This is a genomic window from Mycobacterium timonense, assembly GCF_025821985.1.
GTDB classification, from domain to species: Bacteria; Actinomycetota; Actinomycetes; order Mycobacteriales; family Mycobacteriaceae; genus Mycobacterium; species Mycobacterium avium.
The window spans coordinates 55,086-112,528 of record NZ_JACKSY010000104.1; the positions used below are offsets into that span (position 1 = coordinate 55,086).

At 69.2% G+C, this 57,443-nt stretch carries 53 protein-coding genes and 1 pseudogene (2 of these 54 cut by a window edge); 16 read left to right on the plus strand and 38 right to left on the minus strand.

Going from position 1 to position 57,443, the window contains the following annotated elements; all coding sequences use genetic code 11:
* The 11 genes from rplD to mftA all read right to left on the minus strand — a co-directional run.
* On the minus strand, positions 1–583 hold the 5' portion of the coding sequence (rplD, locus tag H7I87_RS22770) for a 50S ribosomal protein L4 (protein WP_009979095.1). Its footprint begins 71 nt before the window's first position; the window shows 583 of its 654 coding nt (coding positions 1–583); the start codon lies at positions 581–583; the stop codon falls past the left edge of the window.
* Positions 583–1,236, minus strand: a complete 654-nt coding sequence (gene rplC / locus H7I87_RS22775; RefSeq protein ID WP_003873518.1) for a 50S ribosomal protein L3 — start codon at positions 1,234–1,236, stop codon at positions 583–585. Before rplC ends, rplD begins: the two co-directional genes overlap by 1 nt.
* A gap of 14 nt (positions 1,237–1,250) precedes the next feature.
* Positions 1,251–1,556, minus strand: coding sequence for a 30S ribosomal protein S10 (gene rpsJ, locus H7I87_RS22780; protein WP_003873519.1), 306 nt, complete (start codon positions 1,554–1,556; stop codon positions 1,251–1,253).
* 350 nt (positions 1,557–1,906) lie between these two features.
* Positions 1,907–2,500 carry a TetR/AcrR family transcriptional regulator gene (locus H7I87_RS22785; protein ID WP_080516368.1) on the minus strand — a complete coding sequence of 198 codons (594 nt, stop codon included), beginning with the start codon at positions 2,498–2,500 and terminating at the stop codon, positions 1,907–1,909.
* Positions 2,501–2,653: 153 nt separating this feature from the next.
* Positions 2,654–4,093 (minus strand): mycofactocin dehydrogenase MftG, encoded by a 1,440-nt coding sequence (gene mftG / locus H7I87_RS22790; RefSeq protein ID WP_009979103.1) that lies wholly within the window; start codon positions 4,091–4,093, stop codon positions 2,654–2,656.
* A 9-nt stretch (positions 4,094–4,102) separates the two neighbouring features.
* Positions 4,103–5,521 carry a mycofactocin biosynthesis glycosyltransferase MftF gene (gene mftF / locus H7I87_RS22795; protein ID WP_011726080.1) on the minus strand — a complete coding sequence of 473 codons (1,419 nt, stop codon included), beginning with the start codon at positions 5,519–5,521 and terminating at the stop codon, positions 4,103–4,105.
* Positions 5,518–6,249 carry a mycofactocin biosynthesis peptidyl-dipeptidase MftE gene (gene mftE / locus H7I87_RS22800; RefSeq protein WP_009979105.1) on the minus strand — a complete coding sequence of 244 codons (732 nt, stop codon included), beginning with the start codon at positions 6,247–6,249 and terminating at the stop codon, positions 5,518–5,520. The genes mftF and mftE overlap by 4 nt, the downstream gene beginning before the upstream one ends.
* 164 nt (positions 6,250–6,413) lie before the next feature.
* Entirely contained in the window at positions 6,414–7,598 is a 1,185-nt protein-coding gene (mftD, locus tag H7I87_RS22805) for a pre-mycofactocin synthase MftD (RefSeq protein WP_011726081.1), read from the minus strand.
* A 2-nt stretch (positions 7,599–7,600) separates the two neighbouring features.
* On the minus strand, positions 7,601–8,815 hold the full coding sequence (gene mftC, locus H7I87_RS22810) for a mycofactocin radical SAM maturase (protein WP_011726082.1): 1,215 nt from the start codon (positions 8,813–8,815) through the stop codon (positions 7,601–7,603).
* A complete protein-coding gene (gene mftB / locus H7I87_RS22815; RefSeq protein WP_003873526.1) occupies positions 8,812–9,141 on the minus strand; it encodes a mycofactocin biosynthesis chaperone MftB in 330 nt (109 codons plus the stop codon). Before mftB ends, mftC begins: the two co-directional genes overlap by 4 nt.
* Positions 9,126–9,215 carry a mycofactocin precursor MftA gene (mftA, locus tag H7I87_RS22820; protein ID WP_003873527.1) on the minus strand — a complete coding sequence of 30 codons (90 nt, stop codon included), beginning with the start codon at positions 9,213–9,215 and terminating at the stop codon, positions 9,126–9,128. The genes mftB and mftA overlap by 16 nt, the downstream gene beginning before the upstream one ends.
* Before the next feature lie 101 nt (positions 9,216–9,316).
* Between mftA and mftR the strand changes: the two genes are divergently transcribed.
* The gene (gene mftR, locus H7I87_RS22825) at positions 9,317–9,910 is read left to right on the plus strand and encodes a mycofactocin system transcriptional regulator MftR (RefSeq protein WP_003879434.1); all 594 of its coding nucleotides are present in this window, start codon (positions 9,317–9,319) and stop codon (positions 9,908–9,910) included.
* Positions 9,907–10,950, plus strand: a complete 1,044-nt coding sequence (locus tag H7I87_RS22830) for a DUF2332 domain-containing protein (protein WP_009979109.1) — start codon at positions 9,907–9,909, stop codon at positions 10,948–10,950. The genes mftR and H7I87_RS22830 overlap by 4 nt, the downstream gene beginning before the upstream one ends.
* A gap of 33 nt (positions 10,951–10,983) precedes the next feature.
* Here H7I87_RS22830 and H7I87_RS22835 read toward each other — a convergent pair whose 3' ends face one another.
* A complete protein-coding gene (locus tag H7I87_RS22835; protein ID WP_011726085.1) occupies positions 10,984–11,844 on the minus strand; it encodes an aldo/keto reductase in 861 nt (286 codons plus the stop codon).
* A 445-nt stretch (positions 11,845–12,289) separates the two neighbouring features.
* Here H7I87_RS22835 and H7I87_RS22840 point away from each other — a divergent pair, with 445 nt between their 5' ends.
* Positions 12,290–13,117: an inositol monophosphatase family protein gene (locus H7I87_RS22840; RefSeq protein ID WP_023862235.1), complete on the plus strand. Its 828-nt coding sequence runs from the start codon at positions 12,290–12,292 to the stop codon at positions 13,115–13,117.
* A gap of 15 nt (positions 13,118–13,132) precedes the next feature.
* Here the strand turns inward: H7I87_RS22840 and H7I87_RS22845 are convergent, their stop codons facing one another.
* From H7I87_RS22845 to H7I87_RS22885, 9 genes are all read right to left on the minus strand, one after another.
* Positions 13,133–14,329 carry an NAD(P)/FAD-dependent oxidoreductase gene (locus H7I87_RS22845; RefSeq protein ID WP_023862234.1) on the minus strand — a complete coding sequence of 399 codons (1,197 nt, stop codon included), beginning with the start codon at positions 14,327–14,329 and terminating at the stop codon, positions 13,133–13,135.
* A gap of 25 nt (positions 14,330–14,354) precedes the next feature.
* On the minus strand, positions 14,355–15,182 hold the full coding sequence (locus H7I87_RS22850; RefSeq protein WP_003879429.1) for a mycofactocin-coupled SDR family oxidoreductase: 828 nt from the start codon (positions 15,180–15,182) through the stop codon (positions 14,355–14,357).
* Positions 15,183–15,273: 91 nt separating this feature from the next.
* Entirely contained in the window at positions 15,274–16,122 is an 849-nt protein-coding gene (locus tag H7I87_RS22855; protein ID WP_009979115.1) for an SHOCT domain-containing protein, read from the minus strand.
* Between the two features lie 82 nt (positions 16,123–16,204).
* Positions 16,205–16,957, minus strand: coding sequence for a PE family protein (locus H7I87_RS28875; RefSeq protein WP_104123822.1), 753 nt, complete (start codon positions 16,955–16,957; stop codon positions 16,205–16,207).
* 176 nt (positions 16,958–17,133) lie between these two features.
* Complete coding sequence (gene tuf, locus H7I87_RS22865; RefSeq protein WP_003873538.1) at positions 17,134–18,324, minus strand: elongation factor Tu; 1,191 nt, start codon at positions 18,322–18,324, stop codon at positions 17,134–17,136.
* 170 nt (positions 18,325–18,494) lie between these two features.
* Positions 18,495–20,600, minus strand: a complete 2,106-nt coding sequence (fusA, locus tag H7I87_RS22870; protein ID WP_003879424.1) for an elongation factor G — start codon at positions 20,598–20,600, stop codon at positions 18,495–18,497.
* A 71-nt stretch (positions 20,601–20,671) separates the two neighbouring features.
* A complete protein-coding gene (gene rpsG / locus H7I87_RS22875) occupies positions 20,672–21,142 on the minus strand; it encodes a 30S ribosomal protein S7 (RefSeq protein ID WP_003873540.1) in 471 nt (156 codons plus the stop codon).
* A complete protein-coding gene (rpsL, locus tag H7I87_RS22880) occupies positions 21,142–21,516 on the minus strand; it encodes a 30S ribosomal protein S12 (RefSeq protein ID WP_003879423.1) in 375 nt (124 codons plus the stop codon). The genes rpsG and rpsL overlap by 1 nt, the downstream gene beginning before the upstream one ends.
* A 246-nt stretch (positions 21,517–21,762) precedes the next feature.
* On the minus strand, positions 21,763–22,395 hold the full coding sequence (locus tag H7I87_RS22885) for a TetR/AcrR family transcriptional regulator (RefSeq protein ID WP_003873542.1): 633 nt from the start codon (positions 22,393–22,395) through the stop codon (positions 21,763–21,765).
* A gap of 154 nt (positions 22,396–22,549) precedes the next feature.
* Between H7I87_RS22885 and H7I87_RS22890 the strand changes: the two genes are divergently transcribed.
* Together H7I87_RS22890 and H7I87_RS22895 are read left to right on the plus strand one after the other, a co-directional pair.
* The gene (locus H7I87_RS22890; RefSeq protein ID WP_003873543.1) at positions 22,550–22,927 is read left to right on the plus strand and encodes a DUF3060 domain-containing protein; all 378 of its coding nucleotides are present in this window, start codon (positions 22,550–22,552) and stop codon (positions 22,925–22,927) included.
* Between the two features lie 45 nt (positions 22,928–22,972).
* Positions 22,973–23,461: a DUF3060 domain-containing protein gene (locus H7I87_RS22895; RefSeq protein ID WP_019732955.1), complete on the plus strand. Its 489-nt coding sequence runs from the start codon at positions 22,973–22,975 to the stop codon at positions 23,459–23,461.
* 14 nt (positions 23,462–23,475) lie between these two features.
* Here H7I87_RS22895 and H7I87_RS22900 read toward each other — a convergent pair whose 3' ends face one another.
* From H7I87_RS22900 to H7I87_RS22920, 5 genes are all read right to left on the minus strand, one after another.
* The gene (locus H7I87_RS22900) at positions 23,476–24,243 is read right to left on the minus strand and encodes a crotonase/enoyl-CoA hydratase family protein (protein ID WP_003873545.1); all 768 of its coding nucleotides are present in this window, start codon (positions 24,241–24,243) and stop codon (positions 23,476–23,478) included.
* The gene (locus H7I87_RS22905) at positions 24,240–24,959 is read right to left on the minus strand and encodes a PaaX family transcriptional regulator C-terminal domain-containing protein (protein WP_023862232.1); all 720 of its coding nucleotides are present in this window, start codon (positions 24,957–24,959) and stop codon (positions 24,240–24,242) included. Before H7I87_RS22905 ends, H7I87_RS22900 begins: the two co-directional genes overlap by 4 nt.
* Positions 24,960–24,961: 2 nt before the next feature.
* Positions 24,962–25,900, minus strand: a complete 939-nt coding sequence (locus H7I87_RS22910) for a crotonase/enoyl-CoA hydratase family protein (RefSeq protein WP_023862231.1) — start codon at positions 25,898–25,900, stop codon at positions 24,962–24,964.
* Between the two features lie 61 nt (positions 25,901–25,961).
* Positions 25,962–27,590: an acyl-CoA dehydrogenase family protein gene (locus H7I87_RS22915; RefSeq protein ID WP_023862230.1), complete on the minus strand. Its 1,629-nt coding sequence runs from the start codon at positions 27,588–27,590 to the stop codon at positions 25,962–25,964.
* Between the two features lie 60 nt (positions 27,591–27,650).
* The gene (locus H7I87_RS22920; RefSeq protein WP_023862229.1) at positions 27,651–28,406 is read right to left on the minus strand and encodes a deoxyribonuclease IV; all 756 of its coding nucleotides are present in this window, start codon (positions 28,404–28,406) and stop codon (positions 27,651–27,653) included.
* A gap of 158 nt (positions 28,407–28,564) precedes the next feature.
* On the opposite strand from H7I87_RS22920, the gene H7I87_RS22925 reads away from it, so the two are divergent.
* The 3 genes and pseudogenes from H7I87_RS22925 (at position 28,565) to H7I87_RS22935 (ending at position 30,800) form a co-directional block, all read left to right on the plus strand.
* On the plus strand, positions 28,565–28,864 hold the full coding sequence (locus H7I87_RS22925) for a hypothetical protein (RefSeq protein ID WP_023862228.1): 300 nt from the start codon (positions 28,565–28,567) through the stop codon (positions 28,862–28,864).
* A gap of 2 nt (positions 28,865–28,866) precedes the next feature.
* Positions 28,867–29,487: pseudogene (locus H7I87_RS29340) on the plus strand (hypothetical protein); the annotation flags it as partial.
* A gap of 749 nt (positions 29,488–30,236) precedes the next feature.
* A complete protein-coding gene (locus H7I87_RS22935; RefSeq protein ID WP_023862226.1) occupies positions 30,237–30,800 on the plus strand; it encodes a hypothetical protein in 564 nt (187 codons plus the stop codon).
* On the opposite strand, the gene H7I87_RS22940 is transcribed toward H7I87_RS22935, so the two are convergent.
* The 5 genes from H7I87_RS22940 to H7I87_RS22960 form a co-directional block, all read right to left on the minus strand.
* Positions 30,801–31,343, minus strand: coding sequence for a hypothetical protein (locus H7I87_RS22940; protein ID WP_129560148.1), 543 nt, complete (start codon positions 31,341–31,343; stop codon positions 30,801–30,803).
* A gap of 127 nt (positions 31,344–31,470) precedes the next feature.
* Positions 31,471–35,421: a DNA-directed RNA polymerase subunit beta' gene (locus tag H7I87_RS22945; protein WP_011726094.1), complete on the minus strand. Its 3,951-nt coding sequence runs from the start codon at positions 35,419–35,421 to the stop codon at positions 31,471–31,473.
* 44 nt (positions 35,422–35,465) lie between these two features.
* Positions 35,466–38,975 carry a DNA-directed RNA polymerase subunit beta gene (rpoB, locus tag H7I87_RS22950; RefSeq protein ID WP_085978600.1) on the minus strand — a complete coding sequence of 1,170 codons (3,510 nt, stop codon included), beginning with the start codon at positions 38,973–38,975 and terminating at the stop codon, positions 35,466–35,468.
* A 395-nt stretch (positions 38,976–39,370) separates the two neighbouring features.
* Entirely contained in the window at positions 39,371–40,381 is a 1,011-nt protein-coding gene (locus H7I87_RS22955; RefSeq protein WP_003873552.1) for an ABC transporter ATP-binding protein, read from the minus strand.
* Between the two features lie 171 nt (positions 40,382–40,552).
* On the minus strand, positions 40,553–42,058 hold the full coding sequence (locus H7I87_RS22960) for a carotenoid oxygenase family protein (RefSeq protein WP_011726095.1): 1,506 nt from the start codon (positions 42,056–42,058) through the stop codon (positions 40,553–40,555).
* A gap of 70 nt (positions 42,059–42,128) precedes the next feature.
* On the opposite strand from H7I87_RS22960, the gene H7I87_RS22965 reads away from it, so the two are divergent.
* Complete coding sequence (locus H7I87_RS22965) at positions 42,129–42,812, plus strand: TetR/AcrR family transcriptional regulator (RefSeq protein WP_011726096.1); 684 nt, start codon at positions 42,129–42,131, stop codon at positions 42,810–42,812.
* A gap of 60 nt (positions 42,813–42,872) precedes the next feature.
* Here H7I87_RS22965 and rplL read toward each other — a convergent pair whose 3' ends face one another.
* From rplL to H7I87_RS22995, 6 genes are all read right to left on the minus strand, one after another.
* Positions 42,873–43,265 (minus strand): 50S ribosomal protein L7/L12, encoded by a 393-nt coding sequence (rplL, locus tag H7I87_RS22970; RefSeq protein WP_003873555.1) that lies wholly within the window; start codon positions 43,263–43,265, stop codon positions 42,873–42,875.
* Between the two features lie 45 nt (positions 43,266–43,310).
* Positions 43,311–43,901 (minus strand): 50S ribosomal protein L10, encoded by a 591-nt coding sequence (gene rplJ, locus H7I87_RS22975; protein ID WP_011726097.1) that lies wholly within the window; start codon positions 43,899–43,901, stop codon positions 43,311–43,313.
* A 287-nt stretch (positions 43,902–44,188) separates the two neighbouring features.
* Entirely contained in the window at positions 44,189–44,641 is a 453-nt protein-coding gene (locus tag H7I87_RS22980; RefSeq protein WP_011726098.1) for an anthrone oxygenase family protein, read from the minus strand.
* A gap of 9 nt (positions 44,642–44,650) precedes the next feature.
* Entirely contained in the window at positions 44,651–45,571 is a 921-nt protein-coding gene (locus H7I87_RS22985; protein WP_019732054.1) for an ROK family protein, read from the minus strand.
* 5 nt (positions 45,572–45,576) lie between these two features.
* The gene (locus H7I87_RS22990; protein ID WP_023862223.1) at positions 45,577–46,194 is read right to left on the minus strand and encodes a DUF7158 domain-containing protein; all 618 of its coding nucleotides are present in this window, start codon (positions 46,192–46,194) and stop codon (positions 45,577–45,579) included.
* On the minus strand, positions 46,191–50,375 hold the full coding sequence (locus H7I87_RS22995; RefSeq protein WP_033724738.1) for a glycoside hydrolase family 38 N-terminal domain-containing protein: 4,185 nt from the start codon (positions 50,373–50,375) through the stop codon (positions 46,191–46,193). Before H7I87_RS22995 ends, H7I87_RS22990 begins: the two co-directional genes overlap by 4 nt.
* Positions 50,376–50,451: 76 nt before the next feature.
* Here H7I87_RS22995 and H7I87_RS23000 point away from each other — a divergent pair, with 76 nt between their 5' ends.
* The 7 genes from H7I87_RS23000 to H7I87_RS23030 all read left to right on the plus strand — a co-directional run bounded on the left by H7I87_RS23000 (position 50,452) and on the right by H7I87_RS23030 (position 57,364).
* Complete coding sequence (locus H7I87_RS23000) at positions 50,452–51,033, plus strand: DinB family protein (protein WP_009979144.1); 582 nt, start codon at positions 50,452–50,454, stop codon at positions 51,031–51,033.
* A gap of 41 nt (positions 51,034–51,074) precedes the next feature.
* Positions 51,075–52,433 (plus strand): ABC1 kinase family protein, encoded by a 1,359-nt coding sequence (locus H7I87_RS23005; RefSeq protein ID WP_023862219.1) that lies wholly within the window; start codon positions 51,075–51,077, stop codon positions 52,431–52,433.
* An 8-nt stretch (positions 52,434–52,441) separates the two neighbouring features.
* Positions 52,442–53,350 (plus strand): alpha/beta fold hydrolase, encoded by a 909-nt coding sequence (locus H7I87_RS23010; RefSeq protein ID WP_011726103.1) that lies wholly within the window; start codon positions 52,442–52,444, stop codon positions 53,348–53,350.
* Between the two features lie 89 nt (positions 53,351–53,439).
* Entirely contained in the window at positions 53,440–54,300 is an 861-nt protein-coding gene (locus H7I87_RS23015; protein ID WP_003873564.1) for a cyclopropane mycolic acid synthase family methyltransferase, read from the plus strand.
* Between the two features lie 84 nt (positions 54,301–54,384).
* Positions 54,385–55,281, plus strand: coding sequence for a hydroxymycolate synthase MmaA4 (gene mmaA4 / locus H7I87_RS23020; RefSeq protein ID WP_009979148.1), 897 nt, complete (start codon positions 54,385–54,387; stop codon positions 55,279–55,281).
* A 93-nt stretch (positions 55,282–55,374) separates the two neighbouring features.
* Positions 55,375–56,073 carry a YciI family protein gene (locus tag H7I87_RS23025; protein ID WP_009979149.1) on the plus strand — a complete coding sequence of 233 codons (699 nt, stop codon included), beginning with the start codon at positions 55,375–55,377 and terminating at the stop codon, positions 56,071–56,073.
* 4 nt (positions 56,074–56,077) lie between these two features.
* Positions 56,078–57,364: an RNA polymerase sigma factor gene (locus H7I87_RS23030; protein WP_019732797.1), complete on the plus strand. Its 1,287-nt coding sequence runs from the start codon at positions 56,078–56,080 to the stop codon at positions 57,362–57,364.
* Here H7I87_RS23030 and rplA read toward each other — a convergent pair.
* A protein-coding gene (gene rplA, locus H7I87_RS23035) for a 50S ribosomal protein L1 (protein WP_003873568.1) crosses the window boundary here: on the minus strand, positions 57,361–57,443 show its 3' end. Its footprint extends 625 nt past the window's final position; the window shows 83 of its 708 coding nt (coding positions 626–708); its start codon lies off the right edge, out of view; the stop codon is at positions 57,361–57,363. The two genes, H7I87_RS23030 and rplA, sit on opposite strands and share 4 nt — an antisense overlap.

Consider the following 57,443-nt stretch of genomic DNA (forward strand, 5'->3'; position numbering starts at 1 on the left):
CCACGTCGTCGGCGCGCAGCACGTCGTAGGTGTTGAGCTGGTCGGGAGCCAGGATGTGCACACCGGGCAGGTTGCGCACGCTCTTGGCGCCGGCTTCGTCGCTGCGGCCGATCACCACCAGCACCTGCTTGCGCTCGGTCAGCGTGCCCAGGAACGCCTTGGCGCTCTTGGTCGACGGGGTCTGGCCGGACACCAGCTCGGTGATCGCGTGGATGCGCCCGTTGCGGGCCCGGTCGGACAGCGCGCCGCGCAGCGCGGCGGCGATCATCTTCTTGGGCGTGCGCTGGCTGTAGTCGCGCGGCTTGGGGCCGTGCACCACGCCACCGCCGGTGAACTGCGGAGCGCGCGTCGAACCCTGACGGGCCCGGCCGGTTCCCTTCTGCCGGTACGGCTTACGGCCACCGCCGCTGACGTCGCCGCGCGTCTTCGTCGAGTGCGTGCCCTGACGCGCCGCCGCCCGCTGCGCGGTCACCACCTGGTGCATCAGCGCGATGTTGGCGGGGGCGTCGAACAATTCGGCCGGCAGCTCGATCGAACCCTCGACCTTGCCGCCCGGCGCCTTCACGTCAAGCTTGAGTGCCATTACTTCTCACCTCGTTTGACCGCGCTGCGGACCATGACGAGTCCGCCGGTGCGGCCGGGGACCGCGCCCTTGATCAGCAGCACGCCGTTCTCGGTATCGACCTTGTGCACCAACAGGTTCTGGACCGTCACCCGGTCGTTGCCCATCCGGCCGGCCATCCTGGTGCCCTTGAACACCCGGGCGGGGGTGGCGCAGCCGCCGATGGAACCCGGCCGCCGGTGCACCGCCTGGGCGCCGTGGCTGGCGCCCTGACCGCGGAAGCCGTGCCGCTTCATGGTTCCGGCGAAGCCCTTGCCCTTGGAGGTTCCGGTGACGTCGACGTAGCTGCCGTCGGTGAAGATCTCCGCCGTCAGCTCCTGGCCGACCTGGTATTCGGCCGCCGCGTCCGGGTTGTCCAGCCGCAGCTCGGCCAGAAACCGGCGCGGGTTGATGCCCGCCGCGGCGTACTGGCCGGTCACCGGCTTGTTCACCTTGCGCGGACTGATCTCGCCGTACGCCAGCTGCACCGCGCTGTAGCCGTCCTGCTCGGGCGTGCGGATGCGGGTCACCACGTTCGGCCCGGCCTTGACCACCGTCACCGGCACGACCCTGTTGTTCTCGTCGAATACCTGCGTCATGCCCAGCTTGGTACCGAGAATGCCCTTACGCGCCATTGCTCTGTAACTCCCTACTGGATGTTGACGTCGACACTGGCCGGAAGGTCGATGCGCATCAGCGCGTCGACGGTCTTCGGCGTCGGGTCGAGGATGTCGATCAGCCGCTTGTGCGTACGCATCTCGAAGTGCTCCCGCGAGTCCTTGTACTTGTGCGGGGAGCGGATGACGCAATACACGTTCTTCTCGGTCGGCAGCGGCACCGGCCCTACGACGCTGGCACCCGTGCGGACGACGGTCTCGACGATCTTGCGCGCCGAGGCGTCGATAGCCTCATGGTCGTAGGCCTTAAGCCTGATGCGGATCTTCTGTCCCGCCACGCTTCTCCTACCCTCACTCCGCGTTGAGGCCCGGTGTCCGGGCTCAACTAATCCGTGTCCTCAGTGCCACCGGCGCGCCGATCGGGCCGGCCAACTCTGGGCCGATCGAGCGTTGCGCCGGATTGTGCGCCGCTGTTTACCTGTCGTGGTCCACCGGCCCCCGCGGTCGGGCGTGTCACCCTCACGCAGCCTCATCGGCGCAAATTTCGGGATCGAAATTCGTCGCTCTCAAAGGATGGGACCGGACGCGCCCGTTTGGACGCTGGTCGTATGCCCGACCAGGCGCAAAACCCGGCTCAAGGCAACCTGAACAGTATGCCTCAGATCCCGGCCCGAACAAAATTCGGCCGTCAGGCACCTGCGGATTCGACCCTCGCCGCCCTGGCCCGGGCGGACTGGACGTGCAGGAAGCCGTCCACCGCCGCCAGCGCGCACTCGCGGTAGTCGAAATCGGGCAGGGTGGACAGCCGGCCCAGCACCAGCGGGCCGATCAGCAGGGCGATCGCCCGGGACCGGTCCACCTCCCCCAGTTCGGCGGCCTCCGGGCTGTCGAAGATGACGTCGAACGGCTCCGAGTACTGCTGGGCGATGCGCTCGCGCAGCGTGGTGATCGCCACGCTGTCGTCGGCGCGGGGTTGCGGCCACGCCTCCAGGTCGCGGCCCAGCGCCAGCCAGGTCATGGCCGTCATCATGGTCGGGGCCTGGGCGACGGCCTCGGCCTGGGCCAGTACCACCGCGACCAGCCGGTCGCGCAGCGACCCCTCGGCGGGCGGGGTCGGCGAGGCCGGGATCAGGCTGTTGAACGCCGCCGCCAGCAGATCGTTTCCGCTCGGGAAGTGCCGGTACAGCGTCGCCCGGGCCACGTTGGCGGTGCGGGTGACCGCGTCGACCGTCACCGCGCTGGGACCACCGGCACGCAGCAGCGTGACGGCGGCTTCGAGCAGCCGGGCCCGCGACCGGGCGGGCCGTGGATCGGACGTCGCGGCGGAAATTGTGCGCCACCTCCCGTATTGCGAACCGTATTGCCAACGAGACCATCGGTCGAGCTACGAGACTATCGGTCTGGATGGGCCCGGCGATAGCTCCCGGGTGGGGCGTCACCGCACGAATTCCGCGGCCCGGTGCCCGATCATCACGATGGTGGCGTGCGGGCCGCGGCTGGTGATGGCGGGCAGCACCGAGCCGTCGATCACCCACAGGTTGTCGATGCCGCGGACCCGGCACCGCGGGTCGACGACCGCCCGCGGGTCGCCGTCGACCCCCATCGGCGCCGTGCCGCAAAGGTGTTGGGAGGTCGACCAGATGGCCGCCGCGGCATCGGTTGTGCCGCCGGCCAATTCGCGGGCCAACTCGGCGCCGCGGGCCAGCGCGGCGACGTCGCCGGGCTCGCTGTCGTAGCGGTGCTCGATGCGGGGCGGCACGGCGGGATCGGCCGACATCAGCGTCAGGCAACCCCGCGCGCGGGGTTGCATCAGCGCCACCCCGAGGTGCGGCCAGTCGGCGTGCCCGGCGGTTCCGTCGCCGGTCATCGCCACGAACCCGCCGGTGTACGGCCTGATCTCGAGATCGTCGGCGGTGCTGAGCACCACCTCGAGCACCGGCCGTCCGGGAGCCACCGGCCAATCGGTGGGCAGCACCCATTCGGCGTGATCGCTGAACGACGTCCCCACCGGCAGCGCCACGCGCACCGGCACCCCGGCGGCGCGCAGCATGCCCGGCTCGCCGATGCCGGACAGCATCAGCAGGTGCGCCGTTTCAATGGCGCCGGCGCACAACACGATTCGGTCGGCGGTCAGCGTAGCCCGGCCGTGCGGGCCGACCACGTCGGCGCCCCGGGCGACGGTGCCGGCGAAACGCAGCCGCGCCACCCGGGTGTGCGCCTGCACGCGCAGGTTGGGCCGGCTCAGCGCGGGGATCAGATACCCCGCACCCGAGCCCTTGCGGACGCCGTCGACGATGTTCAGCGGGACCGCGCCGATCCCCGAAACCGGTTGGGCCGCAGCGTCATTGAGGTCGTCGATCCAGCCGAATCCGGCGCGCCGCGCGGCGTCGATGAAACGCTCTGTGGTTCCGGTCATTTCGCGGGTGCGGCGGACCAGGATAGGGCCGCTGCGGCCGTGCGCGGGTCCGTCGAAGTCCAGGTCGGTCTCGATGGCGCGGAAGCTGTCCAGCACGTCCGACCATGCCCAGCCCGGCAGGCCGAGGCGGTCGAAATCGCGGCGCAGCCCGCGGCAGAAGTAGCCGCCGTTGATCGCGCCCGAGCCGCCGATGGTGGCGCCGCGCACCAGCGGGTGCCGGCGGGCGGGCCGCTCGGTGAGCTGGGTCTGGTATCGGCGCACCAGCGGGCTGCCGACGCCGATCGGCAATTGCAGCCCGTTGGCGGTCCGGGCGAGCAGCGCCGGGTCGTCGAGGGACGGGCCCGCCTCGACCACGGTCACCGTGCACCCTGGATCAGCGGAAAGACGTTCGGCGACAACCGATCCGGCGCTGCCGGCGCCGACTATCAGCACATCGCTGTGCGAGACGGCGTCATTCAAGGGCGGGGGCTAACTCCGGATCTGGGGTCTGAGGGCGCGCGCGTTGCGCTCCCGTAGCACACCCCACCACAACCCGAGCCCGTACGCCAGGTCGTCCACCCGCTTGAGCACCAGATAGGTCGGCAGCCCGATCGGTTCGACGTCGTCGCCGACGGCATCGCGGCGGCGCAGCCAGTCGACCACCCCGTCCATCACGGCCGCCACCAGCACCACCCGTCTGAAATGGCGCGACATGGTGGCGGCCAGCAGCGCCAGCGGCCAGTAGTGCCGGCACAGCGCCGAGGCCAGCTGCAACGCCGCCGACCACAGGCCGCGCCCGGCCACCGTCACCACGTCGGTCATCGACGTCTCGGCGCTGCGCATCGCCCGGGCGATCCGCCGGCCCGTCAGGACGGCCAGCAGCAGGGAAGCCAGCCGCGACAGCGTGGAGCCGAAGGCCATCAGGATCCAGGTCATCAGCGCCCAGCCGGAGATCACCACCGGCGCCGTCTTGTCCGGGTGGCGCACCGACAGCGGGGCCGCCGATCCGCCGTAAAACGCTTTGCGCGCAAGCCAATCCCGCAATTCGGTGCGGTGGTCGTGGCCCACCAGGGCGATGGGCTCGTAGCGCAGCCGGACCCCCGCCTCGATCAGCCGCCAGCACAGGTCGACGTCCTCGCCGGACTGCAGCGTCTCGTCGAATCCGCCGATCTCGCGGATCGCCGAGCACCGGCAGATGATCGCCGCGCTGGGCACGTAGGACACCGTGCTGTGCGGCAGCACCGGCGCCTCGCGCTCACCGAGGTCGAGCGAGGAGTGCACCGCCTCGTAGCGGGCCACCACGTTCTCGCTGTGCGACAGGCCGACGATGCGCGGCGCGACCAGCCCGACGGTCGGGTCGCAGAAGTGGCCGAGCAGCGCTTCCAGCCAGCCCCGGCGCGGCGCGACATCGGAGTCCAGGAAGGCGACGAAGTCCGTCCGGCAGGCCGCCAGCCCCGTGTTGCGCGCCGCCGCCGGTCCTTTGCTGCGGTGGTGGCGCAACACCTCGATGTCGCAGTGCGCGCCGACGAAGTCTTCCGGCTCGATCGGCGGGAACGATCCGTCGTCCACCACCACCACGCGCAGACCGCGCAGCGAGCTCACCAGCCGCCGCACGCCAGAAAGGTTGTCCCGCACCGGAATTACCACGGTGACGTCGTGGTGCGAGGGCCCGCCCGCGGGCCGCGGATGCGCCACGGTGGCGTCCAGCAGGGTGCGGGCCAACTGCGCGCTGACGTCGTCGCGCACCTTCAGCCGGCCGTCGCACAGCAGGTCCTGGGCGGCCGGGGCCAGCTTCAGCAGCCGGGTCGGCGACCCGCCGAGCAGTGCCGAGCCGTCGCCGAGCACCCGCACCCGGCGATCGACCTGGACGGCGAACCCGTCCGGCAACCGCGGCGCCGGCGCGGTCATGCGAGCATCCCGTCGGGCCCGGGCCGCCACCGGGCGACCCGGCGGACGCACTCGTTCACCATCTCGGACAGGATGCGCTCGCCCTCGGCGGCGGTGGCGGTGGTCGGGTCGCCCAGCACGCCGACCGGGCTGACCGCCGCCACTCCCCCGCGGCGCATCGATCCCAACAACTCGGGCAGCGGCGCCCGGTTGCCGGCCTGCCACTGCCCGGTGCGGACCTCGGCGGGCGAGATATGCAGCAACACCGATGTTTCGGTATGACCGGCGTGGGCGTCCCCGCCGGCGGCCACACACGGGCACCATCCGGCGTCGCGGCCCTCGGCGCGAAGCGTGCCCACCGCGCGGCCCAGCGCGGCGACGTTGCCGCCGTGGCCGTTGACGAAGACGACGCGCTGCGCCCAGCCGGCCGCCGAGCGGCCGTACTCGATCAGCAGCAGCGTCAGCGCCTCGGTGCCGATGGAGACGGTCCCGGCGAAGCTCTGGTGCTCGCCGCTGGCGCCGTAGGCGATGGCCGGCGCCACCAGCCACCCGTCCCCCAGCCGCGGCGCGGCCCGGCCGGCCACCGCCGACGCGATGCGGGTGTCGGTGTCCAGCGGCAGGTGCGGGCCGTGTTGCTCGGTCGACCCCAGCGGAACCAGCAGTGAGACCGCCGTGCCGGACAGCTGGCTCGACGTCACGGTTCCCAATTCGCCGAGTACGGACACTCGGTGATGGTAGGACGAATTCACCTGGCGTGCACCAATTGTTGAGGCGGGAAAATAACTTTTTTTCTCCGGCCGTTCATCGGGCGTTCGAACGGTGGGCTCGTTCGTCACGGTTACCCCGCCCGTACCAGGATTACCGCGGCCGTCAAATAATCCCGGCCAAGCCGCCCCGGATGGCCCGGCTTTGCTCAGCCGGCCGGCGGCACGCCCAGCGCCCGGGTGAACCCGGGCGGCACCAGGATGTCGCTCGGCCCGAGATCGTGCACCGAGGAATGCCCCAGACCCATCAGCGCCGAGTCGATGCCCCCGCGCAGGATGTCGAGGACGTTCTCCACCCCGGCCTGGCCGGCGGCGGCCAGGCCCCACAGGTAGGCCCGGCCGATCATCACCGCGCGCGCCCCCAGCGCCACCGCCTTGACGACGTCGCTGCCGCGCCGGACACCGCCGTCCAGCAACACCTCGATCTGGTCGCCGACCGCCTCGGCGATCGCGGGCAGGGCGCGAATCGACGCCGGCGTGCCGTCCAGGTTGTTGCCGCCGTGGTTGGACACCGAGATGGCCGAAACCCCGGCATCCACCGCCCTTTTGGCGTCGTCCACGCGCATCACGCCCTTGAGCATGAACGGCCCGCCCCACACCTCGCGCAGCCAGGCGATGTCCTCCCAGGTCGGCGGGGGCGTGCCCATCCACTCGCCGTAAGCGGCGAAGAACGGCGGGCCGGGCTCGCCGCGGCGGCCCTGGTTGGGCACCCGCAACTCCGGCGGCCGCAGCGTCTTGCCGAACTTCCACAGCCAGCGGGGCTTGAACACCGCCTCCGGGGACAACCGCAGGATGGTGCGCAGGTTCATCTCCTCGGGGATCTTGGGGCTGCCCCAGTCCCGCCCGTGCGAGAACGACCAGTCGGTGGTGACGATCAGCCCGACCGCGCCGGCCTGCCGGGCCCGCTCCACCCGCTCGGCGATCGCGTCGCGCCCACCCAGCCAGTACACCTGGAAGAACACCTTGGGGTTCACCGCGATGACTTCCTCGATCGGCTTGCTGGCGAACGAGGACAGGCCCATAGCGGTGCCGCGGGCCGCGGCGGCGCGCGCCACGGCGACCTCGCCGTCCGGGTCGACGGCCTGCACACCGGTCGGCGAGATCAGCACCGGCATCGAGATCTCTTGTCCCATAACGGTTGTCGCCAGCTCACGCTTGGCCGGGGCGCCGACGACATGCGGGGCGAAACCGAGTTCGCCGAACGCTTCGACGTTGTCGGAGACCGTGATTCCCTTTTCGCTGGCCGCGATCAGGGCCGCGTAAACGGATTTCGGCAACCGCCGCTTGGCCCGTTGCTGGGCGATGGCGACGGTTTCAAACCATTCGTCGGCCACGGTCAGACCGGGCTTTCGTTGCACAACCGGGCCGGCGGCGCGGCGGGGGTCAGGACCGGCGGCCGCACCGAGAGGGTGAGCGGCACGGGTTGGCGGATGCGCTTGCCGCGGGAGTGGTCGGCCCGGGGTCGGGGCGCCTCGCGGTCGCCCGCCAGCGCCGCCGCGCTGTGGCCCTGCACGCACTCGGGGTCCGGGCCGTCCAACGGCAGGCCGGTGAAGAACTTGGCCGCCATGCACCCGCCCCGACAGCTGTCGTAGTGCCCGCAGCTGCCGCAGGCGCCCGCCGACTGCGGTTCGCGCAGCTCGCGGAACAGCGGGGCGTTCTTCCACACGTTGTCAAAACCGCCGTCGCTCAACACGTTTCCGGCCAGGAAGCGGTCGTGGATGGCGAACGGGCAGGCGTACACATCGCCGACTGGGTCGATCAGGCAGACGACGCGGCCCGCGCCGCACATGTTCAGACCGGCCAGCGCGCCGGACTGGCCGAGCGGGGCCAGGTGGAAGAACGAGTCGCCGGTGAGCACCCGTTCCCCCTTGGCGACCAGCCAGTCATACAGTTGCACCTGCTGGTCGGCGGTGGGGTGCAGCTCGTCCCAGACGTCGGCGCCGCGGCCGGACGGGCGCAGCCGGGTGATGCGCAGCGTGGCCCCGTAACGGCTTGCCAGCGCGGCGAATTCGTCCAGCTGCCCGACGTTGTGCCGGGTGACGACCACCGAGATCTTGGCGCCCCCGTTCTGGGTGAAGCCGGCGTCGGCGAGGTTTTGCAGCGCCCGCACCGCCATGTCGAACGAGCCGGGCCCGCGCACCGCGTCGTTGACCTCGGCGGTGGCGCCGTCCAGCGAGATCTGCACGTCCACGTAGTCGCTGGCCGCCAGCCGGGCGGCCACCTCGGGCGTGATCCGGACCCCGTTGGTGGAGAACTTCACGCCGACGTGGTGTGCGGTCGCATAGTCGACCAGCTCCCAAAAGTCCGGCCGCACAGTGGGTTCCCCGCCACCGATGTTGACGTAGAAGACCTGCATGCGTTCCAGCTCGTCGATGATGTCCATGCACTGGCGGGTGGACAGCTCGCGCGGGTCGCGCTTGCCCGACGAGGACAGGCAGTGCACGCAGGCCAGGTTGCAGGCGTAGGTGAGCTCCCAGGTCAAGCAGATGGGCGCGTCGAGGCCGTGCTCGAACTGCTCGATCAGCCGGGGCACAGGGGCCGCTGTGGTCATGGATGGTCCTCCCGGGGCACCAGCATGTTGGAGTCGGCGAGCACGCCCAGCGCGTGCAGGTACGGCGCCTGCCCGGCGTCGTCGATGCCCGCCGCGCGGCATGCGCACCGGACATCGGGGTACTCGGCCAACGACTGCACCACCGTGAGGATGGTGCGGTTCTTCAGAAACGACAGCTTGCGGGTGCCGAAGTGGTAGAGCAGCGCGCCGAACGGTTCCGGCCGCACCGCCACCTGCGGGTGCAGTCGCCAGCCGCGGTCAGGATCGAAGGCGGCACCGGCCGCGCGAGCCTGCGCGGGCGCCGGCACGGTCAGTAGACCCCGCACATGCCGTCGATGGACACCTCTTCGACCAGGGTCTCGGTGACGAGTTGGGCGTCGGTTTCGGTCTCGTGCTCCACGGGGCCTTGCCTTTCCTGCGGTCTTGACGACGATGGGTCTGAGTCACACTCGCGGCCAGAATATGGCATCGAGTGCCGAAATGGAAGGGCCGGAGTCCGGGATGCCGCAGCAGCGGGTGGGCAGGCGCCGCTCGACCACGCCGCACCACATCACCGACGTCGCCATCGACCTGTTCACCGCCCGGGGTTTCGCCGAGGTCAGCGTGGACGACGTCGCGGCGGCCGCCGGCATCTCGCGGCGCACCCTGTTCCGCTACTACGCCTCCAAGAACGCCATCCCCTGGGGCGATTTCGACACTCATTTGGCCCGGCTGCGCGAGCTGCTGGACAACGTCGAATCCCGGGTACCGCTGGGCGATGCGCTGCGCACCGCGTTGTTGGCCTTCAACACCTTTGACGAATCCGAGACCGCGCGGCACCGACAGCGCATGCGCGTCATCCTGCAAACCGCTGAGCTGCAAGCGTATTCGATGACGATGTACGCCGGATGGCGCGAGGTGATCGCCGGGTTCGTGGCCCGCCGCTGCGAGTGCAAGACGACCGACCTGGCGCCCCAGACCGTCGCCTGGATGATGCTGGGGGTGGCGCTGTCGGCCTACGAGCATTGGCTGGGCGATGAGTCAGTGCCGTTGCCGGTGGCCCTGGGCAACGCCTTCGACGTGGTCGGCGCCGGGCTGAACGGGCTGGACCGGTGAGCGCCGAGCACCTGGTGCACATGCTGCGGGCGCAGGGCAGCTTCTGCGCCTCCTCGGGCTCGCCGATGTACGGCGACCTGTTCGAACTGGTGGCCTCCGACGTCGAGGCCGGCGGGGTGTTCGCCGACATCCTGTCCGGGCACCGGGACGCCCCGTCGCGCGACGCGATTCCGCTGCGGCTGCTCGGTGGCCTGCACCGACTGGTGCTCGATGGCCGCGCCGGCTCCCTGCGCCGCTGGTATCCCAGCACCGGCGGCAGCTGGGACGCCGGGGCGGCGTGGCCGCCGATCCTGGCCGCCGCGGCCGAGCACGCCGCCGCGCTGCGCGCGGCGCTGGACCGCCCACCGCAGACTAACGAGGTGGGCCGGTCGGCCGCGCTGATCGGCGGGCTGCTGCACATCAATGAATCCTGTTTGCCGGTAAGGCTTTTCGAGATCGGGTCGAGCGCGGGGCTGAACCTGCGGGCCGACCACTACCGGTACCGGTATGCCGGTGGCGGGTGGGGACCGGCCGACTCGCCGGTTTGCATCGACGACGCCTGGCGCGGCGCGCTGCCGCCGGCGCGCGGGGTCCGGATCGTCGAGCGGCACGGCTTCGACATCGCGCCCGTCGACGTCGGGAACTCCGACGGCGAGCTGACGGTACTGAGCTACGTCTGGCCCGACCAGGCCGCGCGGCTGGCGCGGCTGCGCGGCGCCATCGAGGTCGCCCGCCGGGTCCCGGCCACCCTCGAGCGCCGGACGGCGGCCGACGCCGTCGGGCGCCTGAGCCTCGCCGAGGGCGCGTTGACCGTGCTGTGGCACTCGATCACCTGGCAGTACCTGTCCGCCGGGGAACGCGCCGCGGTGTGCGCCGGGGTGGACGCGCTGGGCGCACGGGCCGACGCGTCCGCCCCGTTGGTCCACCTGACCATGGAGCCGGCCCGGGACGGGCCGGGCGCACCGATCAGGTTCCTGGTGCGCGCCCGCGGCTGGCCGGACGGCGGGCCGCGCGTGCTGGCACAGTGCCATCCGCACGGGCCGCCGGTCGACTGGCTCTAAAAGCCAAGGGGCGCTGGGGTTTTCGCGAAACCGTCAGGTTCCCATGAAGGTCATCGGGTCGTGCAGCACCCGGGTGCCGTCGTGCAGTCCCTCGATGGCCTCCATGTGCTCGGGCTCCAGGGTGAAGTCGAACACGTCCAGGTTCTCGGCGACCCGCTCCGGCTTGGACGACCGCGAGACCACGACGTTGTCCAGTTGCAGGTTCCACCGCACCAGCACCTGCGCCGGGGTGCGGCCGTACTCGGCCGCAATCGTCGTCACGGTCGGCTCCTCGATCAGCCGGCCGACGCCCAACGGGCTGTAGGACTGCGTCGTCACGTCGTGCTGGGCGTGCACCTGACGCAGCTCGGCCTGGTTGAGCCGCGGGTGCAGCTCGACCTGGTTCACCGCGGGCACCTCGTCGGTCTCCTCGATCACCGTGGCCAGCAGGTCCTCGGTGAAGTTCGAGACGCCGATCGAGCGCACGTGGCCCCGCTCGCGGGCCTCGATCATGCCCTCGAAGCTCTCCACGTACTTGCCCAGCTTCGGGGCCGGCCAGTGGATCAGGTAGAGGTCGAGGTAGTCCAGCCCCAACCTGTCCAGGCTCTCCTTGCACGACTCCTGGGCACTGTGGAAGCCCTGCCGCGAGGTGCCCAGTTTGGTGGTGACGAACAGTTCCTCGCGAGGGATGCCCGACGCGGCGATGGCCCGGCCGACGGCGGCTTCGTTTCCGTAGGAGGCAGCGGTGTCGATGAGGCGGCAGCCGGCTTCCAGCGCCGCGAGAACCGAGCTTTCCGTCTCCTCATCGGACAGCTTGGCCACCCCCAAGCCGAGTACTGGCATCTTCGCCTCGTCATTGAGAGCGACGGTCGGAATCGCGCTGGAAGAGCTGTATATCTCATCAATCACTGTCACTGGTCAATCACCTGCCTGCCAAGTCGCGTGCTGGATTTTCCTTCGATGAGAACGATTCGGAGCCGACTTGCCCGAAGGCCCCTCGATATCGCCCGACAGCAGACCCTAACCGAGCTCGGCAACCGCTGCACCGAACCCGAGAACCGATGCGGCCACAGCAAAAATCGTCGCGGGTCAGCGTTACGCTTTTCCAGCGCAATGGTTTTGGCGTGCGGTCGTTGGCAATTTTGTGACCCGCGCTACAGCGGCGTCACGCTCCCCACGACGAGCGGGCTCAAACATTCACCTGGAGTGAACTGCATCACCGTCGAAAGTGTCGATGGCTTAAGCTTTTTCGCGTTAGTTCAGCACGACGCCGGGGTGCGCGAGACGCGAAATCGCCGAGCCCGTATGATCGAACGACGCCGAACGCAAGCCACCACTGGAAGCGAGGCAAGTCTCTCCCATGAAGTCAATGCAAGAGCTTTTTGAAATAGCTTGGCAGGCAACGCAAATCGGTGCCACGACGTTGAAGAAAACGCAGCCGAGCTCGGTGCAGCACAAGGGTGACCGCGACCTGGTATCCGATGTCGACCTGACCATCCAGCGTGACATCGCCAACTACCTGTCCCAGACCACGCCGGACGTCGCGCTGCTGGCCGAGGAGTCCGACCACCAACCCGACATCGAAACCGCCGAGTGGCTCTGGGTTCTCGACCCGGTGGACGGCACGTCGAACTTCGTGCACGGGCTGCCGCTGTGCGCGGTATCGCTGGCCCTGCTGCACGCCGGCCGCACCGTGGTGGCCGTCACCCACGCTCCCCTGCTGGGCAAGACCTACCACGCGATCGAGTCCAAGGGCGCGTTCGTCAACGGGGAACGGATCACCGCCAGCGCCACCGACAGCCTCAGCGGGGCGATCGTCTCGCTCGGCGACTACGCCGTCGGCCACGATGCGGGCCGGCTCAACGCGCACCGGCTGGCGCTCACCGCCGAGCTGGTGCCCCGGGCGGAGCGGATCCGGATGATCGGCGCCGCGACGCTCGACCTGGCGTTCGTCGCCGAGGGCGCCCTGGACGCCTGCGTGATGATGTCCAACAAGCCGTGGGACACCGCCGCGGGGACGCTGATCGCCCGCGAAGCCGGAGCGCGGCTGACCGACGCGCAGGGCAACCCGCACACCCACAAGTCCGCGTCGACCGTCGTCGCCGCGCCGGGCATCGCCGAGCAGCTGGCCACCGTGATCCGCAACACCGAGGTCCCCAGCGACCAGTACGCGGCCGCCGTCGGCTGAACGCCCGCCGTCGGCTCAGCCGAGCATCTCGGCGATCGGCACGGCCGCGGCGATCTTGGCGCGGGTCTTCATGACCTTGCCCGGCATGCCGCCACCGACCACCCCGACCAGGGCCCCGTCGCGTTCGTAGTAGGCCAGGAACTTGCGGCCGTCGTCCTCCACGATGTGGACGATGTCGCCGGCCTCCGGTTCACCCAGGCACTGGATCTTGACGTCGTACTGGTCGCTCCAGAAGTAGGGCACCACCACCACCGGCGGCACCTCCTTGCCCAGCATCGCCGGCACCACCACCCGGGCCTGGTCCGCGACGTTGCTCCAATGTTCCACCCGCCCTTGGTGTCCCGTCGCGTCGCGCCACGACGCGACGTCGCCGAGCGCCCACACGTTGGGGGCGCTGGTGCGTCCGGCCTCGTCGCACAGGACGCCCCGGTCGACGCTGTCGATCGCCACGCCGCTGCCCTCGAGCCAATCGGTGGCCGGACGCGACCCGATGCCGATCACCACCACGTCGGCCGCCAGCTCGGTGCCGTCGGTCAGCACCACCGCCTCGACGTGCCTGTCACCGCGCACCTCTGAAACCCCGACACCGAGGCGCACGTCGACGCCCTCGGCGCGGTGCAGCCGGGCCACCAGCTCGCCGATCTGCTCGCCCAGCACCGCGGCCAGCGGGGTCGGTTGCGGCTCGACCAGCACCACGTCCACGCCCAGGCTGCGCAGGCTGGCGGCCACCTCGCAGCCGATGAAGCCGGCGCCGATGATCACCGCGCGCTGCGCCGCGGACGCGTGCTCGCGCAGCGCCAGGCTCTCGTCGAAGGTCCGCAGCACCCGGATGCCGTCCAGGTCCGGGATGGTCGGGATGCGCCGCGGCACCAGGCCGGTGGCGATGACGAGTTCGTCGTAGCCGAGCGTGGTGCCGTCCTCGAGCGTCAGCGTCTGCGCCGCGGTGTCCAGGCTGCGCGCGGCCGACCCCAGCCGCAGCGTGATGTCGTTGTCGTCGTACCACTGGCGGGGTTTGAGCGCGGTGTCGTCCACCTCTTTGCGCAACACCTCTTTGGACAGCGGCGGGCGGTCGTAGGGCAGGTGCACCTCGTCGCTGACGATGGTGATGGGCCCGGAATACTCCGAGCGCCGCAGCTGCTCGGCGGTGCGGGCGGCGGCCAGGCCGCCGCCGACGATCACGATTCCGTTGCTGGCGCTTGCGTCACTACTCACGTGGAGTTCTTAGCACGATGGCCGCTCAGTACTTTAGGGCGCCCTTATCAACGGGGATCTGCGTGCCGGTCAGCGTGCCCGAGCCGTCGCCGGCCAGCCAGGCCACCACGTCGGCGACCTCGTCGGCGGTCATGAAACCGTTGGGCTGCACCGGCATTGGCGGGAAGCTGTGCACGAAGCTGGGATGGCGGGCGAAGATCTCCATCATCGCCTCGGGCTCGATCATCGGGGTTTCGACCGAGTACGGGTGGATGGAGTTGACCCGGATACCGTATTCGCCGAGCTCGATGGCCAGCGTGTTGGTGAGCGCGGTCAACCCGTGTTTGCTGGCCGAGTAGTGGCCGTTGCCGGGGGTGGCCTTGAGCCCGGCCGAGGAGCTGACCACCACGATGGAGCCGCCGTTGCCCGCCTCGATCATCGCCGGCACGGTGGCGCGCAGGGTGCGCCAGGTGCCGGTCAGGTTGACGCCGATGACGGTGTCCCACTGCTCGTCGGTGAGTTCCCAGACGCGGCCCCAGCTGAGCACGCCGGCGTTGGCCACCACGACGTCCAGCCGGCCGAACTGCTCCATGCCGTCGGCGACCAGCTCCCGCAGGGCGGCGTCGTCGCGGACGTCGAGGACGCGGGTCAAGGCCTTGCGGCCCTGATCTTCCACCAGCCGGGCGGTCTCGTCGAGGTCCTCGGGGCTGGCCGGGGCGTAGGTGACGCTGGCCGACACCGGCGCGCAGATGTCGCACGCGATGATGTCGGCGCCCTCGGCGGCCAGCCGCACCGCGTGCGAGCGTCCCTGCCCGCGGGCCGCCCCGGTGATGAATGCCACCCGCCCCTGCAGTGATCCGGCCTGTCCCGCCACAGCTCATCCCTTCGACCGCCAGTAGACCAAGCCAGGCTAGCAGCGGAACTGAAACGTGTTCTAATTCGCCCGGCGGTTGCCGGAAACCGCGTCAGATCTCGGCGATGATCGCGGCCCGCCGGCTGTTGTATTCCTGCTCGGTGAGCGCCCCGCTGGCGTGCAGATCGTTGAGCTCCTGCAGCCGCGCGGCGATCGACGGTCCCGGCGGGGCGGCCACCGGCGCCGACGGCTGCCCGGTCGCCGGTTGCCCCGCCGGCGCGGGTTGCCCGGCCGGCGCCTGCTGCTGGGCCGCCCGGCGCACCACCGCCTGGATCTGGGCGCGCAGCGCCGGGTTCGACCGGATGTCGACCATCCGGTTCAAAGGGATGTTGTTGGCCTTGAGGATCTGCATGATCTCCATCAGCGGGCCGGCCTGCCCGCTCAGGTCGTAGGTGGTGTTGTCCTCGGCGACGGTGAACTGCGCCGGCACCAGGCCGTTGACCAAAGCGCTTCGCTCCCAGTCGATTCGGTATTCGTTGGTGGTGGGATTGACCAGCACCACCACCTTGCGGGCGTTGAGGTTGCCCAGCCGGGTGACGCTGGCGATGACGCGGTCCTCGCTGTCGAACGGCACCAGCCCGGGGCCGGCGATGTGCAGGTGCACCTTGACGACCTGCTGGTTGTTCACCCAGGTCCCGGTTTCGGTGATGCCGGTGATCTGGGCCAGCGCCAGCACCCCGTTCTGCTCGAGCGCGGCCAGTTTCTCCGACGACTTCGCCCCGTAGTTGGCCAGCGCGAGCGCGATCAGCACGTCGGCCACGGTGATGAGCAGGCCGACGTAGAACATCCACTGCAGCAGGCTGCCGAGCCCCAGCGTGAAGTACACGACCAAGAAGATCGGCCCGACCAGGCCGCCGCACAGCAAAACCACCAACTGTGCTTTCAGGTAGCGCGCTAACACTTGCCCCTCCTCGGTCTTGCTGGGGAATCCGTGTCAGATTAGCGCTCACGGCGTCGCCGCGGCGGCGATACGCGCAAACCGCTTACCCGGACTCCGGCGGCACGATGGGCACTCGGCGCACCGGGGCGGTCGCGGGTTGCGCCTGGGCGGGGGCGTGCGGCGCGGGGCGCGCCGAGACAGGCAGCGCCGGGCCGGCCGAGGTCTGCGGCGCCGCCTCGGGCTGCGCGGCCGCCGCGGGCGTGCCGGCCGGCGCCGGCGCCGACGAAGCCGCCGGCTGCACGGGGGACGGGGAACCGGCCGGCGCGTACGCGGGCGTCGCCACCCGGGCCGGGCCGGCCGGGGCGGTGGCCGAGGCCAGCGTCGCCGATCCCGCGGGGGCCGCCGCGACCGGCGTGCCGGCCGGGCCGGGGGTGGCCGCGGCCGCCGCCGGCGCCACCGCCGCCGCCAGGGGCGCCGCGGGTGCCGTCGGCGCCGAACCGCCCACCGCGCCGCTGACCGCCGGCAGCTGCGCGGCCACCGATGCCGGGCCGGCCGCGCTCTGCAGCGGCGTGGTGTTGGCGGCCTCGGTGACGGCGTACTGCAGCGCGCCGCCGTTCATCAACTGCACGAACTGGCTGTGGAAGGCGGCGGCCTGGGCGGACAGCGCCTGATAGACCTGGGAGTGGGCGTCGAACAGGGCGGCGATGCTGGCCGACACCTCGTCGGCGCCGGGAGCCAGCACCCCGGAGGTGGGACCCAGCGCCGCGGTGTTCGCGGAACTGATCGTCGACCCGATCCGGGCCAGATCCGTCGCGGCAGCCGCGACGAATTCCGGAGTCGCTTGAACGAACGACATCGGCACCACCCCGCCACGTCCTACGGTCCCCGAGGGACAACTACCGCAAAATCCTAGTGCAGGCCGCGCGGTCGGCGCATTATTTCTCCGGCGTCGATCCGGGTCCGCGGGGCGCACAGCAGAACAAAGCCCGGATCGCCGCGTGGGCAATCCGGGCTTTGAACCGACTGAGCGAACTACTTGATGATCTTGACGACCCGGCCGGCGCCGACGGTGCGACCACCCTCGCGGATGGCGAACCGCAGACCCTCGTCCATGGCGACGGGCTGGATCAGCTTCACCGAGATGTTGGTGTTGTCACCGGGCATCACCATCTCGGTGCCCTCCGGCAGCGTCACCACACCGGTCACGTCGGTGGTGCGGAAGTAGAACTGCGGGCGGTAGTTGTTGAAGAACGGCGTGTGCCGGCCGCCCTCGTCCTTGGACAGGATGTAGACCTGGCCCTCGAACTCGGTGTGTGGCGTGGTGGTGCCGGGCTTGGTGACGACCTGACCGCGCTCGACGTCCTCACGCTTGATACCACGCAGCAGCAGACCGACGTTGTCACCGGCCTGGCCCTGGTCGAGCAGCTTGCGGAACATCTCCACACCGGTGACCGTGGTCTTGGTGCTGGACGGGCGGATGCCGACGATCTCGACTTCCTCGTTCACGTTGATCACGCCGCGCTCGACACGGCCGGTGACCACCGTGCCACGACCGGTGATGGTGAAGACGTCCTCCACCGGCATCAGGAACGGCTTGTCCGTCTCGCGGACCGGGTCCGGGATCGACTCGTCGACGGCCTCCATCAGCTGCTCGACGGACTCCACCCACTTGGCGTCGCCCTCGAGCGCCTTGAGCGCCGACACCCGCACCACCGGGGCGTCCTCGTCGAACTCCTGGGCGGCCAGCAGCTCGCGGACCTCCATCTCGACGAGCTCGAGCAGCTCCTCGTCGTCGACCATGTCGGCCTTGTTCAGCGCGACCAGGATGTAGGGCACACCGACCTGACGGGCCAGCAGCACGTGCTCGCGGGTCTGCGGCATCGGGCCGTCGGTGGCGGCGACCACCAGGATCGCGCCGTCCATCTGGGCGGCGCCGGTGATCATGTTCTTGATGTAGTCGGCGTGACCCGGGGCGTCGACGTGAGCGTAATGCCGCTTGTCGGTCTGGTACTCCACGTGGGAGATGTTGATGGTGATACCGCGCTGACGCTCCTCGGGCGCGTTGTCGATCTGGTCGAACGCGCGGGACTCGTTCAGGTCCGGGTACTTGTCGTGCAGAACCTTGGTGATAGCCGCGGTCAGCGTGGTCTTGCCGTGGTCAACGTGACCGATGGTCCCGATGTTGACGTGCGGCTTCGTCCGCTCGAACTTCGCCTTCGCCACTTCTGTGTCCTCCTGGACTAGTTGGTGCTTGTTAAAGCAGTGTTGGTGTTTTCAGTTGTGCCGCGCCCAAGGCATTCCAATGACCCGGCAAGATTACTCCGCTGCCAGTAGCTACTGACCCGTCGCCTTCGCTGAGCCGATTGCTCGGCTCCGAGCCAGTGAGTTGACACTCACTGACCCGTCGCCTTCGCGATGATCTCCTTCGACACGTTGGCCGGCACTTCGGCGTAGGAGTCGAAGACCATGGAGTAGTTCGCCCGGCCTTGGGTCTTGGACCGCAGGTCGCCGACGTAGCCGAACATCTCCGACAGCGGCACGTGCGCCTTGACCACGCGAGCGCCGCTGCGCTCCTCCATGGCCTGGATCTGGCCACGGCGGGAGTTCAGGTCGCCGATCACGTCGCCCATGTAGTCCTCGGGCGTGGTGACCTCGACGGCCATGATCGGTTCCAGGATGACCGGCTGGGCTTGCGCCGCAGCCTTTTTCAGCACCTGCGAACCGGCGATCTTGAAGGCCATCTCCGACGAGTCGACCTCGTGGAAGGCACCGTCGAGCAGGGTCACCTTGAGGTTCACCAGCGGGTAACCGGCCAGCACACCGTACTGCATGGCGTCCTGCGCGCCGGCGTCGACCGACGGGATGTACTCGCGCGGGATGCGGCCACCGGTGACCTTGTTCTCGAACTCGTAGGTCGCGCCGTCCTCGCCGGTGAACGGTTCGAGGTTGATGATGACCTTCGCGAACTGGCCCGAGCCACCGGTCTGCTTCTTGTGGGTGTACTCGACGTTCTCCACCTTGCGGCGGATGGTCTCCTTGTAGGCCACCTGCGGCTTGCCGACGTTGGCCTCGACCTTGAACTCGCGGCGCATCCGGTCCACCAGGATGTCCAGGTGCAGCTCACCCATGCCACCGATGACGGTCTGGCCGGTCTCCTGGTCCAGGTGCACCTTGAAGGTGGGGTCCTCCTCGGCGAGCTTCTGGATCGACAGGCTCAGCTTCTCCTGGTCGCTCTTGGTCTTGGGCTCGATGGCCACCTCGATGACCGGGTCGGGGAAGGTCATCGACTCCAGCACGATCTGGTGGTTCGGATCGCTCAGGGTGTCACCGGTGGTGGTGTCCTTCAGCCCGATCACCGCGTAGATGTGACCGGCCGAGGCGGTCTCCACCGGGTTCTCCTTGTTGGAGTGCATCTGGAACAGCTTGCCCAGCCGCTCCTTCTTGCCCTTGGTGGAGTTGATGACCTGGCTGCCCGAGTCGACCTTGCCCGAGTACACCCGGACGTAGGTCAGCTTGCCGAAGAACGGGTGCGTGGCGACCTTGAACGCCAGCGCGGAGAATGGCTCGTCCGTCGACGGCTTGCGGGTGATCAGCTCTTCTTCCTTGCCGGGGACGTGGCCCTCGGCGGGCGGGACGTCCAGCGGCGACGGCAGGTAGTCGATGACCGCGTCCAGCATGGGCTGCACGCCCTTGTTCTTGAACGCGCTGCCGCACAGCACCGGGTAGGCCTCCGAGCTGATGGTCAGCTTGCGGATGGCTCCCTTGATCTCCTCGATCGTGAGCTCTTCACCGCCGAGGTACTTGTCCAGCAGCGCCTCGTCCGTCTCGGCGACGGCCTCGAGCAGCTTGGTGCGGTACTCCTCGGCCTTCTCCTGCAGGTCGGCGGGGATGTCGACGACGTCGTACTTCTCGCCGAGCTTGGCCTCGGCGCTCCACACCTTGGCCTTCATCTCGACCAGGTCGACGACGCCCTCGAAGTCGCCCTCGGAGCCGACGGGGATCTGGATCGGGATGACGTTGGCGCCCAACCGCTCCTCCATGGTGCGCACGGAGAAGTAGAAGTCGGCGCCGATCTTGTCCATCTTGTTGACGAAGCAGATGCGCGGGACGTCGTACTTGTCGGCCTGGCGCCACACCTGCTCGGACTGCGGCTCGACGCCCTCCTTGCCGTCGAACACCGCGACCGCGCCGTCGAGCACGCGCAGGCTGCGCTCCACCTCCACGGTGAAGTCGACGTGGCCCGGGGTGTCGATGATGTTGATCTGGTTGTCGTTCCAGAAGCAGGTGGTGGCCGCGGAGGTGATGGTGATCCCCCGCTCCTGCTCCTGCTCCATCCAGTCCATGGTGGCGGCGCCGTCGTGCACCTCACCGATCTTGTAGCTGATGCCGGTGTAGTAGAGGATGCGCTCGGTCGTCGTCGTCTTGCCGGCGTCGATGTGCGCCATGATGCCGATGTTGCGGACCTTGGTCAGGTCGGTCAGCACGTCCTTCTGTGCCACAGAAGTCTTCCCACTCTTTCGATTGCTCGGTTAGTTCGCTGTCGCCGCCGCCACTGTGCGCGCGGCGTTGATCACCAGCGGTAGTGCGCGAAGGCGCGGTTGGCCTCGGCCATCTTGTGGGTGTCCTCGCGCCGCTTGACGGAGGCCCCGAGGCCGTTGCTGGCATCCAGGATCTCGTTTGCCAGCCGCTCGACCATGGTCTTCTCCCGGCGTTGCCGCGAGAAGCTGACAAGCCAGCGCAGCGCCAGCGTGGTGGACCGGTCCGGACGCACCTCGACGGGCACCTGGTAGGTGGCACCGCCGACCCGGCGGCTGCGCACCTCGAGGGCGGGCTTGACGTTGTCGAGAGCACGCTTGAGCGTGATCACGGGATCGGTACCTGTCTTCTCCCGGGCGTTCTCGAGCGCACCATACACAATGCGCTCGGCGAGCGATTTCTTCCCCTTCAGCAGGACTTTGTTCACCAGCTGGGTGACCAGTTGCGACCCGTAGACCGGGTCGTTGACCAACGGGCGCTTCGGCGCGGGCCCCTTGCGCGGCATCAGCTCTTCTCCTTCTTGGCGCCGTAACGGCTGCGAGCCTGCTTGCGGTTCTTGACACCCTGGGTGTCCAGCGAGCCGCGGATGATCTTGTACCGCACACCGGGCAGGTCCTTCACCCGGCCGCCGCGCACCAGCACCATGGAGTGCTCCTGCAGGTTGTGGCCCTCGCCGGGGATGTAGGCGGTGACCTCGACCTGGCTCGTCAGCTTCACGCGGGCGACCTTCCGAAGCGCCGAGTTCGGCTTCTTCGGGGTGGTGGTGTACACGCGGGTGCATACGCCACGGCGCTGCGGGCTGCCCTTGAGAGCCGCGGTCTTGACCTTGCCGATCTTGTCCCGACGACCCTTGCGGACCAGCTGCTGAATGGTTGGCATCTAGGCGGCTTTCTGTGTTGGTGTTGGCGTCTTTTGGGCGGTGTCAAGTCTTCGTAGTGCAGTTATGACCGGTCGGGTCACCCCGCGGCCGGGTGTGTCGCATGCGCTGCGCACCGGACCGGGGTCCGATGCATCCTGGACACGCGAATTCGCCCGGCATTCACTTCCTTACGGTTAGGCGCCGTAAGCCGCCAGGCACGAGCAACCACAATACCCGCCGCCGGTCTCGCAGGTCAAAGCGGCGAACTAGCCGTGCGCGGTGCGCCGTTCCAGACCCGCCGCCAGCCGCAGCACCATGTCGGAGAACAAGGCGTCGGTGTCGATGTCGTCCATCACGCCGGTCATCTCCAGCAGCACGAAGCCGTGCAGGGCGGACCAGAACTCCAGCGCGGCGTGGAACGCCTCCTCGCCGTCCAGCCCGTAGGAGGACAGCACCGAGATCACCGGTGCGGCCGCGCCGCGGGTGGCGGCGGTGTACTCGGGATCGTCACCGCCCAGCGGCATCCGGGTGAAGGCCGAGTAGCGGCCGGGGTGGTGGTGGGCATAGCTGCGGTAGGCGCCGGCCATGACCAGCACCGCGTCGTCGCGGGCGCGGCCCTCGCCGACCCGGTTGAGCATGGTGATGATGTCGTCGATGACCCGGATCCGCACGGCGCGGCGCAGGTCCTCCAGGCTGTCCACGTGGTTGTACAGCGACGGCCCCTTGGTGCCCAGCTGGGTAGCCAGGGCGTTGATGGTCAGCGCGTCCCAGCCCTCGCGATCCAGGAACGTCAGCGCGCCGTCGATGATCCCCTCGCGGCTCAGCTTGGCCGGGCGGGCGGCGGGCCGTCCCGCGCGCTGCCGCCCGGCCGCCGTCGGCGGTTCGGGTTGAGCTGCCATGCGGTCGCCCTTCGATCAGGTACGGATCAACTAATGACTCTAGTTGACGCGCGCCGAAGGAAAAGAAACTCTGCCCTCCGGCGGGCATCTGCACGTAATGTCATGCTTGCCTCGTTCGAGCATCTTCGAGCCGCGTGACAAAAGGGGGCCCGCCGTGAAGTGGACGACCGTCGCCGGGTCACTGGCCGCCTGCGCGCTTGCCGTCCTCGCCGGGGCGGTTGCCCCGCCGCGGGTCGCGCAGGCCAAGAACGGCGACACCCACATCATCGGGCAGGACACCGAGCAGACCATCGACTGCAACGACGCCACCCTGCTGGTCAACGGCACCGGCAACGTCGTCACCGCGCTGGGCAACTGCTATGCCGTGACGGTGATGGGATCGTCGAACACCGTTATCGCCGACTCGGTTTCGCACGACATCACCGTGTACGGCTATGACCAGACGGTGTTCTACAAGAGCGGTCAGCCGTTCCTGTGGGACCGCGGCCGCGAATTGGGCATGACCAACCGGCTCCAACAGGTGCCTGGTTAAAGCACAGCAGCACAACACAATTCGATCAAGGGGGAACGAGGAACCATGCCCGCCCGTACGCCCACACCTGTCCGTGACCGCTGGCTGCGCCTGACCGTGGCACCGGCCGCGGCCGCGCTGCTACTGGCCGGCTGCAGTTCGACGGCCAACCCGCCGGCGGGCTCGTCGACGACCACCACCAAGAGCACCGCCACGACGAGTGCCGGCGCGGCGCCGACGACGGGATCGGGCGGGGCGAGCACCACCGCGTCCATCGAGATCGGCAACACGATCAATTACGGGTCGATGGGCACCACCACCACCCTGGACTGCGCCGGCGGCAAGTCGCTGAACGTGGGCGGCTCGGACAACACCCTGACCGTCACCGGCACCTGCGAGTCTGCGACCGTCAGCGGCACCAACAACAAGATCACCTTCGACAAGGTCAACACCCGCATCACCGTGCTGGGGATGAACAACACGATCACCTACAAGGACGGTGACCCCAAGGTCGACAAGATCGGCCAGAGCAACACCATCAACAAGGGCGGCTGACCCTCAGCCGGCCCTCAAACCGCGGAGGCGCCGTGCCGTCCCGCGCCCGCGGCGAACCGGCCGGCGCCTTCGTTGGCCTCGGCGGCCACCCGGGAGATGCTGGCGAATTCGAAGTCGAGGGCCTCGGATTCCGTTGCGCCCCACTGATGTAGCGCCGAGAGCCGGTCCGAGCGCAGGCACTGCTGCGGCAGCGCGGCCAGTTGCGCCGCCAATTCCTCGGCCGCCCGGCGCGATTGACCTTTGGGGACAACGCGATTCGCCAGGCCGATGGCCTGGGCTTCGTCGGCGGCCACGGCGCGGCCGGTGAGGATCATGTCCATCGCGCGGCTGTGCCCGATCAGCCGCGGCAGCCGCACCGTGCCGCCGTCGATCAGCGGGACCCCCCAGCGGCGGCAGAACACCCCGAACACGGCGTCCTGCTCGACCACCCGCAGGTCGCACCAGATGGCCAGCTCCAGACCGCCGGCGACCGCGTAGCCGCTGACCGCGGCGATGACCGGTTTGGACAGCACCATCCGGGTCGGGCCCATCGGGCCGGGACCACTCCGGTGCACGGCGTTGGCCTCGGGCGTGCCGAACGCCTTCAAATCGGCTCCGGCGCAGAATGTTCCGCCCTCGCCCCACAGCACGGCCACCGACGCGGAGTCGTCGCGGTCGAACTCCTCGAACGCCGCGTACAGCGCGGCCGCCGTCGGGCCGTTGACCGCGTTGCGCGCCGCCGGCCGGTTGATGATCACCGTGGTGACCGGGCCGTTGCGTTCGATTCGCACCGGATCGCTCATGTCGCCTCCGCAAATAGTGGGTCGCGCCGCGCCATCAGCTCCGCGGCGAAGTCGTGGTAGGCCGCCCGCAGCCGGGTGCCGGGCCAGTCCGGGGGCAGCAGTTCGTCGGGCAGCACCGGGTCGGTGAGCAGGTGCCGGACCATCGCCGCGGCCACCACGAAACGGCCGGGAACGTCTGGCGCCGCGGCCATCTCGTTGAGCAGCCGATGCCCGGCCCGGGCCCAGCCGGGCAGGTCCCACAGCCGCCCCGCCAGGTCGGCGGGGTCGTCGTCGCGGGCGGTGATCACCCGCGCCCGGTCGGTGACGTCCGGTCCGAGCTGGGTGTCGATATTGTCCGGGCGCATCCACACGCCCTCGCGCAGTTCACCGAAACGCTTGTCGTGCATGGCATTTCGCAGTGCAGCGCGGGTACGCGCGTCGTCGCCCACGCTGGTCACGATCAGCGTGACCCACTGCCCGCGCCAGGGACGGACCTTGGGGTCGATGGCGTCGTCCTGTCGCCGCTGGCGCGCGAGCAGGCGATCCGAGAGCCGGTAGCCGTCGGCCGAGCGGATCAGGTCGCCGGCATTCACCATCCGGGTCAGCGCCACCCGCAGTGTCGACTCCTTGATGCCGAAATCAGAAGTGAGCCTGACCAATTCGCTGGCCCGGGCGTGCGCGGGGTGCGCACCCAGCAGCACGCTGAGCACCACCGACCGCGCTGTCAGATCCGGCATCGCTACACCTGCGAGGCCTGCCGGCCGTGGTCGCCGAACGGTTCGTCGCGATGCCGCACCGCCTCACGGAATCCGTGCTTCACGGCGTCGGCGACGAAGGCGTGGCCCTCCGGGGTGTGCCGGGCGACGCCGTCGAACACCGTGCTGACCATCCGGCTGGTGGCCACCCCCTGTTGCAGCAGAGCGGAATTCAGCGCGAGCTTGACCATGATCAGCTGGTTGACCGGCACCGCCGCGATCCGCTGCACCAGCCGCTCGGTGCGCTCGTCGAGATCGGCCGGATCGGGTGCCTCGACGGCCAGACCCCATTCGGCGGCTTGCGCGCCGGTGATGCAATCGCCGGTGAACAGGAGCCGCTTGGCGCGCTGATCACCCAGCCGGTGCGCCCACAGGCCGGCGGCCGGCACGCCCCACACCCGCGTCGGCGGGTAGCCGATCTTGGCGTCGGCGGCGGCGATCACCTGGTCGGCGTGCAGCGCGATGTCAGTGCCGCCGGCCACGCAGTAGCCGTGGATCTTGACCACCGTCGGTTTGTCGGCGTGCATCAGGGAGGAGAAGCCCCGCACGAAACGGCTCATCATCTGATAGTCGATCATCGGGTCCCACGGCTGATCGGGTAAATGGTTGACCGCCTGGGTTTTTCCGTCCAGCACGGTGCCCGCGTAGGCACCGGTCCCGCCGGCCGAGCCGGTGCGATCGGCGTAGGCGCTCAGGTCGAAGCCCGCGCAGAAACCCGTGCCGCGGCCGGAGACCAGGATGACGTGCACGTTGGGATCCAGGTCGGCCCGCTCCACCAGCGCGGAGAGCTCCAGCGGGGTGTCCGCGACGATCGCGTTGCCCTTCTCCGGCCGGTTGAAGGTGATCCGGGCAACCCGGTCGGTGACCTCATAGGTCATCGTTTTCAGGTTGTCGAAGTCGACCGGCCTGATCGCGTGGGTCATCGGCGCCGCTCCTCCCCATCGCCGTGCTCTGCATCGTCGCCGGCGCAAGTCATGTTGTGGTTCAGCCCTTTACCAGGGCCCGCTCGAGGATGGGCGCCAGGTCCAGCCCGTCGGGCATGGTGCCGAAGGCGCCTCCCCACCGGCGGTCCAGCCGGGTGGTCAGGAACGCCTCGGCGACGGCCGGATGGCCGTGGCGCACCAGCAGCGAGCCCTGCAGCGCCAGGCAGATGTCCTCGGCCACCTTGCGGGCCCGGTACTGGATGGTGTCCAGCTCGGCCAGGTCGGCCCGCAGCCGGTCGACGTGGCCGCCCAGGCGCGGATCCTGACCGGCGGCCTCGGCGAGTTCGTCGAACAGCACCTCGACGCATTCCGGGCGAGTTGCCATGGCGCGCAACGTGTCCAGCGCGCTGACATTGCCCGAGCCCTCCCAGATGCCCATCAGCGGCGCCTCCCGGTACAGCCGCGGCATGCCCGAGTCCTCGACGTAGCCGTTGCCGCCCAGGCATTCCAGCGCCTCGGCGGCGTGCGGGGTGGAACGCTTGCACACCCAGTACTTGCTGGCGGCCAGGCCGATGCGGCGCAGCAGGGCCTCACGCTGATCGCCGCGCACCGCCTTGTCGGTGGCGCCGGCCATCCGCATCGCGACCATGGTCGCGGCCTCGGCCTCGACGGCCAGATCGGCCAGCACGTTGCGCATCAACGGTTGGTCAATCAGGTAGGCGCCGAACGCCTTTCGGTGCTGGGCGTGGTAGATCGCGCGGGTCAGGCCGGTGCGCATGCTGGTGGCGCTGCCCAGCGTGCAGTCCAGCCGGGTCAGGTTCACCATCTCGATGATGGTCGGCACGCCGCGGCCCTCCTCGCCGACCAGCCAGGCGACGGCGCCGTCGTATTCGACCTCGCTGGACGCGTTGGCGTGGTTGCCGAGCTTGTCCTTGAGCCGCTGCAGGAACATCCGGTTGCGGGTGCCGTCGGGCAGCACCCGCGGCAGCAGGAAGCAAGACAGCCCGCCGGGTGCCTGGGCCAGCACCAGGAAGATGTCGCACATCGGCGCCGAGGTGAACCACTTGTGGCCGGTCAGGCGGTAGGAGCCGTCGCCGTTCGGCACGGCCTGGGTGGTGCCGGCGCGCACGTCGGAGCCGCCCTGCTTCTCGGTCATCGACATGCCCGCGGTGATCCCGGCTTTGGTGGTGGCCACCCTGAGTTCCGGGTCGTATTCGCGGCTGGTCAGCAGCGGCTCGTACACCTTGGCCAGCTCGGGGTTGAAGCGCAGCGCGGGCACCACCGCATAGGTCATCGAGATCGGGCAGACGTGTCCCGGCTCGACCGTCCACACCGAGGTCTTGGCGGCGCGGACGACGTGCGCCCCCGGCCGGTCGTCGGCCCACGGCGCGGCGTGCAGGCCGTGGGCGATCGCGGTACGCATCAGCTCGTGGTAGGCCGGGTCGTACTCGACCTCGTCGACGCGGTAGCCGTTGCGGTCGTGGGTGTGCAGGATGGGCCGGTTGCGGTCGGCGAGCTCTCCCCAGCGCTGCGCCTGACGGCTGGCCGACAACGCCCCCACCTCGTTGACCTCGTCCAGGCCCCACTGCCCACCCTCGCGGATCAGGGCCTCGACGAGCACCGGGCAGCCGGCGGGGTTGTAGTTGTCCAGGGGTGGCACCTGGTTGGTGACGACATGCGTGTCCGACATGCCACCAATGTTACATTTTCTCGACAGTTGCACAAGAGGTGTAACAGCGCGCCGCGGTGCTCAGCTCTTGGTGTGCTCCCGCAGGAAGGCGATGTCGTCCTTGCGGCCCTCGTCAGCGGTTTCGCAGATCACCGGCGCGTCGGCGGCCTTGACCACAGTGACAAGCAGGTCGGGGTCGATCTGGCCGGTGCCGAAGTTGGCGTGCCGGTCGGCCCCCGAGCCCGCCGCGTCCCGGGAGTCGTTGCAGTGCACCAAATCGATGCGCCCGGTCAGCGCCTTGATCCGGTCCACGGCGTCGATCAGCGCCTCACCCGCGGCCCAGGCGTGGCAGGTGTCCAGGCAGAAGCCAATCCCCTTGTCGCCGATGCGATCCCACAGCCGGCCGATGGTGTCGAAGTGGCGGGCCATCGCGTGGTCGCCGCCGGCGGTGTTCTCCAGATACACCTGCACGTCGGTTTCCAGGTAGTCGAGCGCCTTCACCCAGCGTTCGAAACCGGCCTCCATGTCGTTGTCGTCGGCGTGGCCGCCGTGCACGATGACGGCCGTGGCGTTGATCTCCGCGGCGGCGTCGCAGGTGTCCTGCAGGATCTTGCGCGACGGGATGCGCACGCGGTTGTTCGCCGAGGCGACGTTGATGAGATACGGCGCGTGCACGTACAGCGGCACGCTCGACGCCTTGAGCGCCTCGGCGTCGTCGCGGGGTTGGGGTTTCTTCCAGCTCTGCGGGTTGGAGAGGAAGAACTGCACCGCGTCTGCGCCGTCCGCCTGCGCGGCGGCCAGCGGGTCGTCAATGCGGACGTGAGAACCGATGAGCACGTCGGCCAGTCTAGTGAGCGGTCGCGACAGACGGCGATGCCGAGCGTGCACTCATTGCGAAATCTCGCGCGAAAAGGCGCAGCCAGTACACGCTCGGCGGATGCGCCAGCGCAGTTGACTGACTTTCGCTGCAGGATGGTCCGACTAAAATTCGGTCCATGCCGTCGGAACTGCGCATTGATACCGCTGCCGTGCTGGCGATGGCCGACCGGTGGGGCGTTTCAGCGGGCGAACTAGGGCAAACAGCGGCTCCCGCAGGACTGGGTCTGTCGTGTCAGGCGAGCGCGGCCGCCGTGAACGCCGCCCACGCCGACGTCACCGCTTTCACAGCCGCGTTGGCCAGCCAGGTAGAAAGCCGCGCAACGCATGTCGCCGTCGCCCACACCTATTACGTTGCCAACGAAGCTGACTCGGCCACCGAGCTCGCCGCGGTGACACCGCCGGTGACCGGCGTGTAGCAATGTCCGCGGTCGTAGGTAGTCCCAGTCTTTCGCAACTGTTGGCCTGGCCCACCGAGCATCTGACCCAGGCGGCCGACCACTGGGAGACCGTCGGTGCGCGCAGCTACGGAGTGGCCAACCGGGTCTGGCGGGATGCACTCTCGATCGGTTGGCAAGGCGACGCAGCGGAATCGCTGCGTACCGCAACCCATGCCGACATGGTGACGACAAGCGCGGCAGTCGACCAGATGCACGCGGCGGCCAAAGTCGCGCGCAGCGGGGCTTCAGATCTCTCTGCGGCTCGATCTCGGGTGCGCTACGCAGTCGAAGATGCCCGTACGGCGGGGTTCAATGTCGGTGAAGACCTGTCAGTGACCGACCGCTCGAGTGGTGGGTCGGCCGCGCTGCGCGCCGCCCGACAAGCCCAAGCACAAACCTTGGCCAGTGACATCCGCCAACGCGCCGCGCAACTGGTCGGCCTCGATCAACAAGTAGCCGGCAGAGTGACCGCAGCCATGGCCGGTATCCGTGAGACCTTCCCGCAGAGCCCTAGTACCAATACACCTCCGAAACCCCAAATCCAAGCCGTTGATCGTCACTGGAAACAAGACCCAGCGCCAACGCCTGAACCGGATCCTGACACACCGTGGCAGGACCGGCCTCCTCCGCGGACATTGAAAGACGTCCGCGATGCGTTGCGGCAATTGCGTCCAGGCGTAAATAAGCCGGTTCGAGAAGTAGATACTCCCGACGAGTTAAAGAATTTCTGGGACTGGCTTACCAAAGGAGCTCGTGATTTGCCGCCACGCGGCGATACCTTGCGGAAGGCGCTGGGTGACGGGACCGAGATTGATCTTCGGCCAGACAGTGAATCGGGCGGACCGACCATTGAAGTAGTTACGCCGTCTGGCAAGAACCCGAAAGTGCACTTGCCGTTGCCGTTCGTCGATGACCCACCCGAGCCGCCCCCAGTGGTCACTCACCCTCCTGGGGCACCCGTGACGCCAGCGCCCGGTCATCCGCTTCCTACCCCGCTGCCGCGCGCGCAGTTCCCCGATCCGGCCGACTTGCCGCCGTGGCTGCAAAATCCTTCGCCGCCTGGGTTCAGCGTGAACCCGGTACAGCAACCACCTGTGTTCGCTTGGGATCAGCCGGACCCACCGGCACCACCGGTGCCCCACTCGGCGCCACCACCGGTGGGTGGCCACTCGTGGCTGCCGGAAATCGGCCATGATCTCAGTGAGGGAGGCAAGGCGGTGTTCGGCTGGGTGATGGTTGGCGGAGTTCTTGTGTGGACGATCCTCTCCGGGGGCGGCCAAAGCAGTGAGGGGGCCGTGCCATGAGCGGATCTTCTCCGTCACAAGGCTGGCAGCCGCTGCAAGCATCCTCGTTGGCCGAGATGCTTGCCGACGACGAAGACATCGAGGATGTCACCTTGTTAGCGGAACACCAGGTTCCCGGATGGCTGCAGCGGTTAGACGTTCCGCCGCACTGGCAGCTCATCGATTTTCCCGACAGCGCGGAACCGTCGCTAACGCGGATGGCCGTCCGTGGACCACTCGGTAATGGTGAATGGCAGGCCGCCGACACGATCAGTGTCTTCGCCTACACCGGCTGGCCCGCGTTCTATGACGTGTTCCAAAGCGCCGATCGGACGCTGCGTGGCCTCAATGCCGCCGGGATTGCCGTCAGGGTTCTGCCCGTGCCCCCCGTGCAACGGACAGCCGCAATTCGCAGCATCGGCTCGGCCGCAATCGGTGAGCGGAATGTTTGGGTCGAGCAAACCCACTATGTGGCTGGTTCTGAGCAACCGCAGGCGAGCCGGTTGATCGTGCACACCATTTTGGTCGAGGCCACATCCCGTCCCCGGTTCGCCGAGGACGTGAACCGGTTGAGCAACGCGGTTTACCAGGGTTTCGTTGGCACACTCGCCAACGAGTGCAGCAACGGCTAGTCAGTCGTCGCTGGCAACCACCAACGCCAAACGTTCGGTCCTCCGATCGATAAGCACAAACTCGAAGAAGCCCGTCACCGAGCCCACCGAGCTACCCCAGTCGTGTTCGGCGACACCGCGCAGATCGGGCAACTGGTACCGGCTGGTGGCCTCCAGGACACGCGGATACAGCTCCCGCTCCAATTCGTCACGGCGGTCGGCGGGCAGCGGTGCCGCGTACTCGGCCCACGTGCGGATCAACGTTTCGGCGCTGAAAGCCGATACGGGAAAGAAAACTTCGGGCGTAATGGCGTACAACCAATACGGCCCGTGAATGGTCTCCATGTCCTTCTCGCCGGTGCCGCCGTAGCTGTCGCGGTAGCGAACATGGCGGATCAATGACGCCAGAACCTCATAGTCGTCGGCTTCCGCCGGCAACGCGAATAGTTTGATGCTGACCCACTGATAGGTGTGGTTGCGGAAATTGATGAACACTTCGCCTCGGTAATCCAACCGATCTTCCGCGGGCACCGGTTCAGCCCCGACATTGTCAGGCTGCGCCATCGCGTTCACCTCCGCTGCTTTCGCACTTGTCGCATAAGAGCACACTCGGAATCTCGGCGAGAAGCAAGCCACTCGACCGGTAGCGCACGAAAAAGCCCCCGCACACGGCGGGGGCTTTTCGCACTGACTAGCGGTAGTCGCTGTAGCCGTAGTCGTCCAGCGGCACCGCGGCGCCGGTGGCCTGGCCGAAGTCCGGGCTGTAGTACTGATCCTCGTAGGACGGGATCGTGTACGCGGCGGCCCGGGCCTCCTCGGTCGGCTGCACCTGGATGTTGCGGTACCGGTTGATCCCGGTACCGGCCGGGATCAGCTTCCCGATGATCACGTTCTCCTTCAGACCGTTGAGCTTGTCGCTGCGGCAGTTGATCGCCGCGTCGGTCAGCACTCGCGTGGTCTCCTGGAACGACGCCGCACTCAGCCACGAGTCGGTGGCGAGGCTCGCCTTCGTGATACCCATCAGCACCGGACGCCCGGCGGCGGGCTCGCCGCCCTCGGCCACCACCCGGCGGTTCTCCGCCTCGAACTCCGCGCGGTCGATCAGCGAGCCGGGCAGGAACTCCGTCGAGCCCGAGTCGATGATGGTGACGCGGCGCAGCATCTGGCGGACGATCACCTCGATGTGCTTGTCGTGGATCGACACACCCTGGGCGCGGTAGACCTCCTGGACCTCGCGGACCAGGTGGATCTGCACCTCGCGCGGGCCCTGCACACGCAGCACCTCGTGCGGGTCGGCCGAGCCTTCCATCAGCTGCTGACCCACCTCGACGTGGTCGCCGTCGGAGAGCACCCGCTCGGAGCCGTCCTCGTGCTTGAACACGCGCAGCCGCTGCCGCTTGGACAGCTTGTCGTAGACGACCTCTTCGCTGCCGTCGTCGGGAACGATGGTGATCTTGTAGAAGCGCTCACCGTCCTCGAGACGGACCCGCCCGGTGACGTCGGCGATCGGCGCCTTACCGCGCGGGATGCGGGCCTCGAACAGCTCCTGCACCCGGGGCAGACCGCCGGTGATGTCCTCACCGACACCACCCTGGTGGAAGGTACGCATGGTCAGCTGGGTACCGGGCTCACCGATGGACTGGGCGGCGACGATGCCGACGGCCTCGCCGATGTCGACCAGCTTCCCGGTGGCCATCGACCGGCCGTAGCAGGTCGCGCACACGCCGGTGCCCGTGGTGCAGGTCAGCACCGAGCGCACCTTGACCGACGTGATGCCGGCCGCCAGCAGGGCGTCGATCTCCGGGTCACCGAGGTCCTCGCCGCGGGCGACGATGACGTTGCCGGCCTCGTCGACCGCGTCGGTGCCCAAAGTCCGTGCGTACGCCGAGGTTTCGATGTACGGGTCACGGATCAGGGTGCCGTCGGGCTGACGCTCGGCCAGTTCGACGACGATGCCCCGCTCGGTCTCGCAGTCGTGCTCGCGCACGATGACGTCCTGGCTGACGTCCACCAGACGACGGGTCAGATAACCCGAGTCGGCAGTACGCAACGCGGTGTCCGCCAAGCCCTTTCGAGCGCCGTGCGTGTTGATGAAGTACTCCAGCACGGTCAGGCCCTCGCGGAACGACGACTTGACCGGACGCGGGATGAACTCACCCTTCGGGTTGGTCACCAGACCCTTCATGCCGGCCAGCGTCCGGGTCTGGGTGAAGTTACCGGTGGCGCCCGAGTCGACGATCGTGATGATCGGGTTGTCGGCCGGGTAGTGCTCGCGCAGCGCCTGACCGACCTCGTCGGTGGCTTCCTTCCAGATCTCCACCAGCGCCTCGTTGCGCTCGTCGTGGTTCAAAGCACCACGCTGGAACTGCTTTTCGACCTTCTCGGCCCGCTCCTCGTACTGGTCGAGGATCTCCTTCTTGCGCGGCGGAACCAACACGTCGGCCATCGACACGGTGACACCGCTGCGGGTCGCCCAGTAGAAGCCGGCGTCCTTCAGCTTGTCCACGGTCTGCGCGACCACGATCATCGGGTAGCGCTCGGCCAGGTCGTTGATGATCGACGCCTGCACCTTCTTGTGCATCTGCTTGTTCACGAACGGGTAGCCCACCGGCAGCAGCTCGTTGAACAGCACCCGGCCCAGCGTGGTCTCGGCCATCCAGGCGTCGCCCGGCTGCCAGCCGTTGGCGCCGAACAGCTCGGCCTCGATCTCGGCGGGCGGACGCAACTGGGTCAGCCGCACCTTGATCTTGGCCCGCACCGAGAGCACCCCGCGGTCGGCGGCCATGATGGCCTCGGCCGGCGAGGAGTACACGCCCACCTCGGGGGTGTCCTTGGCCGCGGGCCGGTACTCGCCCTTGTCGCCTTCGACCTCGGTGGTCAGGTAGTACAGCCCGGTCACCATGTCCAGTCGCGGCATGGCCAGCGGGCGGCCCGACGCGGGCGACAGGATGTTGTTGGACGACAGCATCAGGATGCGGGCCTCGGCCTGCGCCTCGGCGCTCAACGGCAGGTGCACCGCCATCTGGTCACCGTCGAAGTCGGCGTTGAACGCCTCACACACCAACGGGTGCAGCTGAATTGCCTTGCCCTCCACCAGCATCGGCTCGAAGGCCTGGATGCCCAACCGGTGCAGCGTGGGCGCGCGGTTCAGCAGCACCGGGTGCTCGGCGATGACCTCTTCCAGCACGTCCCACACCTGCGGACGCTGGCGCTCCACCATCCGCTTGGCGCTCTTGATGTTCTGCGCGTGGTTGAGGTCGACCAGCCGCTTCATCACGAACGGCTTGAACAGCTCGAGCGCCATCAGCTTGGGCAGGCCGCACTGGTGCAGCTTGAGCTGCGGGCCGACCACGATGACCGAACGGCCCGAGTAGTCGACGCGCTTACCGAGCAGGTTCTGCCGGAACCGGCCCTGCTTGCCCTTGAGCAGGTCGCTCAACGACTTCAGCGGGCGGTTGCCCGGCCCGGTGACCGGGCGGCCGCGGCGGCCGTTGTCGAACAGCGCGTCGACGGACTCCTGCAGCATCCGCTTCTCGTTGTTGACGATGATCTCGGGCGCGCCGAGGTCGATCAGCCTCTTGAGCCGGTTGTTGCGGTTGATCACCCGGCGGTACAGGTCGTTGAGGTCGCTGGTGGCGAACCGGCCACCGTCGAGCTGCACCATCGGGCGCAGCTCCGGCGGGATCACCGGGACGGCGTCGAGCACCATGCCCATCGGCGAGTTGCCGCTCTGTTGGAACGCGGCGACCACCTTGAGCCGCTTGAGGGCGCGAAGCTTCTTCTGCCCCTTGCCGTTTCGGATGACGTCACGCAGCTGCTCGGCCTCGGCGTCGATGTCGAAGTTCTCGATGAGCTTCTGGATCGACTCCGCGCCCATGGCGCCGGTGAAGTACTCGCCGTAACGGTCGACCAGCTCGCGGTAGAGGTTCTCGTCGACGATCAGCTGCTTGGGGGCCAGCTTGGTGAAGGTGTTCCAGATGTCCTCCAGCCGGTCCAGCTCGCGCTGGGCGCGGTCGCGGATCTGGCGCATCTCCCGCTCGCCGCTGTCGCGGACCTTGCGCCGCGCGTCGGCCTTGGCGCCCTCGGCCTCCAGCTCGGCCAGGTCGGCCTCCAGCTTCTGGGCGCGCGCCTCCAGGTCGGCGTCGCGCTGGTCCTCGACGGCCTTGCGCTCCACCATCATCTCGGCCTCGAGGGTGGAGAGCTCGTTGTGCCGCATCTCCTCGTCGACGGACGTGATCACGTACGCGGCGAAGTAGATGATCTTCTCGAGGTCCTTGGGCGCCAGGTCGAGCAGGTAGCCCAATCGCGACGGCACGCCCTTGAAGTACCAGATGTGCGTGACGGGCGCGGCCAACTCGATGTGGCCCATGCGCTCGCGGCGCACCTTGGCGCGGGTCACCTCGACGCCGCAGCGCTCACAGATGATGCCCTTGAAGCGCACGCGCTTGTACTTGCCGCAGTAGCACTCCCAGTCGCGAGTCGGTCCGAAGATCTTCTCGCAGAACAGGCCGTCCTTCTCCGGCTTGAGCGTGCGGTAGTTGATGGTCTCCGGCTTCTTGACCTCGCCGTACGACCATTGCCTGATGTCCTCCGCGGTGGCCAGACCGATCCGGAGTTCATCGAAGAAGTTGACGTCGAGCACGTAACTCCCTTTCCCCTTGCGGGTTTGGTTAGTGAAAAAGTTGGTTAAGCCAGGTCCTCGACGGACGCGGATTCGTTGCGGGACAAGTTGATTCCCAGGTTCGCCGCGGCCCGCTCCAGGTCCTCGTCCTCGCCTTCGCGCAGCTCGATCGCCGCGCCGTCGGAGGAGAGCACCTCGACGTTGAGGCACAGCGACTGCAGCTCCTTGAGCAACACCTTGAAGGACTCGGGGATACCCGGCTCCGGGATGTTCTCGCCCTTGACGATCGCCTCGTACACCTTGACCCGGCCGACCGTGTCGTCGGACTTGATGGTCAACAGCTCCTGCAGCGTGTACGCCGCGCCGTAGGCCTGCATGGCCCAGCACTCCATCTCACCGAAGCGCTGGCCACCGAACTGCGCCTTACCGCCCAGCGGCTGCTGGGTGATCATCGAGTACGGGCCGGTGGAGCGGGCGTGGATCTTGTCGTCCACCAGGTGGTGCAGCTTCATGATGTACATGTAGCCGACGGTCACCGGGTACGGGAACGGCTCCCCGGACCGGCCGTCGAACAGCACCGCCTTGCCGTCGCCGTCCACCATGACCTCGCCGTCGCGGTTGGGCAGCGTGCACGACAGCATGCCGGCCAGCTCCTCTTCCTTGGCGCCGTCGAACACCGGTGTCGACACGATCTGGTTCGGCTGTGCGTGCCGCAGCTCCTCGGGCAGGTTGACCGCCCACTCGGGATTGCCGTCGATGTTCCAGCCGGACTTGGCCACCCACCCCAGGTGGGTCTCCAGGATCTGGCCGATGTTCATCCGTCGCGGCACACCGTGGGTGTTCAGGATGATGTCCACCGGCGTGCCGTCCGGCAGGAACGGCATGTCCTCCTGCGGCAGGATCTTGCCGATGACGCCCTTGTTGCCGTGCCGGCCGGCAAGCTTGTCACCGTCGGAGATCTTGCGCTTCTGGGCCACGTAGACGCGGACCAGCTCGTTGACCCCGGCGGGCAGCTCGTCGTCGTCCTCGCGGGAGAACACCCGGATGCCGATGACCTTGCCGGACTCGCCGTGCGGCACCTTCAGCGAGGTGTCGCGGACCTCGCGGGCCTTCTCGCCGAAGATGGCGCGCAGCAGCCGCTCCTCCGGCGTCAGCTCGGTCTCCCCCTTCGGGGTGACCTTGCCGACCAGGATGTCGCCGTCGCGGACCTCGGCGCCGATGCGCACGATGCCGCGCTCGTCGAGGTCGGCCAGCACCTCGTCGGAGACGTTCGGGATGTCCCGGGTGATCTCCTCGGCGCCCAGCTTGGTGTCGCGGGCGTCGATCTCGTGCTCCTCGATGTGGATCGAGGTGAGCACGTCCTCCTCAACCAGCCGGTTGGAGAGGATGATCGCGTCCTCGTAGTTGTGGCCTTCCCACGGCATGATCGCCACGAGCAGGTTCTTGCCCAGCGCCATTTCGCCGTTCTCGGTGCACGGACCGTCGGCGATGACCTGGCCCGCCTCGACCCGGTCGCCGGCGTCGACGATCGGGCTCTGGTTGGCGCAGGTGCCGTGGTTGGACCGCTCGAACTTGCGCATCCGGTAGGTGTGCCGGGTGCCGTCGTCGGCCATAACGGTGATGTAGTCGGCGGAGACCTCCTCGATCACCCCGGACTTCTCGGCGACGACGACGTCGCCGGCGTCGATCGCGGCGCGCAGCTCCATGCCGGTGCCCACCAGCGGCGCCTCGCTGCGCACCAGCGGAACCGCCTGGCGCTGCATGTTGGCGCCCATCAGGGCACGGTTGGCGTCGTCGTGCTCGAGGAACGGGATCATCGCGGTGGCCACCGACACCATCTGGCGCGGCGACACGTCCATGTAGTCCACCTCGGACGAGGGCACGTACTCGACCTCGCCCGCCTTGCGGCGGACCAGCACCCGGGCCTCCGCGAACCGGCCCTTGTCGTCGATCGGCGAGTTGGCCTGCGCCACCACGTGGCGGTCCTCCTCGTCGGCGGTCAGGTAGTGGATCTCGTCGGTGACCACGCCGTCGACCACCTTGCGGTACGGCGTCTCGATGAACCCGAACGGGTTGACCCGCGCATACACCGACAGCGAGCCGATCAGACCGATGTTGGGACCCTCCGGGGTCTCGATCGGGCACATCCGGCCGTAGTGGGACGGGTGCACGTCGCGGACCTCCAGCCCGGCCCGCTCCCGGGACAGACCACCCGGGCCCAGCGCCGACAGGCGGCGCTTGTGGGTGAGCCCCGACAGCGGGTTGTTCTGGTCCATGAACTGGGACAGCTGGCTGGTGCCGAAGAACTCCTTGATCGCCGCCACGACTGGACGGATGTTGATCAGGGTCTGCGGCGTGATGGCCTCGACGTCCTGGGTGGTCATCCGCTCGCGGACGACGCGCTCCATCCGGGACATGCCGACCCGGATCTGGTTCTGGATCAGCTCACCGACGGTGCGCAGCCGGCGGTTGCCGAAGTGGTCGATGTCGTCGGTCTCCACCGGCACCTCGATGCCGCCGGGGACGGTCATCGTGGGCTGACCCTCGTGCAGGCGCACCAGGTACTCGATGGTGGCGACGACGTCTTCCTCGGTCAGCGTCGAGCTGGTGATCGGCTCACCGGCGTGCAGGCCGAGCTTCTTGTTGACCTTGTAGCGGCCCACCCGGGCCAGGTCGTAGCGCTTCTCCTTGAAGAACAGGTTCTCCAGCAGGGTCTGCGCGGACTCCTTGGTCGGCGGCTCGCCCGGGCGCAGCTTGCGGTAGATGTCCAGCAGCGCCTCGTCGGTGCCGGCGGTGTTGTCCTTCTCCAGCGTCGACATCATGATCTCGGAGAAGCCGAACCGCTCGGTGATCTGCTCGTTGGTCCAGCCCAGCGCCTTGAGCAGCACGGTGACCGGCTGGCGGCGCTTGCGGTCGATGCGCACGCCGACGGTGTCGCGCTTGTCGACGTCGAACTCCAGCCAGGCGCCGCGGCTGGGGATCACCTTGACGCTGTGCAGCGTCTTCTCGGTGGACTTGTCGATGGTCTCGTCGAAGTACACGCCCGGCGAGCGGACCAGCTGGCTGACCACCACGCGCTCGGTCCCGTTGATGATGAAGGTGCCCTTCTCGGTCATCATCGGGAAGTCGCCCATGAACACCGTCTGGCTCTTGATCTCGCCGGTGTTGTTGTTGATGAACTCGGCCGTGACGAACAGCGGGGCCGCGTACGTCATGTCCTTGTCTTTGCACTCGTCGACCGGCGCCTTGACCTCGTCGAAGCGGGGGTCGGAGAAAGACAGCGACATCGAGCCCGAGAAGTCCTCGATCGGCGACAGCTCGTCGAGCACCTCTTCCAGCCCGCCCTTGGGCTCCGCGTCGCCGCGGGCGATCGCGGCCTCACGCCACCGTGGCGCGCCGATCAGCCACTCGAAGGAGTCGATCTGCACGTCCAGCAGGCCGGGAACCTCGAGCGGTTCGCGCAGCTTGGCGAAGGAAACTCGGTTGGGCGCTCCGGGCACGGAGCCGTTCAAGGAACTTGATCCGTTTGAGGAACTTTGTGGGCGATCCGTCTTGCTCTGGCGGAAATCTGCCAAGATGCATCCTTCCAGCACCTCGTGCGACTCACGAAGGCCGGGGCCACCGGCTGCGTTCGCCGCGAATTGTGTCGGTTCGGCCGGCAAACGAACTGTCCGGATCTCACGCGCGCAACTAAAGAACTAAGCCACATCAAGGGGCTCAGGCTTAGACCACGGTGTCAAGTGGCGGGTGAGGTGGGCAGGAGGTAGCCAGCGCAACGTCCAACAATAGCGCAGGGCGGCGCATTCCTCAACTGTCCAGCACAAGCAATCCAGGGACATCGGCGCTGGCTGGCGTCTCGAGTTTCCGCTGGATACATGCTGCCCAACAGACTGGCCCGTTTACGGCCCGTCGTCAAGAGGGCGGGCCGCCAAGTTACGCGAAGTTATCGCGAACTTTCGGGCCGGCCGCGCTAGTCGCCGACCTCGTGTGCCCGGTACTTGTGGGTGCCCTCCAGGTCGTCGAGGATCGCCGCCTGCGCCTTCTGCGGCAGGGTGTGCAGGATCTCGCGCACCCGGGCCTGGCGCCGGGCGACGGCCTTGCGCTCCGGCATGCCCGGCGAGGCGACGATCTGGGGCGGCACGCCCTCGATCTCCTCCACACCGCCGGCGTGCTGGCCGGCCTCCAGCGCGGCCTGCTCTTCGGCCATGGTGGCCTCGTCCTTCTCCTCGGACATGCCGATCGGCCCGATGCGGCGGCCGTTGAGGAACTGCTTGACCACGGGCTCGTCGCTGGTCAGCAGCACCTCGCGGGGGCCGAACATGACCAGCTTGCGGCGGAACAGCATGCCCATGTTGTCCGGCACAGTGCGGGCGATGTTGATGTTGTGCGTGACGATCAGGACGGTGGCGTCGATCTGGGCGTTGATGTCGAGGATCAGCTGGCTCAGGTAGGCGGTGCGCACCGGGTCCAGACCGGAGTCCGGCTCGTCGCACAGGATGATCTGCGGGTCCATCACCAGGGCGCGGGCCAGGCTGGCGCGCTTGCGCATACCGCCGGAGATCTCGCCGGGGAACTTCTTCTCGTCGCCGCCCAGACCCACCAGTTCCAGCTTCTCCATGACGATGTCACGGATCTCGCTTTCCTTCTTCTTGGTGTGCTCGCGCAGCGGGAAGGCGGCGTTGTCGAACAGGTTCATCGAACCGAACAGGGCGCCGTCCTGGAACATCACGCCGAACAGGGTGCGGATCTCGTAGAGCTCCTTGGCCGAGCACTGCAGGATGTCGGTGCCGTCGATGACCACCGAGCCGCGCTCGGGGCGCAGCAGACCGATCAGCGATTTCAGGAACACCGATTTGCCGGTACCCGACGGCCCCAGCAGCACGCTGACCTCCCCGGCGGGGATTTCCAGGGTCACGTCCTCCCAAATTCGTGACGATCCGAAGGACTTCGTGAGGCCGTTCACCTCAATAGCGACACCCATGGGAGATCCTTCCGTCGACGCTCATGCCCGCCACCTGCCCTTTTCTGTGGCATGAGTCACTGTAGCGCACGCCTGCCACACGGCATCAGGGTTGCGCGGCACCGCCGTGCAAATTTGGCCGTCCCGAGATCACCCGGAACCGCGCGCGGCACAACTTATTTGACGCACGTGTTAGCCAGCGGGCACCCAGTTGCCGTGGAAGCCCATCGGGACCCGCTGCGGCAGGTGCACGGCCGCCACCTGCTCGAGACTCTGGGCGTCCAGCAACACCAGCTGGTTTTCGTCGCGGCCGCGGTGATAGCCGAAGCCCATCAGGATGCCGTCGTCCTCCGTGCCGTCTTGGCCGCCGGCCGGGTTGGGCACGAAGCACATCTCGCCGATCAAAAGGTCGGGGTCCAGCGGCGCGACCCGGCGCGAGCCGGTGGCGTAGTCGTGCTTGTACAGGCCGGTGGACATCTCCGAGGCGCCGTCGGACAGGTAGCCGCCGTCGGTGCCGACGGTGTAGCCGAAGCGGTGCCGCCGGCCCAGCAGGGCCTCGTTGATCCGGGGGAACTCCTGCGGGCGGTCGTCGCGCAGCTCGCTGCCGACCGCCCCGGTCGCCAGGTTGACGGTCCAGCGGTCCAGCGTCGGGCGGGTGTCGCCGGGACCGCGCAGGTCGCGGTCGAACATCCGCGAGTAGCGCACCACGTCGAGCACCAAAACCTTTGCGCCGTCACGTATTTCGGAGTAGGCGTTGAGCGGGTGGTAGACGTAGCAGGGCTCGATGTCGAACCACCGAACCTCGTCGTTACCGCCGTCGCGGGGCATGACGCCCAGCCGCGCCGGGTAGGCGTCGTTCCACCGGTAGGGCATCCGGTGCAGCGGCTGCCGATTGCGGTTCATCGCCGTGGCCATCGGGCCGGGCAGCTGCACCCGCCCGAGCAGCGACTGCACGACCAGCCGGGCCGGTGCGCTCAGCCAGCGCGGCACGTCGGCCGGCATCACCTGCACGGGGTCGAACGTCACCGGCAGGTCGTAGATCACCACGTACTCGTCGGTGAGCGAGAAGTCGTGCATCATCGGCGACCCGCTCACCTCGATGTCGACGGTGCGCCGCGCGCGCCCGGCGGTGTCGATCACCGAGTACTGCACGCGGCGCCCCCGCCCGAACGAGTAGGAGACGGCGTGCAATTCGCCGGTGCGGGGGTCGCGGTGCGGGTGGGCGGTGTAGCCGCCGAACAGGGTTCCGTCGAAGTCGCAGGTGCCGACGGTGTCCAGGTCCTCGGTGAGCCGGTAGTTGGCGCCGCCCCCTTCGACCAGGGCCAGCGTCTGCCCGGCGTGGCTGAGCACGTTGGTGTTGGGTCCGACGGACAGCATTCCGGCGCGCGGGTCCAGCCCGCCGGGCGCGGGCTCGCCGAGCGCGGCGCACACGTGCGCGGTGCGCACCCAGCGGTTGCGATACCAGCGGGCCCGCCCGTCGCGCAGCGCGACGCCGTGGACCATCCCGTCGCCGCTGAACCAGTGGTAGGTCGCCGGGTCGACCTCGGCGACCGGGTTGGGGCCGTTGCGCAGGTAGCGCCCGTCGAGGTGGTCGGGAATGCGTCCGGTGACGGGCAGGTCGAACGCGGTGACTTCGGCGCGCACCGGCGCCAGGAAGCCGTCCAGATAGGGATTGGCGACGGTGCGCGTGGTGGTCATGCCCGACTCCTATAACATTGATATGACGCTGTTATTGCGACGGTACGCCGGGGAAGGGACGATCGCAACGATGACTTCGCAACCAGCCCCGCAGCGCAACGTCCGCGACGGCATGCTCGCCGCGGCCGTGGCGCTGCTGCACGAGCACGGTGCCGACGCGCTGCAGACCCGCAAGGTCGCCGGGGCGGCGGGCACCTCGACGATGGCGGTGTACACCCATTTCGGCGGGATGCGCGGGCTGATCGCCGAGGTGGCCGAGGAGGGGCTGCGGCAGTTCGACGCCGCGCTGACGGTGCCGCCGACCGACGACCCGGTCGCGGACCTGTTCGTGATCGGCGCGGCCTACCGGCGCTACGCGATCAAACATCGGCACATGTATCGGCTGATGTTCGGCAGCACCAGCGCGCACGGCATCAACGCGCCCGCCCACAACGTGCTGACGCTGACGGTGGCCGAGATCGAGCAGAACTACCCCAGCTTCGCGCACGTGGTGCGCGCGGTGCACCGGTGCATGCGGGCCGGGCGGATCACCGCCGGCTCGGCCGACGACGACGGCGCGGTGGTGGCGACGGCGGCCCAGTTCTGGGCGTCCATCCACGGGTTCGTGATGCTCGAGCTGGCCGGCTACTGCGGCGACGACGGCTCGGCGGTGCTGCCGGTGCTCGGCTCGATGACCTCGAATCTGCTTGTCGCTCTTGGCGATTCACCCAAGCGGGTGTCGCAGTCGATGCGCTCAGCGATGCTCGGGAGCTGAGCACACGAAACCCCCGGGGCCTGCACGGGCAGGCGTCCCGGGGGTATCGCGCGAACCGGCTTACTTGACGGTGACGGTGGCGCCGGCGGCCTCGAGCTTGGCCTTGGCGTCGTCGGCCGCCTCCTTGGCGACCTTCTCCAGCAGCGGCTTGGGCGCGCCGTCGACCAGGTCCTTGGCCTCCTTGAGGCCCAGGCCGGAGACGATCTCGCGGACCACCTTGATCACGCCGATCTTCTTGTCGCCGGCGGACTCGAGGATCACGTCGAACTCCGACTGCTCCTCGGCGGCCTCGGCGGGCGCGCCACCGGCGGCCGGGCCGGCCGCGGCGACGGCGACCGGGGCGGCCGCGGTGACCTCGAAGGTCTCCTCGAACTTCTTCACGAAGTCGGAGAGCTCCAGCAGGGTCATCTCCTTGAACGCGTCGAGCAGGTCGTCGGTGGACATCTTTGCCATGGGTGTGGGTCCTTCCTTGTTCTTCCCAAGTTCCGGGTTTGGTGGTTATTCGGCGTCGGCCGGGGCCTCGGGGGCCTCGGCGGGTGTTTCGGCAGCTGGTTGCGGGGCCTCGGCGGGGCATTCGGCGGCCTTCTTCTCCTGCAGGGCGGCCGCCAGGCGGGCGACCTGCGAGGCCGGGGCGTTGAATAGCCCGGCCGCCTTGGCCAGGTTGCCCTTCATCGCGCCGGCCAGCTTGGCCAGCAGCACCTCGCGGGACTCGAGGTCGGCGATGCGCTCCACCTCGGCGACCGAGAGCGCCCGGCCGTCCATGTAGCCGCCCTTGATGACCAGCGCCTTGTGCTCCTTGGCGAAGGTCTTGATGGCCTTGGCCGCGTCGACCGGTTCCCCGGTGACGAACGCGATGGCCGTCGGGCCGGCGAAGAGCTCGTCCAGGCCCTCGATGCCGGCCTCCGACGCCGCCCGCTTGACCAGCGTGTTCTTGGCCACCGAGTAGGTGGCCGCCCCGCTCAGCGAGCGCCGCAGCTCGGCCAGGTTGGCGACCGTCAGACCCCGGTACTCGGTGATCAGGGTCGCGGTCGCCTCCTTGAACTGCTCGGCGATGTCTGCAACGGCGGTGGCCTTGTCAGCCCTGGCCATGCCTACCTCCTGCTCCTGAAGTGAAAGTCAGTGCGACGTGTCGTCTCGTGTCCCCCGAAAACGACGAACGCCCCGGCGCAGGACACGGCCGGGGCGTAACGAACAACCGGCGCTGATGCCGGCGCTGCTGCCTCGTCCTCCTGCGTGGGCCGCCGGGATGTTCCCGGACCTTCGACCGATTGCTCGGTGACCGACGGTCTTCGGTGGATCGGCTAACACCATAGCGCGGGCCGCGCGATCAGCCAAAACGGCGTCTTCACGGTTCAGGTGACGGCTCGGTTCACGGCTCAGGTGACGGCTCCGGTGACCGCGACGGTGAGCAGCACATAGGCACCCAGCAGCAGGACCACCCGCAGCCGGTGGCGCCGGTCCCAGCGCGCCGCCAGTTCGCGCGACAGCTGCCCGGTGGCCGGCCATTTCGCGATCCGGTTGTTGATCGGCACCAGCATGGTCACCGTCACCAGCACCACCACGGCCATCAGGCCGGCGGCGACGCCGACCAGCCAGTCGTAGGGGGCGCCCCGTTCCTGCACGGCGAGCGAGCCCAGCAGCAACAACGTCATCGCGTACCAGAACGGCATCACCGTGCCCAGCGCCCGCGCGGCGCCGCCGCGGGCGGTGCGGAAGGCGTCGTCGGGCAGCCGGGCGATGAGCGGGTGGAAGAACACCGCGACCGCCAGCTCCACGCCGACCATCAGCCCCATGATCACGACCGCGAGTGCGTCGATGCTGTGGTCCATCGGGTCAGCCTAGGAGCCGGCGGGTCGCGCCAGGGTCGCCAGCCGGGCCGCGCCGATCAGTCCGGCATTGCCGCCGAGTTCCCCCGGCACCACCGTCAGCCCGGACAGGAAGTCCAGCCCGGCGTAGTGGGCCAGCCTTTCGCGCAGCGGGTCGAACAGCAGCGGCCCGGACTGGGCGACGCCTCCCCCGATCACCACCACGTCCAGATCGCACACCGCACCGACCGAGGCGATCATCGCCGCCAGCGCGTCGGCCGACCGGTGAAACGCCTTCTGCGCCAACGGGTCTGAGGCCGCGGCGGCGGCCAGGTCCCGGGCGCCGGCCCCCGGCGCCGCCGACCACCCGTTTTCGCGCGCCCAGCGCACCATCGACGGCCCGGAGGCCACCGTCTCCACGCAGCCGTGCCCGCCGCAGGTGCAGGGCCGGCCGTCCAGTTCGACCACCACGTGCCCGACGTGACCGGCGTTGCCGGTGCGGCCCGGGTAGGGGGCGCCGTCGAGCACCAGGCCGCCACCCACCCCGGTGGAGACCACCATGCCCAGCAGGAAGCGGGCGCCGCGTCCCGCGCCCAGCCACTGCTCCCCCAGCGCCATGCAGAGCCCGTCGCCGCCCAGCACCACCGGTGTCGCGGGCACCACCGCGGCGACCTTGTCGCGCAACGGGAAACGGTGCCAGCCGGCGATGTTGATCGGGCTGACGGATCCGCTGGGTAGGTCGACGGGCCCGGCCGACGCGATACCCACGGCCGCGATCGGGGCGCCGGCCGCCCGCACCTCCTCGGCGATCAGGGCGTGCACCACATCCCACACGTCGTCGGCGGGTGCCGGGTTGGGGGTGGGGCGGACGGCGGTGTGGACCAGCGTGCCGGCCGAATCAACAAGTGCGGCAGCGATTTTGGTGCCGCCGATATCCAGGCCGAGAGTGAGCATGCCGATCAGTGCCGATGCGTGTTGTCGGGTTGGCGGGGGTCGCCGGGATGCTCGTAGCCGGGCGCGAGCCGCACCAGCGCGGCGCGGCGTTCGTCCAGCCACAGCCGGAAGGCCCGCCGCCGCGCCGCGCCGCGCAACTGCTCGCGGATCGCCCGTCGCACCTCGTCCAGCGGCGGGGCAACCAAAGCCGTTGTGTGCCAAACATTTTGGACGGGCTGCGACGGGGCGAACCGGAGCGGGTTGCGGGCGTGGTAGGCGGCCAGCTCCGGCTCGGCGACGTCCACCGCGGCGGTGACGTCGGCGAACAGCGCCCGGGCCAGCGGGTCGGCCAGCACGGCGGCGGTCACGCTGCCGATTTCCAGCCAGGCGGTCACGTCGGGCAACAGCTCGGCCTCGTTCGGCGCACCGGCCGGGGTCAGGCCGCGCGCGGCCGCCTCGGCGGCGATGACGCGGCGGGTCACGATCAGTTGGGTCAGCCAGCGCCGCAGTTGCCGGCCCTCGCTGGTGCCGGGCGTCGGCAGCGCCGCCGCGCCGCGCCCGCCGCGCAACCGGGCCTCGGCGGCGTCGACCTCGACGGAGGAAACCGGGACGCCGGCAACGGTCGCAACCGGGTGGCCGCTCATGTGACCGTCACCCGCACCGCCGGCGAGTAGAGCAGTTCGCCCGCGCAGCCGATCCGGACCAGCGCCCACCACTGGCCGGGGTCCAGCCAGGCCGGCGGGGCCAGCCGGAAGCCGAGGTCGACGGCGCCGCGGGCGGGCAGGACGGCGCCGACCGCGGCGGGCCCCATCCAGTCCCAGGTGCCCCACGGGCTGATCAGGTGGGCCTCCAGCGCCAGCTCGGCGCGGGCGTGGCTGCCGACGGCGACGGTCAGGTCCGCGGCCTCGCCGGGTTCCAGCGTGACCTCGGCCGGCTCGTCGGCCAGGTAGATCAGCGGCGCCCGCTCGGCGTCGCCCACCGCCATCACGCACACGTCCTCGACGCCCTGGCGCCAGGACGCCGGGAGGTGGTCCCCGCTGAGGCGCAGTTCGGCCCGGACCGGATAGAGCCCCGGTGCGGCGCGGGCCGGGACCGACACCGCGATGTCGGCCTGCAGGTGCTGGCCGGCGCACAGCCGCAGCGGCAGCTCGGCCGGGTCGGCCGACCAGCCGTCCGGGCAGCGCAGCAGCACCGCGCCGGCCAGCGTGGCATCGGTGCAGTCGCTGGCCGCCGACAGCCGCAGCGTGACCCTGCTGTCCGGGTCGGCCGACGCCCGCGCCGGATGCAGGTGGGCGACGGCGGGCAGCCCGCCGAGCGGCGCGGGGCCCCGGTTGTGCAGCCAGTAGCGCGCGTAGAGCGGCTGGGCGGCCTCGGCGTGCGGCGCGAGCGCGGCGGCGCCGGCCGGGGCGGCCGGCGCGTGCAGGCGGGCCAGCACCGTGGCCACCTGGTAGCCGTGCAGGTCGATCGAATTCACTTGGCGGGACGGCTTTTCCAGCAGATCGGCGGCGTGCAGGTCGCTCACCGTGGCCACCTCGGAGTCGACGGCGACGCGGGTGCCCGCCCCGGCGGTTTCCACCAGCCGCAGGGCCACCGCGGTCGGGTCGGGCCGTGCCGCGCTGCCCGACGCCAGCGGGTTGCCGGCCGCCTTGAGGGCGGCCAGCTGGACCGATTCGGCGGGCTGCACCCGCAGCAGCGAACCGGCCGGCGGCAGACCGGGCCCGGTGCCCGCGCCGCCGCCCGCCGCGACGGCTAACAGCGGATTCCCGAATTGCGCGCTGCGAGCAGGGATTTCGGCGCGCCGCCAGTCGCCGGGGCCGCTGACCAACGCGTAGTCGAAATGGTGGGTCCAGTGCTGCAGCTGGAAATTGGAGCCGTCCGGCGCGCTGCGGCGCGGGTCGTCGATCCAGATGCCCGACGGCCAGCCGGTGCAGGACCGCAGCAGCGCGGTGTGCAGGGTGCCCGCAGTGTCGACGGCGAAGCTGGGCACACCCCGGTTCAGCAGCGCGACGGTGTAATCGTCGAAACCCTCTGTCCGCGAAGGCGATTGCTGGGTGACGGTGATCTCGGCGTCGCCGAGGTCGTCGACCAGCGCGGCGATCGCCGCGCGCAGCTCGCGCTCGTCGCGGCCGTCGACCACCAGCACCGGCAGCGCCCGCGCGTCGCGCAGGTCGGCGTCGGGCAGCCACACCGCGGCCAGCGGGGCGCGGGCCGGCACCCACAGCCTGGCCCGGCCGGTCGCGGCCAGCTGACGCCGCAGCTCGTCGGCGTAGGCCGGGTCGGCGTCGGCCAGCACGGCCGCGGTGAAGGCGTTGCGGCGCGGCCCGCCCAGCGCGACTCGCACGTCGGGCAGGTTGGAGTCGACCTCGAGGTGGCCGTAGCGCGGCCCGTCGGCGGCGCTGCAGGTGGCCGTGACGCCCGCCCGGACCAGCGCGACCAGCAATTCCCGGGCCAGCGGGCCGGACGTCGTCTCCGCCGGCGACACCACCTCGGCCACCGACAGGCACCGGAGGCCGCCGTCGCTGATGCGGACCCGGGCCGCCGAGGACAAGCCGAACCAGCCGTAGGCCGGGTTGTCCAGGGTCCACGGGTGCCGGGCGGTGTCCAGCGCCCGGTCCCCGTCGTGCAGCAGCGCGAAACCGCGGCCGACGACGGCGTCGCCGACCTCGCTGACCGGCATGGCCCCCGGCACCGGGCACGGCCAGCGCAGCCGCACCAGCCGGTCGGCGCTGGTGAACTCGTCGATGGTGGTGCGGCAGTCCACCCGCGCGACGCCGCGCCACAGCGTCAGGGTCTGGGTGTAGCGCAGCAGCGTGCCGATCCGGCCGTGCACCACCACCCGCTCCCCGAGCGGGCCCCGGTAGGCCCGCACCCGCGCCCGCGTCGCCGACGAGCACACCACCGGCCCCTTGGGCAGCAGGTGCCACGGGCCCTCGCCCTGGCTCGGGTGCGACGGGTACTCCTCGTAGACGGCCAGCTCGTTGCCCACCCGGCCCTCGCCGATCAGCTCGCGACCGTCGGCGATCAGCGACGCCACTGTCCCGCCACGCTCGGCGTCGACCGCCAGCCGGTAGTGCTCGTTGGCGATCGCGCTGCCCCGCAGCGGCGCCCACCCGCTCGCCGCCTCGCCCGCGACCAGCCGGTAGGCGCGCCAGCCCAGCGACGGCACGTCGCGGGCCAGCCAGCTGACCGAGCGCCCGCCGTGCTCGACGTGCGCGGGCACCTCGGCGCCGTCCGCGTCGAGCACCCGCACCCCGGCGCCCGGCGCCGCGTCCAGCCGCGCGGTGACCACGTCGGTGCGCCGGCCGTTGAGCGGGTTCCACACCGTCACGTCGGCGCCGTCGACCCGGCGAGACAGCAGGGCCAGCGCGTCGTCGCGGACGGTGCGGCCCAGCTCCCAGGCGTCCCGCCAGCCGGTCAGCAGGTCCAGGTAAACCTGGTCGGATTCCGAGCCGGTGATGGCGTCGTGGTGGGCGCCGTAGGCCAGCTGCACCCAGGCCTTGGCCAGGGCCGCCTGCGGGTATTCGGCGCCGGCCAGCAGCCCGGCGAACACCGCGAAGCGCTCGGCGGCCAGCACCGTGTTCTCGGCGGCCCGGTTGGCCTGCTTGGTGTCGATGTAGGACACGTCCTTGCCGGTGTAGATCGGGTTCATGTCGCGGGTCTGCGGGGACGGCGCGCCGCCGCGCTGCGCCAGTTCGGCGCGCACCGCCGCGAAGAACTCCCGGGGCAGCGCGCACACGAACCGCGGCCAGGTGTAGCGGGCCGCCCAGTCGCGGTGGATGGCGGTGACCCACTTGTTCGGTGGGGTGTAGTCGGTGCCGACCGGCAGCAGCACGTTGCGGGTCAGCGCGACCTTCTTCAGCTGGACGAACAGCGCGTAGGTGGCGTCCTGCGCCTCGGCCAGCGACGCCGCCGAATCCATCCACCAGCCCGCCGAATAGTGCGCGGGCATGTAGTGGGTGAGCAGGCCGCGGCCCGACGGCGCGATCCACTCGAATTCGCTGGAGAACTGCATGCGCTCGACGCCGCCGTCGGAGCCGTCGCCGGTCGCCGGGCCCCACTGGTGGTGCGGCCCGCGCGCCCAGGAGCTCGACGTCAGGCCGGCGTCGGCGGCCAGCCCCGGGAACTGCGGATCGTGACCGAACACGTCCAGCTGCCACGCGGTGGCCGGGTCGGCCCCCAGCACGTCGCGCTGAAAACCCATGCCGTGCACCAGGTTTCGGATGGTCGTCTCCGGGCTGGTGAGGTTGGTGTTGGGTTCGTTGTAGGTGCCGCCCATCACCTCGACCCGGCCCTGCGCGATGAACCGGCGCAGGTCGGCGCGGTCTTCGGGGCGGGTGTCCCAGTACGGCTTGAGGTAGTCCACCTCGGCCAGCACGAACTTGTACTCGGGCTCGCGGCGGGCCATCTCCAGATGTGCGTGCACCAGGTCGAAGCCGTTGGTCTGCCGGGCCCGCCCGGGCGGGTCCTCGGTCCACTCGCTGGTGTAGGCGCCCTGGGTGTTCCACCACACCGGGTCGTAGTGGAAGTGGCTGACCATGAACATCGTCCAGCCCGGCTCGGCCACAGTGAATTCGAACGGCAGCTCCGCCTCGCCGGCGCCCGCCCGGGCGGGCCGGCGCTGCCCGACGACGGGTTCGTCGACCGTCACCGCCACCTCGATGACCTCGGCGCCGGGTTCGGCGAGCGCGCGCCCGCGCAGACCGGGGCCGTCGACGCGGACCGGGGTGCGCTCGGCGCAGCCGGCGACGGCGACGCGCACCCGCTGCAGCGGCGCCTCGGGCGGCCCGACGAACAGCTCGGTCGAGAGCGCCGACGTTATTTCCATGCCGAAACCACCTGCATCCCCGCACTTTACGGCCCGCACAGCCTAAGATCGACCGATGCCCGCTCTCGCCCGTCCGGTGGCCGACGAACGCAGTGCCCTGTGCGAATTCCTGGCGTATCACCAAAGCGCCTACTTCGCGGTGTCGCACGGCCTGACCGACGAGCAGGCCCGCTCGGCGCCGTCGGTCAGCGCCTTGTCGATCGGCGGGCTGATCAAGCACGCCACCGGCATGCAACGCAGCTGGATGGCCCGCGTCGCCGCCGCGCCCGGCGCACCCCCGAAGGACACCCGCCCGTTCGAGCAGGTCGCCGCCGAGTTCGCCGACCAGCACGTGATGCGGCCCGACGAGACGCTGCAAGAGCTGCTGGACGCGTTCGAGGCCCAGAACGCCGAATCGCTGCGGCTGGCACGGACCGCCGACCTGGACGCCGCGGTGCCGGTGCCGCACGACATCCCCTGGTTTCCCAAGGACCAGCAGGCCTGGTCGGTGCGCTGGGTGATCCTGCACGTCATCAACGAGCTGGCCCGGCACGCCGGGCACGCCGACATCATCCGGGAGACGATCGACGGCGCCACCATGTACGAGTTGATCGCCGCGCGGGAGGGCTGGGCCATCGAGGGCTGGGTGCAGCCCTGGAAGGGCGGCGATCGGCGCTAGCGGATTGGGACTCGCCAGCGCCGATTTGGCACACTGCACTGATGAGCTCTACCAAACATCGAGAGGTGGCCAAGCTCGACCGGGTGCCGTTGCCGGTCGAGGCGGCCCGGGTAGCGGCGACCGGTTGGCAGGTCACCCGCTCCGCCGCTCGCATCCTCACCAAGCTGCCGGCCAAGGGCCCGTGGCAGCAGAAGGTGATCAAGCAGCTCCCCCAGACGTTCGCCGACCTGGGGCCCACCTACGTCAAGTTCGGGCAGATCATCGCGTCCAGCCCCGGCGCGTTCGGCGAATCGCTGTCCCGGGAGTTCCGCGGCCTGCTGGACCGGGTGCCGCCCGCCGACCCCGACGAGGTGCACAAGCTGTTCCTCGAGGAGCTCGGGGCCGACCCGTCCGAGCTGTTCGCCAGCTGGGACGAGACCCCGTTCGCCTCGGCGTCCATCGCCCAGGTGCACTACGCCACCCTGCACACCGGCGAGGAGGTCGTCGTCAAGATCCAGCGGCCGGGCATCCGCCGCCGGGTCGCCGCCGACCTGCAGATCCTCAAGCGCTTCGCCCAGGCCGTCGAGCTGGCCAAGCTGGGCCGCCGGCTGTCCGCCCAGGACGTGGTCGCCGACTTCTCCGACAACCTGGCCGAGGAGCTGAATTTCCGGCTGGAGGCCCAGTCGATGGAGGCCTGGGTGTCGCACCTGCACGCCTCGCCGCTGGGCAAAAACATCCGGGTGCCGCAGGTGTACTGGGACTTCACCACCGACCGGGTGCTGACCATGGAGCGGGTGTCCGGGATCCGCATCGACGACGTCGCCGCGGTCCGCAAGGCCGGGTTCGACGGGGTTGAGCTGGTCAAGGCGCTGCTGTTCAGCCTGTTCGAGGGCGGGCTGCGGCACGGCCTGTTCCACGGCGACCTGCACGCCGGCAACCTCTACGTCGACGAGGCGGGCCGCATCGTGTTCTTCGACTTCGGCATCATGGGCCGCATCGACCCGCGCACCCGCTGGCTGCTGCGCGAGCTGGTGTATGCGCTGCTGGTCAAGAAGGACCACGCCGCGGCCGGCAAGATCGTGGTGCTGATGGGCGCCGTGGGCACCGTGAAACCCGAAGCCCAGGCCGCCAAGGACCTGGAGAAATTCGCCACCCCGCTGACCATGCAGACCCTGGGCGACATGTCCTATGCCGACATCGGCCGCCAGCTGTCGGCGCTGGCCGACGCCTACGACGTCAAGCTGCCCCGCGAGCTGGTGCTGATCGGCAAGCAGTTCCTCTACGTCGAGCGCTACATGAAGCTGCTGGCACCCAAGTGGCAGATGATGTCGGATCCGCAATTGACCGGGTATTTCGCCAACTTCATGGTCGAGGTCAGCCGCGAGCACTCCTCCGAGTTCGAATCCGACGTCGAGGTCTAGGGCCTTCGATGGTGCAGGTCCGCACGGGGCACGCCATATCAGGCGACCTGAAGCTCTACTACGAGGACATGGGCGACATCGACGACCCGCCGGTGCTGCTGATCATGGGGCTGGGCGCCCAGCTGCTGCTGTGGCGGACCGCGTTCTGCGAGAAGCTGGTGGGCCGCGGGCTGCGGGTGATCCGGTACGACAACCGCGACGTGGGGCTGTCCAGCAAGACCGAGCACCGCAGCTCGGGGCAACCGCTGGTCACCCGGCTGCTGCGGTCCTGGCTGGGCCTGCCCAGCCAATCGGCGTACCGGCTGGAGGACATGGCCGACGACGCCGCGGCCGTGCTGGACCATTTGGGCATCGACGACGCCCACATCGTGGGGGCGTCGATGGGCGGCATGATCGCCCAGATTTTCGCCGCCCGGTTCCGCCAGCGCACCAAAACCCTGGCGGTCATCTTCTCCAGCAACAATTCCGCGCTGCTGCCGCCGCCGGCGCCGCGGGCGCTGCTGGCGCTGCTGAAGGGGCCGCCGCCCGACTCGCCGCGCGAGGTGATCATCGACAACGCGGTGCGGGTCGGCAGGATCATCGGCAGCACGCGCTACCGGGTGCCCGAGGAGCAGGCGCGCGCCGAGGCCGCCGAGGGCTACGACCGCAACTACTACCCGCAGGGCGTCGCCCGACACTTTTCCGCCGTGCTGGGCAGCGGCAGCCTGCGCCGCTACAACCGTCGGACCACCGCGCCCACCGTGGTGATCCACGGCCGGGCGGACAAGCTGATGCGGCCGTTCGGGGGCCGCGCGGTGGCCGGCGCCATCGACGGCGCCCGATTGGTGTTATTCGACGGGATGGGTCATGATCTGCCACAGCAGTTGTGGGATCAGGTGATCGGCGTGCTGGCGAACAACTTCGCCAAGGCCAGCTGAGCCAAAAACTCTCGGTAGAAACGGTTCCCCGCAATTTTCAGTCCAAGTCACAGAGTTGTACGGTTGTCGAAGGAGGGTGGGTGTAACCGATGGCCAAGCTGAAGCCGTATTACGAAGAGTCGCAAGCAACCTACGACATTTCCGACGACTTCTTCGCGTTGTTCCTTGACCCCAACATGGTGTACACCTGCGCCTATTTCGAAAACGACGACATGACGCTGGAACAGGCGCAGCTGGCCAAGCTGGATCTGGGGCTGGACAAGCTGAACCTCGAACCGGGCATGACGCTGCTCGACGTCGGCTGCGGCTGGGGTGGGGCCGTGGTGCGGGCGTTGGAAAAATACGACGTGAACGTCATCGGTATCACGCTCAGCCGCAACCACTATGCGCGCACCAAGGAGAGGCTGGCCGCGATCCCGACCACCCGGCGCGCCGAGGCGCGGCTGCAGGGTTGGGAAGAGTTCGACGAGCCCGTCGACCGGATCATCAGCTTCGAGGCCTTCGACGCGTTCAAAAAGGAACGCTGGCCCGCGTTCTGGGATTGGGCCTACAAGAGCCTGCCCAACGACAGCCGGATGCTGATGCACAGCATCTTCACCTACCCGCAGTCGCAGTGGAAGGAACGCGGCATCCCGATCACCATGTCGGATCTGCGGTTCTTCCACTTCCTGGGCAAGGAGATCTTCCCCGGCGGGCAGATGTGCGGCGAAGCCGACATCGTCGACCTGTCCCAGGCCAGCGGCTTCTCGCTGGAGCAGGTCCAGTACCTGCGGCCGCACTACGCCCGGACCCTGGACACCTGGGCAGCCAACCTGGAGGCCAACCGGGAGCAGGCCATCGCCATCCAGTCGCAGGAGGTCTACGACCGCTTCATGCGCTACCTGACCGGCTGCGCGGAGCTGTTCCGCAAAGGAATCTCCAACGTGGCCCAATACACCCTGACCAAGTAGCGCAGTAGACTTTGCATCCGCGGTCGGGCCCGCGACGCGCACTCGCACCGTCAGGAACGCCTCCTCCAGGAGAACAGGACGAACATGGCTGAGCAACCGAGTAGCCCGACCAAGACCCGGACACGTTCGGAGGACATCCAGGCGCACTACGACGTCTCCGACGATTTCTTCGGCCTGTTCCAGGACCCGACCCGGACCTACAGCTGCGCCTACTTCGCGCGCGACGACATGAGCCTGGAAGAGGCCCAGTACGCCAAGATCGACCTCAACCTGGACAAGCTGGACCTCAAGCCGGGCATGACGCTGCTGGACATCGGCTGCGGGTGGGGCACCACCATGAAGCGCGCCGTGGAGCGGTTCGACGTCAACGTGATCGGCCTGACGCTGTCCAAGAACCAGCACGCCCGCTGCGAGGAGCTGCTCGCCTCGCTGGACAGCAACCGCTGCCGCCAGGTGCGGCTGCAGAACTGGGAGGACTTCAACGAGCCGGTCGACCGCATCGTGTCCATCGAGGCGTTCGAGCACTTCGGCCACGAGAACTACGACGACTTCTTCAAGCGGACCTTCGACATCATGCCCGACGATGGCAGGATGACCGTGCAGAGCAGCGTCAGCTACCACCCCTACGACCTGGCCGCCCGCGGCAAGAAGCTGAGCTTCGAGACGGCGCGGTTCATCAAGTTCATCGTCACCGAGATCTTCCCCGGCGGCCGGCTGCCGTCCACCCAGATGATGGTCGATCACGGCGAGAAGGCGGGATTCGTTGTGCCCGAACCTCTTTCGTTGCGGCCGCACTACATCAAGACGCTGCACATCTGGGGCGACACGCTGGAGTCGAACCGGGACAAGGCCATCGAGGTCACCTCCGAAGAGGTGTACAACCGCTACATCAAGTACCTGCGCGGCTGCGAGCACTACTTCACCGAGGAGATGCTCGACTGCAGCCTGGTGACCTACCTCAAGCCGGGGGCGGCCGCCTGATTTTCGCGGCGGCTGTCGGATTAGGGCTGCGCCGTTCGTCGAGTAGGTAGAGAGTGGAACACACGGTTCCGCTCACCACCTGGAGGTGACGACATGCAGTACTTCGCGCTGTTGATCAGTAGGGAGCAGGAGCGCAAGCCCGACGACGCGGCCGCCGCCATGGCGGCGTGGGAAAGCTTCCACGCCAAGGCCGGTCCGGCGATCAAGGCCGGTGACGCGCTGGCGCCCGCCGCGGCCGCGGCCGTCATCACCGGCGGCCCCGACGCGCCGGTGGTGACCGACGGCCCGTTCGCCGAGACCGCGGAGGTGGCCTGCGGCTACTACATTTTCGAGGCCGAAAACCTCGACGAGGCGCTGGCGCTGGCGCGCGACGTGCCGGTCGCCGCGTTCGGGGCGGTGGAGCTGTGGCCGGTGGTGCACGCGGTCGAGCCGTCCCGCAGGATCACCGGCAACGACTGGCTGGCGCTGCTGCTGGAACCGGCGGAATCCGCCCACACGCCCGGCACGCCGGAGTGGGAGGCGGTGGCCGCCAAGCACGCGGAGCTGCACGCGGCCGCCGGCGACCACATCATCGGCGGCGCCGCGCTGCACGACAAGTCGACCGCCACCACGGTGCGGGTGCGCGACGGCGAGGTGCTGATCACCGACGGGCCGTATGTGGAGAGCGCGGAGATCGCCACCGGGATCTACCTGCTGGGCGCCGCCGATCGCGACGAGGCCGTCAAGATCGCGTCCATGATTCCCGCGTCCACGGTGCAGCTGCGCCAGCTGGCGGGAGTCTCCGACCTGTAGGCGCATGGCCGACCTGGACGGCGTCTTCCGCCGGGAGTGGGGACCCGCCGTCGCCGCGCTGGCGCGGTGGTCGGGTGACCTCACCGTCGCCGAGGACGCCGTCCAGGAGGCCTGCGCCGAGGCGCTGCGCGCCTGGCCCCGCGACGGGATGCCCGCCAATCCGGGCGGCTGGCTGGTCACCGTCGCGCGCAACCGCGCCCGCGATCGGCTGCGCCGCGAATCCGCGCGTCCCGGAAAGGAATTGGCCGCCGTGCTGGACGACATTCGGGCGCGCACCGATGCCGCCGACCCGCATCCGGTGCGCGACGACGAGCTGCGGATGATGTTCACCTGCGCGCACCCGGCCCTGGACCGACCGTCGCAGCTGGCGCTGACGCTGCGGTTGGTGTCCGGGCTGACCGTCGCCGAGATCGCCCGGGCGCTGCTGCAGTCCGAGGCCGCCATCAGTCAGCGAATCACCCGCGCCAAGAACAAGGTTCGCCACGCCAACATCCCGCTCAGGGTGCCGCCCGCCGAGCTGCTGGGCGAGCGCACCCCGCACGTGCTGGGCTGCGTGTACTCGGTGTTCACCGAGGGCTACTGGTCCACCGCGGGGCCGTCGGCGATCCGGGACGACCTGTGCGACGAAGGCATTCGGCTGGGCGCCGAGTTGTGCGCGCTGCTGCCCCACGAGCGCGAGGCACACGCGCTGTCCGCGCTGATGCTGCTGCACGATTCGCGGCGCGCCACAAGGGTCGACGCCCACGGTGTGCCGGTGCCGCTCGAGGAGCAGGACCGTACGCGCTGGGACCGCCGGCGCATCACGGCCGGACTGGACCGGTTGCGTTATGCCGAGGGGTCGAGCGGCGCCTACCTGCCGCAGGCGGTGATCGCCGCGCTGCACGCCACCGCGCCGTCCTGGGAAGAAACCGACTGGGTCACCATCTGCGCCGCCTACGACCGGCTATGGCAATTGACCCGTTCACCGGTGGTGGCCGCGAATCGGGCGCTGGCGATCGGGCTGCGCGACGGTCCCGACGCCGGCTTAGCCGCCTTGGAGGAGGTGGACGAACCTAAGCTGGAACGCTCGAATCTCATCGCGACGCTCCGCGCCGATCTCCTGCGGCGCGCCGGGCGGCCCGCCGAGGCGCTGCCCTGGTACCGAATCGCGTTGCAGTCCAACGGATCCGAGCCGGGCCGCGAATTCCTGAGGCGGCGCATCGCCGAGTGCACTTCAGCTGCCGAAAGTGCAACTGGCGACGCATTTCCCGAGAACGGCCGTCGCCAGTTGCACTCTCGCGGAGGGACCTAGGCCTCGGCGAAGTTGCGGGTGATCGACGGGTCCACCGGAATGCCCGGGCCCGTCGTCGTCGACACGGTGATCTTCTTCA

Bases quoted from the DNA above. Each gene is read 5' to 3' on its own strand.
- H7I87_RS22955 (WP_003873552.1), bottom strand. From the start codon at position 40,381: ATGGGTGTCGCTATTGAGGTGAACGGCCTCACGAAGTCCTTCGGATCG.
- H7I87_RS22990 (WP_023862223.1), bottom strand. From the start codon at position 46,194: ATGAGCGGCCACCCGGTTGCGACCGTTGCCGGCGTCCCGGTTTCCTCC.
- rplC (WP_003873518.1), bottom strand. From the start codon at position 1,236: ATGGCGCGTAAGGGCATTCTCGGTACCAAGCTGGGCATGACGCAGGTA.
- H7I87_RS22900 (WP_003873545.1), bottom strand. From the start codon at position 24,243: ATGAGCGATCCGGTGCGAATCGAACGCAACGGCCCGGTCACCACGGTG.
- H7I87_RS22940 (WP_129560148.1), bottom strand. From the start codon at position 31,343: ATGGCGCAGCCTGACAATGTCGGGGCTGAACCGGTGCCCGCGGAAGAT.
- mftC (WP_011726082.1), bottom strand. From the start codon at position 8,815: ATGACCACAGCGGCCCCTGTGCCCCGGCTGATCGAGCAGTTCGAGCAC.
- rplJ (WP_011726097.1), bottom strand. From the start codon at position 43,901: ATGGCCAGGGCTGACAAGGCCACCGCCGTTGCAGACATCGCCGAGCAG.
- rpsG (WP_003873540.1), bottom strand. From the start codon at position 21,142: ATGCCGCGCAAGGGGCCCGCGCCGAAGCGCCCGTTGGTCAACGACCCG.
- H7I87_RS22910 (WP_023862231.1), bottom strand. From the start codon at position 25,900: ATGACCCACGCGATCAGGCCGGTCGACTTCGACAACCTGAAAACGATG.
- H7I87_RS22995 (WP_033724738.1), bottom strand. From the start codon at position 50,375: ATGGAAATAACGTCGGCGCTCTCGACCGAGCTGTTCGTCGGGCCGCCC.
- H7I87_RS23005 (WP_023862219.1), top strand. From the start codon at position 51,075: ATGAGCTCTACCAAACATCGAGAGGTGGCCAAGCTCGACCGGGTGCCG.
- H7I87_RS23030 (WP_019732797.1), top strand. From the start codon at position 56,078: ATGGCCGACCTGGACGGCGTCTTCCGCCGGGAGTGGGGACCCGCCGTC.
- H7I87_RS22980 (WP_011726098.1), bottom strand. From the start codon at position 44,641: ATGGACCACAGCATCGACGCACTCGCGGTCGTGATCATGGGGCTGATG.
- mftR (WP_003879434.1), top strand. From the start codon at position 9,317: ATGCCGCAGCAGCGGGTGGGCAGGCGCCGCTCGACCACGCCGCACCAC.
- rpsL (WP_003879423.1), bottom strand. From the start codon at position 21,516: ATGCCAACCATTCAGCAGCTGGTCCGCAAGGGTCGTCGGGACAAGATC.
- H7I87_RS22985 (WP_019732054.1), bottom strand. From the start codon at position 45,571: ATGCTCACTCTCGGCCTGGATATCGGCGGCACCAAAATCGCTGCCGCA.
- H7I87_RS23010 (WP_011726103.1), top strand. From the start codon at position 52,442: ATGGTGCAGGTCCGCACGGGGCACGCCATATCAGGCGACCTGAAGCTC.
- H7I87_RS28875 (WP_104123822.1), bottom strand. From the start codon at position 16,957: ATGTCGTTCGTTCAAGCGACTCCGGAATTCGTCGCGGCTGCCGCGACG.
- mftF (WP_011726080.1), bottom strand. From the start codon at position 5,521: ATGACCGCGCCGGCGCCGCGGTTGCCGGACGGGTTCGCCGTCCAGGTC.
- H7I87_RS23015 (WP_003873564.1), top strand. From the start codon at position 53,440: ATGGCCAAGCTGAAGCCGTATTACGAAGAGTCGCAAGCAACCTACGAC.
- rplL (WP_003873555.1), bottom strand. From the start codon at position 43,265: ATGGCAAAGATGTCCACCGACGACCTGCTCGACGCGTTCAAGGAGATG.
- H7I87_RS22965 (WP_011726096.1), top strand. From the start codon at position 42,129: ATGACTTCGCAACCAGCCCCGCAGCGCAACGTCCGCGACGGCATGCTC.
- H7I87_RS22840 (WP_023862235.1), top strand. From the start codon at position 12,290: ATGAAGTCAATGCAAGAGCTTTTTGAAATAGCTTGGCAGGCAACGCAA.
- mmaA4 (WP_009979148.1), top strand. From the start codon at position 54,385: ATGGCTGAGCAACCGAGTAGCCCGACCAAGACCCGGACACGTTCGGAG.
- H7I87_RS22885 (WP_003873542.1), bottom strand. From the start codon at position 22,395: ATGGCAGCTCAACCCGAACCGCCGACGGCGGCCGGGCGGCAGCGCGCG.
- H7I87_RS22905 (WP_023862232.1), bottom strand. From the start codon at position 24,959: ATGCCGGATCTGACAGCGCGGTCGGTGGTGCTCAGCGTGCTGCTGGGT.
- H7I87_RS22915 (WP_023862230.1), bottom strand. From the start codon at position 27,590: ATGTCGGACACGCATGTCGTCACCAACCAGGTGCCACCCCTGGACAAC.
- H7I87_RS23025 (WP_009979149.1), top strand. From the start codon at position 55,375: ATGCAGTACTTCGCGCTGTTGATCAGTAGGGAGCAGGAGCGCAAGCCC.
- H7I87_RS22895 (WP_019732955.1), top strand. From the start codon at position 22,973: ATGCCCGCCCGTACGCCCACACCTGTCCGTGACCGCTGGCTGCGCCTG.
- H7I87_RS22960 (WP_011726095.1), bottom strand. From the start codon at position 42,058: ATGACCACCACGCGCACCGTCGCCAATCCCTATCTGGACGGCTTCCTG.
- H7I87_RS22925 (WP_023862228.1), top strand. From the start codon at position 28,565: ATGCCGTCGGAACTGCGCATTGATACCGCTGCCGTGCTGGCGATGGCC.